Genomic DNA, 54832 nt, shown 5'->3' on the forward strand with positions numbered 1-54832 from the left:
CTCGACTGGCTGCGCGCGCTGCCCTTCGATGCGGTCTTCCGCGACGTCGCCTATCTCTGCCATGCGCGGCCGCAGGATGACGGCACCTACTGGCTCGAACAGGCGACGCCGGAGGGGCGTGTCGTGCTGCGCGACCAAGCGGAGATCGAGGCCTGGGCCCAGGGCATCGCCCAGCCGCTGATCCTCTGCGGCCATACCCATCTGCCGCGCGTCGTCCGCCTTTCCGACTGCAGGATGATCGTCAATCCCGGCAGCGTTGGCTGCCCGGCCTATGACGATGATGCGCCCGTCTATCACAAGGTCGAAGCGGGCAGCCCGTTCGCATCCTACGCGATCCTGGAGAAGACGGATGCCGGCTGGTCGGTCAGCTTCCGGCTCGTACCCTATGATCATATGTCCCAGTCGCAGCTTGCCGAACGCAATGGCCGTCCCAACTGGACGACCGGCCTTGCGACCGGCCGCCTGGGCTGATCGTCGCTCAAAGACGGCGCACACCGAGCACCCGTGCGGGATCATAGGCCTTGATCGAGACGGCATCGTCCTGGTTGCCGCCGAGCAGCAGCCACTGGTCTCCGTCATAGCCGACGAAGAAGCCGACGTGGCCCTTCCAGCTGTCCGGAGACTGCCGCCACAGGACGACAACGTCACCCCGTCGCGGCGCTCCCTGAACAGGCCTGCCCCAGGTGAGCCAGGAGCGGGCATTGGCGCGACCGGAGCCCCTCTGTCCTACCTCTGAAAAGCAGAAATTGACGAAGTAGGAACACCACGCCACTTCATCGTCGTCATGCCCGATCGCTGCGCCGTCCAGCCGCCGGTAGTAGAGCGCTATGCGCGGGTTTGTGCCGGGGCCATCCAGATTGGCCACCTGCATTTCGTATTCCCGATAGGCGATGTCGATCGCCTGTTGGCCAACAACTGGCAGGTCTCCCGCTTCACCGGTCACGGCCACGAGATAATCCAGCGAAACATAGCCATTGGGACGACCGTCACCTTCCAGATCCACCTGGATCCAGTTTCCGCTGCGCTGCAGCCCGTAAAGTCGGGTTTCTGGTGCCAGCGGGCGGATGATCGGGAAATCGAGGGAGGCGCCTCCGCGCAGATTGAGGCTGCCATGGCTCGAGACCTGAAAGAGCGCCCGACTGCCATCGGTGTCTTCCGGCTGCCGCCTGGTCACGACGGTCGATGGCAACGGCAGCGTGAACTGGCCGAAATCCGGGTTTCCCGGCCGGGTGATGTTGCTGTCGCAGTCGAGCCCGTCAATCTTGAGCGAGACCGCATCCTGGTAGAGATCCCAGGGGCCGTTTTCGAGATAGTCCTTGCTGCCGGACCAGCCAAGCGCCCTTGGTAGCCAGACGAGGTTAATATGGCCTGCCTCTTTGAGTTTGCTGCTGACCTTGCCTGAGCCGTAGACCCCCAGCCGATAGCCGGTCGAACCTGTGCCAACTTTTTCCGCGAAGATCCGGAAATATCTTTCGATCGTGCTGAGGTCGTCGGCACTGCTGAAGTCATGGTTCACAGAAACATAGATTGCGCTGCCCTTGGGCTGATCGATGGCGCGCGCACATTCGAGGGCGGCCTCGGCGTCCTTCAATGCGAAGCTCTCGCTGAAATCCGTGATCAGGCGATGGTTCTGCTGGAACACCACCGCAATCGACATGCCGGCTTCGACGATCGCCTCGGCTTCAGGCCTGGTGAGACGTTTGTCGGGAAAGGTCTGGCTGTTTTGTCGGTTGTAGTAGCGGATGATGCAGCGGATGCCGAGCGCAGCCAGCTGGTGCGCCCGTGCTTGGACGCTGTAGGGCGTGTCGATGATGGTCCTGGTCATGAAAGTATCCCCCGCGAATTCATTTCGCGGGGGAAGAGTATCCTTCAGCAAATACAAGTCTAGAGAGCGTGTTTTACGATGGCGCTTACCTGGGATTGCGTTGGATTGCAGCCATCCGGGGTGGTTCAGAACGGGCTCTCGGCAATGATCGTCTTGTCGATATCGGCGAGCTGGCGCTTGCCGCAGAGTGCCATGGTCACGTCCATCTCCTTGGCGATGATCTCCAGCGCCTTGGTCACGCCCTGTTTGCCCATGGCGCCGAGGCCATAGAGGAAGGGGCGGCCGATATAGGTGCCCTTGGCGCCGAGCGCCACGGCCTTCAGCACGTCCTGGCCGGAGCGGATGCCGCCATCCATGTGGATCTCGATCTTGTGGCCGACGGCATCGACGATTTTCGGCAGCATGGATATCGAGGAATGCGCGCCGTCGAGCTGGCGTCCGCCGTGGTTTGAGACGACGATGGCATCAGCCCCGGTTTTCGCCGCCATCCGGGCATCTTCGACGTCGAGGATGCCCTTGATGATCAGCTTGCCACCCCATTGCTTCCTGATCCACTCGACATCCTTCCAGGACAATTTCGGATCGAACTGCTCCGCCGTCCAGGAATGCAGCGAGGAAAGATCGGTGACGTTCTTGGCGTGGCCGTGGATGTTGCGGAAGGTGCGGCGGTTGGTCTGCAGCATGTTCCAGCACCAGCGCGGGCGGATCGCCATCTGGTAGAGATGTTTCGGCGTCAGCTTCGGCGGGGCGGCGAGGCTGTTGCGGATATCCTTGTGGCGCTGGCCGAGCAGCTGGAGGTCGGCGGTCAAGACGAGGGCCGAGCACTTGGCGGCCTTGGCGCGCTCGATCAGGTTCACGACGAAATCGCGGTCGCGCATGACATAGAGCTGGAACCAGAAGGGGCGGGTGGTGACCGAGGCGACATCCTCGATCGAGCAGATGCTCATGGTCGAGAGCGTGAAAGGCACGCCGAACTCTTCCGCAGCCTTGGCTGCGAGCATCTCGCCATCGGCATGCTGCATGCCGGTGAGGCCGGTCGGCGCCAGCGCCACGGGCATCTTCACCTTCTCGCCGACCATGGTCGTTTCGAGTGTGCGGCCGCTCATGTCGACGAGCACGCGCTGGCGCAGCTTGATCCTGGCAAAATCGCTCTCGTTCGCCCGGTAGGTGCTCTCGGTATAGGAGCCGCTATCGGCATAATCGAAGAAGAGTTTGGGCACGCGCTTGCGTGCCAGCGTCTTCAGATCGGAAATTTCAAGGATCGGCCCCATGTGGTCTCTCTCTCCGCCAATGTCTTTGTTTCGGCATAACATGCCATTCGGTCGACTGTGAACAGGAGACAGGAAAAGAGGTAAGATAATTTTACCTCTTGGATCCTTCAGAAGTGTTCTCCCGAGCGGAACGGGCCGACGCGCATGCCGGCGGCAATCAGATAGGCGGTGGACCAGCCGATCAGCAGGAAGCCGTTGACACCTTCGAGCGCGGCAAACATGCGCCATTCGGGATGGGGCACGACGTCGCCATAACCGACGGTCGAGAAGGTGATGGTCGAGAAGTAGAGGGCGGTCTCGAAATCATCGACCACGCCGATCACGCTATAGGCGGCGGCCCAGAGCCAGACCTCGGCCGTCAACACGGCAAAGACGCCGATGACCACCGTGTTCATGGCGAGCAGCCGGCTGCGATGGCCATGCAGGCGAATGTGGTCGGTGACAAAGCTCATAACATGGGTCACGCCCATCAGGCCGAAGGTGTGGATGACCACCGTCAGCGAGATCATCAGTGTGCCGAGGGCGAGGTTGGTGGCCAGCATGATGCATCCTCCTCCGGATGACTGTCGTTCAGCGAAGGTCCTTGCGGATCATGAATTTCAGGCCCGACCAGACATCGGTGACGGCGCAGACTTTCACGTCGACCAGGCCAGTCGGCAGGAAGACGGTGCGGAGCACGTCCTCGGTGATCGTGGTAGGCACTTTCGAGGCCTTTTTCGGCCAGGAGATCCACAGCATGCCTGACGGTTTCAGCATGGATTTCAGGCGTGACGCGTGGTCTTCGAGGCAGGCGCGTTCCGTCTCGAAGACATGGATATCGTCCTGCTCCCTGCCATCAGCCTCGGTGATGTTTCCGACGCAGCGCGCCAGGGGCAGATCGTCGACAAGATGGGTGAGATCGTCGGGCAGATTCACGAAGAGGGCGGCAAGCTCCGGCTTCAATCCGAGCTTTTTCGGAAGGGGGGTGCCGGAATAGCCACTGTCACTCATCATGGCCCAAATCTTTCCCGAGGTTTGCAGCGTCGGCACCGTTCAGTGTCGCATAGGGGGCGACGCGACGTGGAGCATCATCGGGTTCGGGCCGGCGTGTCAATGCTCGCTTTGTCATCCGCTTTTTGCAGAGCGGCCATAGGCTCATGACGCGAAAAAGAGAGGGGCGTTATGTTGAGGCTAGCACGGAATTGCGTTCTGCTCGTCGTTTTGCTCGTCTTGGGCCTTGCCGTGGCTGGAAGATCGTCAAATGCGGTCATTCTCGACAACGACCCGGTGCCGACATGCCCTCCGGGCGAAGTCTTCGACAGCGGCGCGGGGCAGTGCGCCACGGATATGACGCGATTAAATGATGCCGATCTGATGGCGAATGCCAAACGCAGGATTGACGAGGAGCGCTTCGAGGAGGCGCGGGCGCTGCTCGATGCCGTCAGGCAGAAGAACTCTGCGCGCTACTTCAACTATCGCGGCTTCGTCACCCGCAAGCTCGGCGATCCCGAGGGTTCGTTGGTTTTCTATCGGCGCGCACTGGTCCTCGATCCCTATTATGCCGAGGCGAGGGAGTATCTTGGCGAGGCCTATCTGATGCTCGGGCGGATCGCGGAGGCCGAGGAAGAACTCGCGCAGATCGCGCGCATCTGCGGTGTCCAATGCGAGCCCTATCAGGAACTGAGCGAAGCCCTGGCAGAGGCGAAGGGCCGATAAGGGCCTGTCGCCAGTGCCGGATGCGCTTCAGTTTGCAGGCTTCGAGGCCTTGCCGGCGACATAGGTCTCCACCACGGAACGATCGTCGCCCAGCGTCTGCAGCAGGAAGAGTTCTTCCGAAAGCGAGGTCACCGTTTCCATGCGCAGCCGCATGGCCGGGGTGGCGGCGGCATTCAGCACGACGATATCGGCATCGGTGCCTTCGTCCAGCGTGCCGATCCGGTCCGCAAGATCGAGCGCGACCGCATTGCCCAGTGTCATGTGGTAGAAACTTTCGAGCGGGTTCATCCGCTCGCCGAGCAGCTGCTGGATCTTGTAGGCCTCGTCCATGGTCTTGAGCATCGAATAGCTGGAGCCGCCGCCGATATCGGTGGCGACCGCGACGGTCACGGGCTTTTCGCGACGCTTGATCGCTTTCAGCGGGAAGAGGCCGGAGCCGAGGAAGAGGTTGGAGGTCGGGCAATGCACCGCGACCGCACCACTCTCCGCCATGGCATCCGCCTCTCGATCCGACAGGTGGATCGCATGGCCGAAGAGCGCCTTTTTCCTGAGCAGGCCGTAGCGGGCATAAATATCGGTATAATCAGTGGCGTCCGGATAGAGCTCGCAGGTGTAGCGGATCTCGTCGTGGTTCTCCGACAGATGCGTCTGGATATGCAGGTCGGGGAATTCTTCCGCCAGCTTCTGCGTCATCGCCATCTGCTCGGGCGTCGATGTGATGGCAAAGCGCGGGGTGATGGCGACGTGGTTGCGGCCCTTGCCATGCCATTGCTCGATGACCGCGCGGGTCTCGTCATAACCCAGTTGCGGCGTATCGAGCAGGCCTTGCGGCGCATTGCGGTCCATCATCACCTTGCCGCCGATCATCAGCGTGCCGCGCTTCAGGCTCTCGGCAAAGAAGGCATCGGCGGAGGCCTTGTGCACCGAGCAATAGGCAACCGCCGTTGTCGTGCCCTGGCGCAGGAATTCGTCGAAGAACTGCGTGGCGATGCGCTCTGCATGCGCGCTTTCGACGAAGCGGCATTCCTCGGGGAAGGTGTAGGTGTTCAGCCATTCCAAGAGATTGGCGGCATAGGAGGCGATCACCTGCATCTGCGGGAAATGTACATGGCAGTCGATCAGGCCCGGCAGGATCAGATGCGGGCGGTGGTCGATCTCGGTTGTATCAGCACCGGCCTTGGGCTTCACGTCGGCATAGGCGCCGACAGCGGCAATCTTGCCGTCGCGGACCAGCAGCGCGCCGTCTTCCTCGTAGAGATAGCTTTCGCGGTCGCCGGCATGCTCGGGTGCCCGGCGAAAGGAGAGGAGGCGGCCGCGGATCAGTGTTTCAGTCATTCTGTCTTGCCTTGAACCGTCGTCTCGTACCAGGCGACGAGCAGTTTGCGCTCTTCGGGCGAGAGATCGGTGATGTTTCCAGGCGGCATGGCATGGCTGCGGCCGGCCTGGAGATAGATTTCACGGGCATGGGCGGCGATCTCGCCGTCCGTTTCCAGCTTCACGTTCTTCGGTGCCCGCGCAATGCCTTCCCAGACGGGCTCGGCTGCGTGGCACATCGAACAGCGGCCCTGTACGACATCGCGCACCGCTTCGAAATGGCCGTTCTGGACAAAGGTCTGTTCACGGGTCGAAAGGCTCACCTGTTCCTCCTCCCCGGTCAGCACCTTCGGCACGGTCGAGAGCCACATGATGACGATGAAGAGGAGCACCGTGACCAGCCAGGTCCAGGTCGGCTTGCCCTTGCGGGCATGCGTGGTGTTGAACCAGTGGCGGATGGTAACGCCCATCAGGAAGACCAGGGCTGCGATGATCCAGTTGAACTCCGTGGCGAAGGCCAGCGGGTAGTGGTTCGACAGCATGAAGAAGATGACGGGCAGCGTCAGATAATTGTTGTGCAGCGAGCGCTGCTTGGCAATCACGCCGTATTTCGGATCGGGCGTGCGGCCCGCGATCAGGTCGGCAACGACGGTCTTCTGGTTCGGAATGATGATGAAGAAGACATTGGCCGACATGATGGTGGCGGTAAACGCGCCCAGATGCAGGAAGGCGGCGCGACCGGTGAACACTTGCGTATAGCCCCAGGCCATGGCGATCAGCACGACATAAAGGATGGCCATCAGGCCCCAGGTGTTGCGGCCGAGCGGCGACTTGCAAAGGAGGTCATACAGGATCCAGCCGACGGCGAGCGACGCCAGCGACAGGCCAATCGCCTGCCAGGGCTCGATGTCGAGCACAGTGCGATCGATCAGGAAGAGATCGGCGCCGCCGTAATAGACCACGGCCAGAAGGGCGAACCCTGAGAGCCAGGTGGCATAGCTCTCCCATTTGAACCAGGTCAGATGCTCCGGCATTGAGGCGGGCGCGACCAGATATTTCTGGATGTGATAGAAGCCACCGCCATGCACCTGCCATTCCTCGCCATAGGCGCCGACGGGCAGACCGGGGCGCTTTACCAGGCCGAGATCCAGCGCGATGAAATAGAAGGACGAGCCGATCCAGGCGATCGCCGTGATCACATGCAGCCAGCGGACGGCAAAATTCAGCCATTCCCAGGCGATTGCGTATTCATACATTCGGAGTTCCCCTTTCGTCCTCCCGGCCTGCCAGTGTGGAAAATATTGCGCTGCAAGGGAAGCCCTTCCGGCCGCGCGGAGGGCTCTGACGCGCGATTTATGCAGAGATTCTTTTCGTCGGGAGAAGCCCGTGAAATCAGGGCGCTTTTTCGGCTTCGAGCGCCGCCACAAGCCATGCTTCGAAAGCCTTGATTTTGTGCTGGTGGCGGCGGGAGTGTGGATAGACCAGCCAATAGGTATTGTTGTCGGTCAAGCTGGTTTCGAAAGGGCGGATCAGACGCCCTGACAACAGGTCATCTTGAACATAGAACGGACTGAGCATGGCGACACCATGGCCGGCAATGGCGGCTCCTGCTTCGAGATCTAGGACGCCAAGAGCATCTAGCCTTCTTGCTGATTTGGGCGGTGTCTCAAGCCCGGCCAGCAGGAACCAGTCGCGCCAACGTGTATCGTCATCGCTGATCCATGGCAGTTTCGAAAGATCTGCGGGTGCATGGATGCCGCCAATGCTATCAGCAAGTTTCGGGCTGAGCATGGGGGTATAGTCCAGTCGGATCAACTCGCGACAAACGAGGCCGGGCCAAGGACCCTGACCGACGCGAATGGCCACATCGGCAGGCTCACGATTGAAATCGGTCAATCCCGATCCTCGCAACAGCCTGACAGCGATGTTGGGATACTCCAGTTGAAAACTCCCGAGCGTCCTTGCAAGCCATTGCGAGGCGAAGGTCGGTGAGGAGTGGATTTCGAGAACCTCGTGATCCCTGCGAGTGGCGTTCAGCATGGCCTCCTGGAGCAGCCCGAAGCCTTCCGCCACCTTCGGATGCAGCCGCTCCCCGGTCTCCGTCAGACCGATCTGGCGCGGGCGGCGCCAGAACAGCGGCTCGCCTATATGCTCCTCAAGCAGCTTGATCTGATAGCTGACGGCTGTCTGGGTCATGCCGAGCTCTTCGCCGGCGCGGGTGAAACTCATGAGCCGCCCGACCGCCTCAAAGACGCGAAGGGCATTCAACGGCAGTTGGCGCGACAGTTTCATGGATCAGTTCTCTTTATCCATGCGAAGCGTAATTGAATTGGATCGCGCCGGCAACCTCAGGCATGGTCGCAGCATCGAACAAGAACGAAATCACGTAGCGTGGAGGCTCAGATGGTATCCGCGATCGGACGACTTATGCCCAGTTTCGAGGGCATTCTGCAGCGGCTTCGCAAGGCCGTACCACCGGGACAAGGTGTCCGCCGGCTTGATGTCGACGACCTTCCGGATGACCTTCGCCGGGACGTCGGGCTGGAGATGGTGGAGGATGTTTGGCATGCGAGGGAGTGGTCCGAGCGGCGGCTGCTTGACCGAAGCCTTGGCGGTCCGCTCTAGAAAAGTCCAATGATTATAGATGTTTCGTAGAGTCCACTGCGAGATCGATTCACGCTTCTCAGGCAGGAAATCAATCGGGCCACGTCCCGGCCTGCCAGTCGCGTGCCGTGTGAATGACGCGCAGGACCACAAGGGTTTCAGCGGCCTTCTGCATCCTGATCGTATATGCCATGACATAAGGAAGTCCGGCGACGGACTTCTCCCACGTACCTAACACGCGCCCTGGTCGGCCGGATGGAGTTTGAGCCAGTCGCTCCGCACAGAGACGGAGCTTCCTCGCAATTTGTCGCGCGGCTTTTGGATTGTCTTTCGAGATAAAGGCAATTTGGGATTTCAAGTCATCCAGGGCTTGGCGCGACCACTGGATGCGAAGGCTCACAGGCGGGCTGCCTCTGCAGCCTCGATCACGGCATCGAGTTCGGACATGGCGTCCTCATGATCGACAAGATCGCCCTTTTCGAGATCGACCAGTCCCTGGCGTATTGCTGCAATTGTCCTGAATTCGCGTTCCACATAGAGGGTGAGTGCCGTGTTGGCGACTTCGCCACGACTGCGTTGCGTCGCTTCGGCAAGCTCAGCAAGCTTGGCTTCTATGTCCTGGTTCAGTTCGATCGTCAGACTGGATCGTGCGGCCATGATGTCCTCATCCTTGCCGTCAGAGCATAGCAGTTTTTCTCTTCGGTGGCCACTCAGTCTGCTTTCAGCAGCACGTCCACCAGTTCCGCCGCGACGAGAGCGGCAATCACCGCCGGGCGCTTGTCCTTCACCGATCCGCCGCCGATGGGTAGAGTCAGTCGCTCCAGGGAGGCGCGACCCAGGCCTTCGCGGTCCAGGAACGAGGCGAAGGTGGCGCGCTTGGTCTTCGAGCCGATCATGCCGACATAGGCGAGGTCGGTGCGGGAGAGCGCTTCTTTTCCGATCAGGAAATCCAATGCATGATCATGGGTGAGGATGACGGCTGCCGCGCCCGGCTTCAGCTTTGCCACCTCCGCCTCGGGCATGGCGACCCGGCGGAAGGTGATGCCATCAGGCACGTCGCCGTCGATTGCGGGACGCGAGTCGATCAGCGTGACATTCAGCGGCAGAGGGCTCAGGGCCTGGGCGAGCGCCAGCCCGACATGGCCGGCGCCGAAGACCATGACTTCGGGAAAAGCCGCGCGTTCATCGGCCAAGCGCTGCAGGAGACTGGTCCTGGTCGTGTCATCGAGCCTCGTGAACTGCAACAGCGTGCGCCCGCCGCAGCACTGGCCGATCTCAGGCCCGAGCGGCACATCGAGCGTGGGCTCCAGCGTCTCCCCCGACATGAGCCTGCGCGCATGGCCGATCGCCATGAATTCCAGATGCCCGCCGCCGATCGTGCCCCAGAGGGTGGTCGCAGATACCAGCATCATCGTGCCGGTGTCCCGCGGGGTGGAGCCCCTGGTCTCTGCGACTTCGACGAGGACGGCATTCGGGTGGGCTTTGAGGAAGGCGGGGAGGGTGGTCATGCTGCAGCTTGCTCCGCCTCGTTTAGGCGTGGGTTACCCCCCTCTGCCCTGCCGGGCATCTCCCCCTCAAGGGGGGAGATCGCATTGGGGATGCATCTCTCACTCCTAAGGCTTCCCTGTGAGGAACCGCCGTAAAGTCTGGCAGGGCTTGGATGAAAGTCTCCAAAGGGCAGGGCGGTTGCCGGCAATCTCCCCCCTTGAGGGGGAGATGTCACGGAGTGACAGAGGGGGGTAAATGCGAATGCACTACTCAAAGCGTCGCACTCCAATCACTCGCAGGATGTGGGTGCAGACATCGTCGAGATGCTCAAGCACATCCTCGTTCGTAAAGCGCAGGACGGTCCATCCCAGATGGGCGAGCGTCTGATCTCGAACTTGATCGCGCTCGATCCTCTGATCGAATGTGTGGCTCGGGCCATCGATTTCGACCACCAGTTTGTGCTCGGGGCAGGCGAAATCGACGATGTAGCCGGCGATCGGCACCTGTCGTCGAAAGCCCAATCCCATCAAACGATGGGCTCTCACCGTATTCCAGAAGCGCAATTCAGCCGCCGTCAGCGCCTTGCGCATCCGCCGTGCGTTCCTGCGATGGCTTTCCGGAACGGCGTGGTGCGTCGTGGCTCCATCCATCACGCCCGCTTCAACCTCTCCACCGCCATCAGCACCCGCTCCGGTGTCGCAGGCGCATCAAGCCTTGGGCAAACACGGTAATCCGCGACCGAAGCCACCGCCATCGACAGCGCCTCCAGCACCGAGTTGGCCAGCATGAAGGGTGGTTCGCCGACGGCCTTGGAGCGGCCGATGGTGGGCTCGGTGTTTTCAGACGAGGGCACAAGCCGCGTGTTGAAGATCTTTGGCCGGTCGGAGGCGAGCGGGATCTTGTAGGTGGAGGGGGCGTGGGTGCGCAGGCGTCCCTTGCCGTCCCACCAGAGCTCTTCCGTCGTCAGCCAGCCCATGCCCTGGACGAAGCCGCCTTCGATCTGGCCGATGTCGATGGCCGGGTTCAGTGACTTGCCGACATCGTGGAGAATATCGGTGCGCTCCATCAGATATTCGCCCGTCAGCGTGTCGATCGAGACTTCCGAGCAGGCGGCCCCATAGGCGTAGTAATAGAAGGGCGTGCCGCGACCGGCGGCGCGGTCCCAGTGGATTTTGGGCGTCTTGTAGAAGCCTGCCGCCGAAAGTTGCACGCGGCCGAAATAGGCCTGTTTGACGAAATCGCCGAAGGCGAAGATCTTGTCCCCGACGCGCAGCCGGTTGGGCAGGAATTCGATTTCCGAGGCCGGGACGGCATATTTCTCCGCAGCAAAGGCGATCAGCCGTTCCTTGATCTGGCGGGCGGCATCCCATGCTGCCATGCCGTTCAGGTCCGAGCCGGAGGAGGCGGCGGTGGCCGAGGTGTTCGGCACCTTGGCGGTCGTGGTCGCCGTGATCTTCACCGTGTCGACATCGACCTGGAAACAGTCGGCGACGACCTGGGCGACCTTGGTATAGAGGCCCTGGCCCATTTCGGTGCCGCCATGGTTCAGATGGATGGAGCCGTCCTGATAGATATGAACGAGCGCCCCCGCCTGGTTGAAGGCGGTCATGGTGAAGGAGATGCCGAACTTCACCGGTGTGAGCGCGATGCCCTTCTTGATCACCGGGCTGGTCCGGTTGAACTCCAGGATCTTCTGACGGCGCGCCTGGTAGTCGCAGGAGGTTTCGAGTTCCTCGACGACCTTCAGGATGATGTTGTCTTCCACCTGCTGGTGGTAGGGGGTCACGTCGCGGCCCGAGCCCTTCTCGCCGTAGAAATTGGCCTTGCGGATCTCCAGCGGATCCTTGCCCAGCGCATAGGCGATTTCCTCGATCACCCGCTCTGCTCCGAGCATGCCCTGCGGGCCGCCGAAACCGCGATAGGCGGTGTTGGAGACGGTGTGGGTCTTCAAGGGCTGCGAGGTCAGCTTCACATGCGGATAGAAATAGCTGGAATCGGCATGGAAGAGGGCGCGGTCGGTGACCGGGCCTGACAGATCGGAGGAGTAGCCGCAGCGGGCGGCGAAATTGGCCTCGATCGCGTGGATCTTTCCGTCATTGTCGAAAGCGACGTCGAAATCCATCTTGAAGTCATGGCGCTTGCCGGTGACGCCCATGTCCTCGTCGCGGTCGGGGCGGAATTTGACGGCGCGCTTCAGCTTCTTGGCGGCCAGCGCTGCCAGTGCTGCAAACTGGTTGCCCTGCGTTTCCTTGCCGCCGAAGCCGCCGCCCATGCGCCGCGTGTTGACGGTGATGGCGTTGGAGGGAATGTCGAGCACATGGCCGACGATATGCTGGATTTCGGAGGGGTGCTGGGTGGAGGACCAGACGGTGACGTCATCGTCTTCGCCGGGAATGGCGAGCGCGATATGGCTTTCGAGATAAAAATGCTCCTGGCCGCCGATGCGCATCGCGCTTTTGATACGGTGGGCCGCCTTGTCGAGTTCGGTTTCCGGCGTACCGCGCTTAAGCGTCATGCCTGATGTGACGAGCGGTGCGCCATTCTCCAGCGCGCCGTCGATATCGGTCCAGAAGGGCAGGTCGCGATACTCGACCTTGGCGAGCCGGGCCGCCTTGCGGGCAGCGTCGCGGGTTTCGGCGATGACGGCGAAGATGGTCTGGCCGTGGAATTCGATCTTGTCGGTCGCGATCAGCGGCTCGTCATGGCGACCGCCGGAGGAGACGTCGTTGACGCCGGTGATGTCGGCGGCGGTCAGGACATCGACCACGCCGGGATAGGTCTTCACCGCCGAAAGATCGATCGACAGGATTTCGGCGTGGGCGCGATCCGCCATGCCGAGCGCGCCGTGCAAAAGGCCTGCGGGTTCGGGAATATCGTCGATATATTCGGCACTTCCGGCTACATGCTTGTGCGCTGAATCATGCCTAAGCGACTGGTGCATCGGCCCCTTGATGTATTTCGTCGTCTCGTAGGTCGCCTTATCCATCAAGGCCTCCGTCTTGTGCTGCGGCGCGCGCATTACCCCCCTCTGTCCTGCCGGACATCTCCCCCACAAGGGGGGAGAGTGGCGCGGGGATGCCGCTCGGCCATACCCTCCCCTTGAGGGGGAGGGTCGGAGCGGAGCTTCCGGGGTGGGGTGATGTGTCTTACATTTCCATCAATCGATGCGGCAGAACTCGCCGCCCCGGTCACCCCCACCCGCCGCTTCGCGGCGACCTCCCCCCTCAAGGGGGAGGTGGAGAGGGAGGCGCCAGGGCGTGCCGAGTGGATACCCCCCTCTGTCCTGCCGGACATCTCCCCCTCAAGGGGGGAGAGTGGCGCGGGGATGCGGCGCGGCCTGACCCTCCCCTTGAGGGGGAGGGTCGGAGCGGAGCTCCGGGGTGGGGTGATGTGTCTTACATTTCCATCAATCGATGCGGCAGAACTCGTGGCCCGGGTCACCCCCACCCGCCGCTTTGCGGCGACCTCCCCCCTCAAGGGGGAGGTGGGCAGACGGTCAGTGGCCACTCTCCCCCCTTGTGGGGGAGATGTCGGCGGAGCCGACAGAGGGGGGTAACCCCAAAGCAAAGCCGTCCCCATCATGCCTCCTCCACCGCAAAGCGCTGCAGTTCCTGCGGCGTGCCCGAGACCTCCAGGAAGAACCGGGTCAGCAGGTTTTTCGCCGTCAGCTGACGGTATTCCGCCGTGGCGCGCCAGTCGGTGAGCGGCTGGAAATCGTGGTCAAAGGCGTCGCGGGCGGCTTCAACGGTGCCTTGGGCGAGGGGCTTGCCGTAGAGCGCTGCCTCCACGGACCGCGCCCGTTTCGGTGTGCCCGCCATGCCGCCGAAGGCGATGCGGATATGGGTGACCACGCCGCTTGCGTCATGCTCCAGGTGGAAGGCGCCGCAGAGCGCCGAGATGTCCTCGTCACGGCGCTTGGAGATCTTGTAGACGGCGACATGGCTATCCGCCTTCGGGCGGGGCACAAACAGGCTTTCGACGAATTCGCCCGGCTGGCGGTCCTGCTTGCCGTAGTCGATGAAGAAGTCCTCAAGCGGCATGCTGCGGGTGCCCTTGGCGGAGCGCAGGGTGACGGTGGCGGACAATGCGATGAGCGCCGGGGGGCTGTCGCCGATCGGCGAGCCGTTGGCGACATTGCCGCCGATCGTGCCCATGTTGCGCACCTGCTGGCCGCCGATGCGCTCGATCAGGCGACCGAAGGCGGGGATTTCACGGCGCAGGACGTCGAGGGCGTTGGTGTAGCTGACACCGGCGCCGAGCGTGATGCCTTCTGATGTAACCGAGATCTGCTGCAGCTCTTGCAGATGGTTGATGAAGACGACAGGGTCGAGCACCCGCATCTGTTTGGTGACCCAGAGCCCGACATCGGTCGCGCCTGCTACGACAGTCGCCCTGGGGTGGGCGGCGAGTGTTTCGGCCAGGCCCTCGACGCTGCCGGGCACCACGAGGCGGCGGCCATCCGGGCCTGTGATGGCGATCGTCTCACGGGTCGCAAGCTCTTCGAGGCGGGCGATGATATTGGCGCGCTCGCGTTCCAGCGGGTCGAAGAGGGCGGACGGCCTGACATGGCCGACCTGTTCGGCGGCCTTGACGATCGGCTCATAGCCCGTGCAGCGACAGAGATTGCCCTGAAGCGCGCGCTCGATCTCGGCTCTATCAGGGTTTTCCGAGGTCAGCCACAACCCGTAAAGCGACATGACGAAGCCGGGGGTGCAGAAACCGCATTGCGAGCCATGACAGTCGACCATGGCCTGCTGCACCGGATGCAGCGTGCCGTCCTTGGCGGCCAAGTGCTCGACGGTCACGACATGGGTGGCGTGCAGCGAGCCGACGAAACGGATGCAGGCATTGACCGTTTCATAGTGCAGCCGACCGCCGACGAGCCTGCCGACCAGCACCGTGCAGGCACCGCAATCGCCTTCCGCGCAGCCTTCCTTGGAGCCCGTCAGCCGGCGCTTCAGGCGCAGGAAATCGAGCAGCGTCTCGGTCGGATCGAGGCTTGCAAGGGCGATGTCCTCGCCATTCAGGATGAAACGAATGCTGGTCATGAACTGCCTTTTTCTGCGGGGCGCGTCACTGCGCGGTCCAGCCGCCATCAATCGAAATGGAGGTGCCGGTGATCTGCCTGGCCGCGTCGCTGGCGAGGAAGATGGCGGTGGCCGCGACCTCCTCGATGGCAACGAATTCCTTCGTCGCCTGCAGGCGCAGCATCACGTCCGTCTTCACCTGTTCCTCGGAAATGCCACGGGCCTTTGCCGTATCGGGGATCTGCTTTTCAACGAGCGGTGTCAGCACATAGCCCGGGCAGATGGCGTTGATTGTGATGCCGAATTCTGCCAGTTCCAGGGCGACCGACTTGGTGAGCCCCATGATCCCGTGCTTGGCCGCGACATAGGCCGACTTGTAAGGCGAGGCCACCAGCGCATGCGCTGAGGCGACATTGATGATGCGGCCCTTCTTCCTCGCCTTCATGCCGGGCACGGCAGCGCGAATCGTGTGGAAGGAGCTCGTCAGGTTGATCGCGATGATCTGGTCCCATTTGTCGATCGGGAAATCCTCGACCGGCGAGACATGCTGGATGCCGGCATTGTTGACGAGCACGTCGACATCGCCAAAAGTCTTTTCCGCTGTGGCGATCAGGTCGGCGATTTCGGTCGGCTTGGTCATGTCCGCGCCGTGATAGATCGCCTTGCCGCCATGGGCCTCTAGCGCCTTGCGGTTGGCTTCGATCTCGTCAGCCGGCCCGAAGCCGTTGATGACGAGGTTCGCACCCTCGGCGGCAAAGGCTTTCGCGATGCCGAGCCCGATCCCGCTGGTCGATCCGGTGACGACGACGGTTCTTGCCATGCCATTCTCCCATGCTGGGGCGCTCTGTTGCGCCGCAATAGTCTGTTGGAGGTTATGCCCAAAGACCGAGCACTGGCAATCGCGATTTTGGCGCAAGACTGCTTCGCCCAAAGGCATGAATTCGCAAGCCGCATTTGCTCCGTTCGCCAGTTCGAAACAGTCCGTCACCCCGGCGCGGTTTGCGCCTGTGGTGGCAAACCTCTATCTCTGGCGCAACGATACAGCGAGAAAGACCCATGGAACTCGGACTTTACACCTTTGCCGATGTCGATCCCAATGCCGCCAACAAGGGCGCGGAAGCCAAGCGGCGCGTTGACGAGCTTCTGGCCGAGATCAAGCTCGCCGATGAGGTCGGTCTCGATGTCTTCGGCCTCGGCGAACATCACCGCCCTGACTATATGGCCTCTTCGCCCGCCACGATCCTCGCGGCTGCTGCCGTGCAGACGAAGAACATCCGGTTGACCAGCGCCGTTTCGGTTCTCTCCTCCGACGATCCGGTGCGGGTCTTCCAGCAATATGCAACGGTTGACCTCCTCTCCGGCGGGCGCACCGAACTGATGGTCGGGCGTGGCTCCTTCATCGAGAGCTTCCCGCTCTTTGGTTATGATCTCGAAGACTATGACCTGCTGTTTGCCGAAAAGCTGCAGCTGCTCATGGAAATCCGCGAAAACGAGGTGGTCACCTGGGAAGGCCAGACCCGCAAACCTATCCAGAGCAGGGGTGTCTATCCGCGTCCGCTGCAGGATCTGCTGCCGCTGTGGATCGCGATCGGCGGCACGCCGCAGTCAGCGGCGCGTGCCGGTTATCTCGGCCTGCCGCTGGGTCTCGCCATCATCGGCGGCGAGCCGCATCGTTTTGCGCCCTTCTTCGATCTCTACCGCCAGAGTGCCGCCAAGGCCGGTGTCGATCCGAAGCAATTGAAGACGAGCGTCAACGTGCATGGCTTCATCCATGACACGGTGCAGTCGGCTGCCGACATTTTCTACGAGCCGCAGGCCGTCGTGATGAACCGGATCGGCCGCGAGCGCGGCTGGGGCCCCACCAACCGGGCGCAGTTCGATGCCTCGCGCGGGCCGCGCGGCGCGCTTTTCGTTGGCGACCCGGAAACGGTCGCCGAAAAGATCGTCGCCATGCATGGCATCTTCAAGAACGACCGCTTCCTGTTGCAGATGGCGATCGGTCCCATGCCGCACAAGGAAATCATGCGTGGCATCGAACTCTTCGGAACAAAAGTCGCGCCGCTGGTTCGGAAAGCGTTGACGGAGAAGGCGTCCGCCGCCTAAGGCAGCGCCTGTCCCCGCAAATTGCCACTGAAGGACCGCCATGATCGTCGAAACCGAAGAGGACCTTACGCGTCTGAAAGACATCGGGCGCATCTGCGCGACGGCGGTGAAGACGATGGCGGCAGCGCTCGAACCCGGCATCACGACGCGGGAGCTGGATCTGATCGGGCGCAAGGTTCTTGAGGAAAACGGCGCGCAGTCGGCGCCGGAGCTCTGCTATAAGTTTCCCGGCGCGACCTGCATCTCGGTCAATGAAGAGATTGCCCATGGCATTCCGGGCGACCGGGTGATCAAGGCCGGCGATCTCGTCAATATCGATGTGTCTGCCGAAAAGCTCGGCTATTTCGGCGATACCGGCTCGTCCTTCATCGTGCCCCCGGGCACGGCCAAGCTGGAACGGCTGCTGCGTGACGGCAAGCGGGCGCTATGGGTCGGGCTGAACCAGGTCAAGACCGGCCGGCCGCTCGCCGATATCGGCAATTCCATCGGCGCCTTTGCCAAGAAGAACCGCTATACGCTGATCACCAATCTCGCCAGCCACGGCGTCGGCCGCTCGCTGCATGAGGAACCAACAGAGCTTTCCACCTGGCCGGATCCGGACGAGACGCGGATGATGGAGGAGGGGCTGGTCTTCACCGTCGAGCCGTTCCTGTCGCTCGGCGGGCAATGGGCCGAGGACGGCGACAAGGATGCCTGGACGCTCTACAGCGAGCCGCGCGCACCGACCGTGCAGTTCGAGCACACGATCGTGGTGACGAAGAACGGGCCGCTGGTGCTGACGCTGGCGGATTAGAGTCGTCCGCCAGCGCTTGTCCTTATTGGCCGGTGAAGCCTACAGCCACGCCCTTTTTCTTGAAATACGACTGCATCATCTTGCGGCCCTGGCGGTTCGGCTGGGCGAGCTTGGCGTTGTCGAAAATGGCTTCCTTCACGCCGTCGCGCGCCATCGCCGCCTTCAGCGCCGCAATATGGGTGTCGATCTCTTCGTTGTTGTTGTTGATCGATGCGTAGATGTTGTCGATGGCCTGCTGCAGGCTGAGATCGCTCATGGGACACTCCTGAAAGTCTGTTGACCCTCCTCTAGCGATTATTGGCGGGGAGGCAAGCGGAGCTTGAGGCAACGCCTTTGGCAGCAAACCTTACAAACCCGTCATTTTCGCGGGGGTAATTCTGCCACAATTTGGCGGTGCCATTGCTGCTCGGGACCTTCTGCCCTAGGTTCCCTTCGACTTTCCAGGACTTCTCCCACACGAAGGCTGACCGCGTGTTTCATTCTTTCTTTCCCCAGCCCAAACTGTTCTTCACGTCGGCTGCGCTCTGGACGCTCGTCTGTATCCTCGTCTGGTACACCGTCGGCCCGCAGATGGGCGCCGCCATCGGTCTGCCGCCGCTGGCCGAGGGGCAGCAACCGCCTGTCGGGCTTGCGTTCTTCTTCACGCCCGACAATCTCTGGTTCTACCTCTACTTCACCATCTTCGTGCTGATCTTCGGTGGTGTCTGGCAAGTGCTGGCCAAGGATCATCCCTGGACCAACTGGTCGATCTGGGGCTCTGCCTTCATCATCTTCATCGCCTATTTCAGCGTGCAGATCTCGGTTGCAGTCAACAACTGGCGCGGTCCCTTCTTCGATCTCTTCCAGAAGGCGCTGAACGGCGATGGCACGGTGACGGCCGGCCAGCTCTACGAGTTGCAGCTGCGCTTCCTGGAAATCGGTATGGTCGGCGTGACGCTGTCCGTCCTGACCGCCTTCTTCACCAACCATTACGTCTTCCGCTGGCGTAACGCGATGAACGACTTCTATCTGTCGAAGTGGGACAAGCTGCGCCATATCGAAGGTGCCTCGCAGCGTGTGCAGGAAGACACGATGCGATTCGCCAATATTCTCGAAGGTCTGGGCGTGGCGCTGATCAACTCGGTCATGACGCTGGTCGTCTTCCTGCCGATCCTCTTCCGAATGTCGGAGAATGTCACCGAACTGCCGATCATCGGGGCGGTGCCGCACGCCTTGTTCTGGCTGGCGATCTTCTGGTCGCTGTTCGGTACGGTGCTGTTGATGGTGGCCGGTATCAAGCTGCCGGGCCTGCAGTTCCGCAACCAACGCGTCGAAGCCGCGTTCCGCAAGGAACTGGTCTATGGCGAAGACAATGCCGAGCGCGCCGAGCCGGTGACCGTCAAGGAGCTGTTCTCCAATGTCCGGCGCAACTATTTCCGCATGTACTGGCACTACACCTATTTCAACGTCGCACGCTTCACCTATGGCCAGCTCGACGCGATCTTCCTGACCTTCATCCTCATCCCGACGATCGTCGCCGGCAAGATCACCATGGGTGTCTGGCAGCAGATCGCCACCGCCTTCGGTCAGGTGACGGACAGCTTCCAGTATCTCGTCAGCTACTGGTCGACGATCATCGAACTCTTGTCGATCCACAAGCGTCTTGCCGCCTTCGAGGCCGCCATCGACGGTGCGCCGCTGCCGGAGATCGACCAGCGCTATCTCGAGCGCGAGGCTGCCGAAGGTGAACTTGCGGCGGATCGGCCCTACTGAGGACGCGACGGCTTGATGAAACGATAAAGGCCGCGTCGGGACACCGACGCGGCCTTTCTCATGGTCGAAGATGTTGTCAGCCGATGTGCGCCATCGTCCCGCCCGAAAGCCCCGCATAGGCCTCCGGCTGGGTAAACAGCGAAAGACCGATCGCGACCGCGCCGATTGTCGCGGCGATGACGCAGGCAAAGGCGATGGCGAAGAGGAGGCGCTTCATGTGTTTTCCCAAACAATTTGGCCGCTTATCTCGTCTGGCGCATCAGATGTAAATGCGTCAAGCGATCACATGGCCCCGGGCGCTGCCGTCTCTCGTGTCTCAAGCATGTCGAGCGCCTCGGCATAGGTGACGCAGGCGACGTCGGGCAGGGGGCAGACTTCCGTCACCAGCCGCTCCATGGCCGTCCAGTAGGCTCCACCATTCATCTCGACGAAATGCAGGCCGATCTGCAGCGGAATGCGGTCGCCGTTATACTGCCGGTCAAAAGCGGTGCGGAAGGCCTGGTAGCTGCGCTCGGCGAATTCCTCGGCCTTGGACGGATGATCGATGCCGGCCGAATGGCGGATGAAGAGATTGTAGTCCATGGCGATGATGCGTCGGGCGCTTGGACCTTCCGCGATCAGCGGCAGGCCGAAGCGGGCAAGGCCGTCTCGTACAACGGGCAAGGCCGGGTCGTGGGTGACGATGCTGGCATCGTAGCGGAAGCCATGCTCACGCTCTGCCGCAAACAGGCTCTCGGGCGCAGAGAGATAGGGCGCGCGGAAGCCGGTGATGTCGTTCTCGACGAAATCTGCCCAGCCCTGCGGCTCGCGGTCGCCCAGCCCATTGTCCTTCCAGGCATTCTCCAGAACCCGGTCGAAGGTGTTGAATTCCTTGAGCCAATCCGCCTTCGTCCAGTCCTTGCCGTCGAAGTGGCCACAGGTATGGCTGGCGATCTCATGGCCCTCGGTTCGCGCCTTCCAGATGTTGTCGAGCCGGGCGGCGACCTCGTCGACGCTCAAGGCAAAGCCGATGTTGGAGCGGCCCGCCTTGATGCCCGGTGCCTTGTAGTCGCCGGCGCGGGCGCGCGGGATCAGCGTCGTGCAGGAGAGGAAATAGGTGAAGCGGGCATTGGCTCGCTGACCGATCTCGCGGCTGCGGACCCAGAGCCTGACGTCATGGGCACCATCGAAGGACACCAGCAGCACCTGTTTGGGGCGCTCCGGCTCCTGACCCGTTGTCGCAGGGGCTGCGCTATCCATGGCGGAGGCCGAGGTGGCAAGCGATAGGAAAAGGGCGGCGGACCAACGGAACATCAACACAAACTCGGGCTCAAATCGGGGGCACCTCCCGTCTCATTCAAATGCGGCGAAGCTTTGAACGCCCTTTAAATTCCCCGCATTGACCAGTATGCCTAGGCCCTGTTCCTCGAAAGGGCCAATCCATGACGTTTCTCATTCTCGGCATCATCCTTTTTCTCGGTGTTCACCTGCTCCGGGTCGTTGCACCCGGATTTCGTCTGTCGATGATCGACAAGTTCGGGGAGAACGGCTGGAAGGGGCTCTATTCCGTCCTCAGCCTGGTCACCCTCGTCATCCTGATCTGGGGCTATGCCACGGCGCCGGTCGTCAATCTCTGGTTCCCGCCCATGGGCATGAACCATCTGACCACGACGTTGATGCTGTTTGCGATGATCTGTCTTGTGGCCAGCCTGATCCCGGCTGGCCATATCGCGGTGAAGACCAAGCATCCCATGGTGCTTTCGGTGAAGATCTGGGCGGCCTCCCATCTTGTAGCGAATGGCGACCTTGCCTCGATGCTGCTCTTCGTCGCCTTCCTGGCCTGGGGTGTCGTCCTCAGGATCAGCTACAAGCGCCGCGAACGCGCCGGTCTTTCTCAGCCGCGCGCCTTTGTTTCGGCCCGCTACGACGCGATTGCGGTGGTCGGCGGTATCGCGCTTTGGGCGGTCTTTGTCATGTGGTTGCACAAACTGTTGATCGGTGTTGCACCGCTTGCCATGTGACGGCTTAAGCCTATCAGCGGTTTTCCCCTTACAAGCGGGCAAAAATCGGCTAGAAGGCCGCTCACGCATGAGAGAGACTGCATCGAAAGGCCGGCAGCGTCCGGGGATATCAATGGTTGACCAGAACGACAGCTTTATCCGCGAAGTGAACGAGGAGCTCCGCTCCGAGCAGGTGCGCAACGCCTGGAAGCGCTACAGCCGCCTGATCATCGGTGCTGCCGTGGTGATCGTTCTCGGCACGGCCGGCCATCGCCTGTGGACCCATTGGGATTCGACCCAGGCGTCGGATGCCGGCGACAAGTTCCTGGCGGCGCTGAACCTCGCCGACCAGGGCAAGCGCGACGAGGCGGAAGCTGCCCTGCAGGCGCTGGAGCAGGAGGGCTACGGTGCCTACGGCATTCTCGCCCGCTTCCGCGCGGCCTCGGTTCTCGCCGAGAAGGGGGATCCGGCCGGTGCCGTCACCTCGTTCAAGTCTATCGGTGACGATGCCTCGATCCCGGAAGCCGTGCGCAACACGGCCAAGGTTCGGGCTGCCTGGCTGCTCGTCGACACCGGCACCTATCAGGATGTCTCTGCGCTCGTCGAAGCCATGGCGACGCCGGCCAATGCCATGCGCCATGCCGCGCGCGAGGCACTCGGACTTGCCGCCTACAAGGCCGGCGACATGGTGCGTGCCCGCGAATGGTTCGAACAGATCAGCGAAGACGCGGAAACCCCGCGCAACGTCGCCAACCGTGCCCAGATGCTGCTCGACAACATCAAGGCCTCCGGCAAGGCGCCGTAACAACGACAAGGCCTGAAAAGGCCGGAAAGCTAGCGTTCCCATGAGTTTCACAGTCGCCATCGTCGGTCGCCCGAATGTCGGCAAGTCCACGCTTTTCAACCGTCTGGTTGGCAAGAAGCTGGCGCTTGTCGATGACACGCCGGGTGTCACCCGTGACCGTCGCCCCGGCGAGGCCAAGCTCGTGGACCTGCGTTTCACCATCATCGACACCGCCGGTCTCGAAGAGGCCGGGCCGGAGACGCTAGAAGGCCGCATGCGCGCCCAGACCGAGATGGCGATCGACGAAGCGGACCTGTCGCTCTTCGTCGTCGATGCCAAGTTCGGCCTGACGCCGGTAGACCAGTCGCTCGCCGAAATGTTGCGCCGTCGCGGCAAGCCGGTCGTGCTGGTTGCCAACAAGTCGGAAGCCCGCGGCTCCGATGCCGGCTTCTACGATGCTTATACGCTGGGCCTTGGCGAACCCGTACCGATCTCGGCCGAACACGGCCAGGGCATGATCGATCTGCGCGATGCCATCGTCGAAGCCATCGGCGAAGAGCGCGCCTTCCCGGAACCCGATGACGAGGCGGAAACCGATGTGGTTCTCTCGCAAGGCGAGGGCGAGGAAGACGAGGACTTCGAGCCGGAATACGACGAGACCAAGCCGCTGCGCGTGGCGATCGTCGGTCGCCCGAATGCCGGCAAGTCGACCCTGATCAACCGTTTCCTCGGCGAAGACCGCCTTTTGACCGGGCCTGAGGCCGGCATCACCCGCGATTCGATCTCGGTCGAATGGGACTGGCGCGACCGGACCATCAAGATGTTCGACACCGCCGGCATGCGCAAGAAGGCGCGCGTGCAGGAGAAGCTCGAAAAGCTCTCGGTTGCCGATACGCTGCGCGCCGTGCGGTTTGCGGAAACCGTGGTCATCGTCTTCGACGCGACGATCCCCTTCGAGAAGCAGGATCTGCAGATCGTCGACTTCGTCATCCGCGAAGGCCGTGCCGCCGTGCTCGCCTTCAACAAGTGGGATCTGGTCGAAGACCCGCAGGCAGTTCTCGCCGATCTGCGCGAAAAGACCGAGCGGCTTCTACCGCAGGCGCGTGGCATCCGCGCCGTGCCGATCTCCGGCCAGACCGGCTATGGTCTCGACAAGCTGATGCAGAACATCGTCGACACCGACAAGGTGTGGAACAAGCGGATCTCGACGGCCAAGCTCAATCGCTGGCTGGATGCAGTCACGACCCAGCATCCGCCACCGGCCGTGTCGGGGCGTCGCCTGAAGCTCAAATACATGACGCAGGTCAAGGCTCGTCCGCCGGCCTTCATGATCTCCTGCACGCGTCCCGATGCGCTGCCGGAAAGCTATGTGCGCTATCTGACAAATGGTCTGCGTGTCGATTTCGACATGCCGGGCGTGCCGATCCGCATCCATTTCAAGGCGGGCGAGAACCCGTTCGAGAACCGCAAGAAGAAGCGCTGACCGCTGCCGCTACTCGGTTGCCGGCGTCTGATAGCCGTCCGTGTCCTGCGGGCGGATGCCGAAGCGCTGCCTCAAGCCACGCTTGCGGCGCTGTTCTTTCGCCTCCACGACATTGTCGAAGAATTGCTGTGTCGCCGCTTCCCAGGAATAGGTTTCGGCGAGACGGCGCGCTGCCTGGGGCGAGGCCTGCAGGGCCGCTATACAGGCGATCTGCAGATCGTGGTCCAGCGCTCCCGCATGGGAGCCTGACGGGATGATGTCGACCGGACCGGTGACCGGATAGGCCGCGACGGGAATGCCGGACGCGAGCGCTTCGAGGATCGTATTGCCGAAGGTATCGGTCTTCGACGGGAAGACGAAGACATCGGCTTGCGCATAGGCTTCCGCCAGATCGTCTCCATGCTTCATCCCGGTGAAATGCACATCCGGGTAGCGTGCCTGAAGTTCTACCCGCGCCGGGCCGTCGCCGACCACGACCTTCGAACCCGGCAGGTCGAGATCAAGAAAGGCAGGCAGGTTCTTTTCCACGGCGACGCGGCCAACCGTCATGAAGATCGGGCGGGGGAGATCGAAGGGCTTTTCCGATTTTTCGCGTGGGTGAAAATGCGCCGTGTCGATGCCGCGGCTCCAGAGGCAGAGGTTGTTCAGCCCCTGCGCGGCGAGCTCCCGTCTCAGGCTTTCGGTCGCGACCATGCAGGCGCCGCCGCGATTGTGGAACCAGCGCACATAGGCGTAGAGCCAGGATAGCGGCACGGGCAGGCGCGCGGCCACATATTCCGGAAAACGGGTGTGATAGGTGGTTGAGAAGGGGCGTTTGTTCTTGATGCACCAGCGCCGCGCCATCAGGCCAAGCGGGCCTTCAGTCGCGATATGCATATAATCGGGCTGCTGTTTCTCGATCATCCGGCCGAGGCGGCGCGGCGTCACCAGCGACAGGCGGATTTCCGGATAGGTCGGCATGGGCATGCTGCGGAAGGGCTCGGGCGTGATCATCGAGACCTCGACGCCCATCTTGGCAAGCTCGCGATTGGTGGTTTCGATCGAGCGGACGACGCCGTTCACCTGCGGGTGCCAGGCATCGGTCACGATGGTCAGTCTCGGCATGGCGCGTCCGCCCTCATCCGAACGGCCGCCGGAGCGGCGATTCTGCTTCAAAAGCTCTCCTCGCCTTATGGGAGGGGAACATTACAGCTTGATGTCAGTCTTAGGACGGGCCGTTTGACATCCGCTGGCGAACCGGATTGCTTGAAGGTTGACCTGACGATTCCCGGCCGAAGGATCCGCCCATGACCAAGCCTGTCGCCCAATCCACCCGTTCGAACTCTGCCGACTGGTGGCGGGGTGCGGTGATCTACCAGGTCTATCCACGGTCCTTCCAGGATACCGACGGTGACGGGATCGGCGACATCAAGGGGATCATCGAGCGGCTGCCTTATATCGCGTCGCTCGGCGTCGACGCGATCTGGCTCTCGCCCTTCTTCACCTCGCCCCAGGCGGACATGGGCTACGACGTCTCGGACTATTGCGACGTCGATCCGATGTTCGGCACGCTCGCCGATTTCGATGCGATGATGAAGGAGGCGAAGCGGCTTGGCCTCAAGGTGATCATCGACCAGGTGATCTCGCATACGTCCGACCAGCATCCCTGGTTCAAGGAAAGCCGCGCGAGCCGCGACAATCCCAAGGCCGACTGGTTCGTCTGGGCCGCGGCCAAGCAGGATGGCACGGCACCCAACAACTGGCTCTCCGTCTTCGGCGGCCCCGCCTGGGAATGGGATGGGGTGCGCAAGCAGTATTACATGCACAACTTCCTCGCCTCGCAGCCGGATCTCAACTTCCACAATCGGGAGGTCCAGGATGCGGTTCTGGATGCGGTGAAGTTCTGGCTGGACCGCGGCGTCGACGGTTTCCGCTTGGACACCGTGAATTACTATTTCCACGACAAGGAGTTGCGCGACAACCCGCCGCATGCGCCCGACAGCGAGGAGGCGGGGCTCGATGCGCCCGACGTCAACCCATACGGCATGCAGAGCCATCTCTACGACAAGACGCAGCCCGAAAACATCGAGTTCCTGAAACGCTTCCGGGCGCTGCTCGACCAGTATCCGAATCGGACGACGGTGGGCGAAGTGGGGGACGGGGCGCGCTCGCTGAAGACGGTTGCGGCCTATACCTCCGGCGGCGACAAACTGCATATGTGCTACACCTTCGACCTGCTCGGGCCGGACTTCACCCCGAGCCATATCCGTCATTGCGTCGAGAGCTTTCACAAGCAGGTCCGGGATGGCTGGGTCTGCTGGGCCTTTTCCAATCACGACGTTACGCGGCATGTCAGCCGTTTCGCGCAGACCGCAGAGGAGCGGGCCGTCGTCGCTAGGCTTGCGATCTCGGTGCTTGCCACCCTGCGCGGCTCGATCTGCCTCTATCAGGGTGAGGAGCTTGGCCTGCCCGAGGCGGAGCTTGCGTTTGAAGATCTGCGCGACCCCTATGGCATCCGCTTCTGGCCGGCTTTCAAGGGCCGCGACGGATGCCGCACTCCGATGGTCTGGGAGAAGGGCAAGACGCAGGCGGGCTTTTCGAGCGTGAAACCCTGGCTGCCGGTGTCGGCCGAGCATCAGGCGCTCGCCGTCGATGCGCAGGAGACGGAGGAAGCCTCGGTGCTTGCGCATTACCGGGCCACACTTGCCTTCCGCAAGCAGCATGCGGCGCTTGTCGACGGCGACATGGAATTCCTCGCGACCAACGAGGATGTACTCGCCTTCACCCGTTCGAAGGGCGAGGAACGGTTGCTCTTCGTCTTCAATCTGCGGCGCGGGCCGCAGGAGATCACCCTACCGAAGGGGCATGGTTTGAAAGAGGTGCTCACCATGCCGGGACTGACCGGCACGGTGGTGGACGGGGAAATCCGCCTCGGGCCGCTGGATGGCCTATGCGCGAGAGTGTCATGACCGGTTTCGGAATTCGTCGAGCGACGGAGAAGGATCTTGAGGCCTGGGCATCGCTTCGCCATCAGCTCTGGCCGCACCTCTCGCTTGAAGGACACCGGGCCGATATCGCTGAAGCGCTGTCGGAACCGGAGCGGCTTGTGGCCTTCCTCTGTGTTGATCCCCATGGCCGGGCAATCGGCCTTGCCGAGGCGAGCGTGCGCTCCGATTATGTCAATGGCTGCGAGACCTCACCAGTTGCCTTTCTGGAAGGCATTGTCGTTGCTCCGGTCGCGCGCCGCCAGGGGGTAGCAGCGCGGCTCGTCGCAGCTGTTGCCGATTGGGCGCGTGAGCAGGGCCTGACAGAACTCGCCTCCGATGCCGAGCTTCACAACACGGTTTCGCATGCGATGCATGCCGCACTGGGCTTTGAGGAAACGGAGCGCGTCGTCTGTTTTCGCCGGCCGCTCTGACGTTCAGACCGCGCCTTCGTCGGGAATGTTCAGCACATGGCCACAGGCCTTGCAGTGCACGGCATCGGCATCGTGTCGCTGCAAGCCGCATTGCGGGCAGGGGAAGGTGACCTTGTAGGGCCTGACGATCGCCTGGGCCAGTCGCACGAAGAGCGAGATGCCGATGATCATCGTGACGATCGAGGTCAGCTTGCCGAAGGTGCCGGGAAGCGTGATGTCGCCGAAGCCTGTCGTCGTGACCGTCGCCACGGTGAAATAGAGCGCGTCGATGAAGCCGGTGCCGGCGTCTTCCGCATAGAAGAAGAAGGTGTAGACGAAGCCCGTTACCAGGAAGAGGAAGACGAAGAGATTGAGGAAGGCGGTGACGACGTCCGTCTGTTCCTTCAAGCCCAGCCGATTGAGCATCAGCTTGAAGATCGGCCGCTGCGCCACAGCCCAGATGCGTGCGACGCGCAGGAAGGCGAAGTTGAACAGCAAATGCGGGAAAAGCAGCGTACCGAGCACGAAGAGATCGACCCATGTCATGGGCCGCAGCAGAAAACCCTTGGTCGTGCGTGAGGCGCCCCACTGGGCCAGCATTTCAAGCGCAATCCAGGCGGCGATGGCATAGTCGAGGATCAGGTAACTCGGCCGGTCGCGCAGATAGGGCCCGGCAAGGAAGAAGGCGATGATCGCAAGATCGATCACCATCAGCGCGAACTGGAAGCGGATGGCGGCCGTATCGCGGCCATAATAGAGACGGGCGAGATGCTGGCGGAGTGTTTTGGATGGTTCGGCTGAAATGGTCATACCGGACGAAACTATTCCGCCGCTAACGCGGTCGATCTCGTCTGGTCCCCACGACCTGCCAATAGGCCTGCGATTGAAATGTCCTCGTCGAGTGCTTCCCAATGAATGCCAGAGGAACTGAGTTCGTATTTCAATAAATCGGCAGGGCGTGCCGACAAAAGCCTTGGAAACCAGGCGAGCGGCACGCCCAAGACACGTCCGTCCGAGAGCGAAACCCACATGGTGGCATCGTCGAACCTGACATCAGTCGCCGAAATGTTCATGCCACGCCCTTTCGATCTCGGAACGGTTCTCGTTCACAATGCGCATGATATCAGACAGTTCCCGGCTGTTGAACCCGTTGCTCTCGGCGAGCGCAATCTGCGGTTCCAGCCAGACCTTCGCATCGTCACCACCCCGGAAGACGTGGATGTGAACCGGTTCGCGCGGTGATCCCTCGTTCGAATAAAATAGAAAACGATATCCGTGTTTTCGAAAGACGACCGGCATGGCTTTCCTCCAGCTTTGTAACTGGACTTGATCTTGAGGCTTGCCTGCATGCGTTCAGTGCGACCGCATTCGATTTGGAATTCTTTTTCCCAACGAGATGAAATTCAGCGAGATAAACGAAAAAGGAGCGGCCTTGTCGGTATGTTCCTTGTGGAGAAGCTGGGCATTCGGCATTGTGACACGCCTCGCATTGAATTCTGCCCGGGTAAACACGACGCCGCAATCCTCACCCAATCAGCTTGAACTGGTCGACATCCACCATGCCTTTGTCCGAAATCTTCAGATGCGGGATGACCGGTAGCGGCAGGAAGGCGACCTGGAGGAAGGGTTCTTCGAGCGTCGTTCCAAGGGCATAGGCGGCCTTTCTCAAGCTGTGCAGCGTGTCGCGCACGCTCTCATAGGGCTCGAGGCTCATCAGGCCGGCGACGGGGAGCGGGATTTCGCCGGTCACATTGCCATCCTCGACCACGACGAAGCCGCCCTTGATTTCGCCCAGGCGATTGGCGGCGAGGGCCATGTCCTCTTCGGAGACGCCGACGACGCAGATGTTGTGGCTGTCGTGGCCGACGGTCGAGGCGATCGCGCCCTTTTTAAGCCCGAAACCCTGGACGAAGCCGTTGGCGTGGTTGCCGTTCTTGCCGTGCCGCTCGATGACGGCGACCTTGATCACGTCGTTGGCGAGATCGACGGATGTCTGGTTGCCCGAGGTCGGCAGGCGGTAGCGGCGGTGTTCGGTGATGATCTTGCCGGGCATGACGCCGATCACGGGCGTTTCGCCTTCCGCCACCGGCACACCGAAATCGGCAGCCTTCACCAGCCTTACCTTGACGCTGTCGAGGCCGACTGGGGAGACCGGCTTGCGGGTGGCAAAGAGTTCGTCCGTCACGCGGCGACCGGCTGAGAACACCATTTCGGCTTTGCAGTTTTCGAGGCTGTCGACGACCACTAGATCGGCCCGCCAGCCGGGTGCGACGAGGCCGCGATCGCGCAGACCAAAGGCGCGGGCCGCCGAAATCGAGGCGGCGCGGTAGACGGCGAGCGGCTCGACGCCGTTTCTGATCGCCTCGCGGATCAGATAGTCGAGATGGCCCTGTTCCGCGATGTCGAGCGGATTGCGGTCATCGGTGCAGAGCGCGAGGAAAGGCGAGAGCCGCTCGGTCAGGATCGGCATCAGCGCATGCAGGTCCTTCGACACCGAGCCCTCGCGGACCAGAATATGCATGCCCTTGCGGATCTTTTCCATGGCTTCGGAGGCACTGGTGCATTCGTGGTCGGTGCGGATGCGGGCGGAGAGGTAGCCGTTCAGGTCCCGGCCCGAGAGCAGCGGCGAATGGCCGTCGATATGGCCGTTCTGGAAGGCTTCGAGTTTCGCGATGCAGATCGGATCCTTGTGGATCACGCCCGGGAAATTCATGAATTCGGCAAGGCCGATGACCTTGGGATGGTTGCGGAAGGGCAACAAACGCTCGATCGGCAGGTCGGCGCCGGAGGTCTCCAGATGCGTCGCCGGCACGCAGGAGGAAAGCTGGACGCGGATGTCCATGATCGTCTCTTCGGCCGAATCGAGGAAGAACTGGATGCCCTCGGTGCCCAGCACATTGGCGATCTCATGCGGATCGCAGATGACGGTCGTCACGCCATAGGGCAGAACGCAGCGGTCGAATTCATGCGGGGTGACCAGCGAGCTTTCGATATGGAGATGCGTGTCGATGAAGCCGGGCACGACGATCTTGCCGGTGATGTCGATCACCTCGCGGCCTTCGTAACTCTCGACGGTGCCGATGATGGTATCGCCGCAGATGGCAATGTCTGATGCGACCAGTTCGCCGGTGACCAGATCGAAGAAGAGCCCACCTCTCAGGACGATGTCCGCCGGCTCGCGGCCTGTCCCCTGATCGATGCGGCGTTCGAGGTCGGTCATGGCGGGCTCTCCGATTCTGTTGTTCCAAGCGCATTCTACCGATTGGGAATGTCGAAGGGAAACGGAGGTGATAATCGCTTGCGCTATTCGTTCGCTTTGGTTCCCTTCACTGCCACCTCTGCCTCAAAGCGCTCATCCACCGGGACGCCAAGCGCCACTGCCAGGGCATTGGTCCGGCTCGCCATGGCAATCACCTGCAGCAGTTCCGCATGCATTTCCGGCGTCATACCCTTGGCCTTGGCGGAGGCGGTATGGGAGTGGACGCAATAGGTGCAGCCGTTGGTCGCGGAAACGGCGATGTAGATCAGTTCTTTTACCAGCGGGTCGAGGGCACCCGGCGCCATCACCGTCTGCAGCCGGTCCCAGACCGCCTTCAGCTCGTCCGGATCATGGGCGAGCGCCCGCCAGAAATTGTTGACGTAGTCGGTGCCGCGTTTCGTGCGGATATCGTTGAAGACGGCGAGCGCTTGTGCGCTCGCCTCCTCATCGCTCAACAGGGGGAGAACCGCCATTTGATATGCCTTCTCAGACCAGAGCCAGAACGCGGGCCGGGCCGCCGGTGCCGCGCTTGTGCTTCGGCGCGCCGACGACGATCGTCGCGCCCTTGACCGGCAGTTCCTCCAGGTTGTTCAGGCATTCGATGCCGTAGCGACCGCCCGGCAGCCAGCTGGTGTGGACGCCGAAATCGGCGGAATTGCCGGGATCGAGCGAGAGCGTGTCGACGCCGATGGCCGCCACATCCAGCGTCGCCAGCAGGTCGGTCGCCGACTTGGCAAAGCCCGGGAAGGCGAACTTGCCTTCGCCGTCATTGCGGAAGGCCGGATCGGTCACCTTCTTCGCCCAGCCGGAGCGCAATGCCACGACCGCGCCCCTGGGGATCTCGCCATTGGCGCTGATCCAGGCCTCGACATCGGCGGCCTCGACGGTCGCATTGGCGTCTTCCCTGGCCCGGTCGGTGATGTCGATGATGGCCAGTGGCGCGACCAGCTGTTCCGGCTCGATCTGATCGACGCTCTTGCCGTCGGCGCTGAAGTGGAAGGGGGCGTCGATATGGGTGCCCGTGTGTTCGAAGATGGTCAGCTTGTGCAGCTGATAGCCGTTGCCGGCAAATTCCACGGCCCATTCGTATTCGATGCCCGGCTTGCCATCGAAGGTCGGGAAGGACCCGTCATAGGCATGGGTGAGGTCCACCACCTTGCTCGGGCTCTGCTGCGCCAGCACCGGCTTGGCGATCCCGCCCGTGGCGACCGCTGCCGTGGCGACGGCCATGCCCTTGAACAGCGAACGGCGCGACAGCATGCTCTGCTTTACATTTTCCATGACGCATTGATTGCACATATTCGTCCCTCTCCAAGTGTTGTCCACCTGGTCAGACTATCGCAAGCCAAGGGCGCGGCAAGTGGCGAGCTTCGCGTGCAGGCCCGCACGCGCAGAAGGTTTTTCTATAAATTCAACCGGATTAGTGCGGTTTCTTCGCGATCGGAACCGATCCCGGATCAAGGCAGAGTTCGCGCAGCGGATCGCCGCCATCGATGAACAGGCGACCTCCGGGGACAAGTGCTCTGCGGATGCATGGAAGCGCCAGCCGGCCGGCCTCTGGATGACGCCCATCGAGAGCGCCGACCCTGATGGCGACGGCGAGATCGAACGGGGCTTCACCGTCCGCAAGCGTGAAGTGCTCTGCAGCAGACTGCCGGAAGGCGAGGGAGCCCGGATAGGCGCTCTCGGTGATCTGTGCCATTGCGGCAGCAATCGCAGCTGGCGATCGGTCGATGCCGAGCACGAAGATGTCGCCCTTAAACCGCTCTGCAATGAGGCGGGCGAGCACGCCCGGCCCGCAGCCGATTTCCAGCACGCGCATGCCGGGATGAAGCGGCAGGGCGTCGGCGATCTCGATCAGCCGGCTGGACGCCTTCACCTCCATGGCTCATTCTTCGTCGCGGATTTCGACGGTAAAGCCGAAGCGCATCTGATCCCCTGCAGCGAGCGCCACCGTGTAGGGCCGCTCGACCAGTTCCGCCGTGCCGCCGGCATGGGCTGCCATGCCGTGCCAGGGCTCCACGCAGAGGAAGGGGGCGCCTGGCTTTTGCCACAGCGCGATATTGGGCAGGTTTTCGAAGGTAAAATGCAGCGATGGCCCGCCGTCTGCGGCGAAGGAGAGGCCGGTACCCGCACCTTCGGGGAAGATCAGCGCGTCGTTTGCAAAGAGGTCGTGGTTGAGCGCCAGCCGCCCCGCCTTGAATGGCGAGCTCGGCAGCGTCTTGCCGATCAGTCCGCCTTCCAGCTGGACGACGCCGGGTTCCGCGCCGTTGTCGAGGATTACCGCATGGGCCTTGTCCATAGCCCCCGGCAGTGGCCAGAGGAAGGCCGGGTGAAAGCCGATGCCGAAGGGCAGTGGGCCGGCGCCGGTGTTTTCGACAATGGCCGTGACCGTCAATGTCCGGCCATTCAGGCTGTGCTCGAGTATCAGGCGGAAGTCGAAGGGATAGACCTCGCGGGTCTCGGAGGACGAGACGAGTTCGTGGCGGCAGGCGGTCGCCGTCTGCTCTGCGATGACGAATTCGCGGCGGCGGGCAATGCCGTGCTGCGCCATCGGATAGGTCTTGCCATTGACCGCCAGCAGATCGCCCGGGGCCTTGCCGACGATCGGAAACAGGATCGGCGAGCGGCCCGTCCACCAGGCGGCATCGCCATTCCACAGCCAGTTCCGGCCATCCGCCGTCTTCAGCGACTGCATCTCGGCGCCCAGCGAGGAGATCTCGACGGCAAGCTCTGCACTGGCAATGCGAATCGTCTCGGACATGGGCGCTCCTTTGAATGGTCTTGACCACCTTAGGGCGATCGCGCGGGGAGCGCGACGGGGAAATGGGCATTGCTGGCGAACCTCGTCCTTCGAGGGTCGCTATCGCTGCAGCCTCTCCCTCGTGCTCCGATTCCCCCCTCTGTCGGCTACGCCGACATCTCCCCCTCAAGGGGGGAGATTGCCGTTTGGCCATCTGCCTCCTCAAGGCAGCTGCAGGTTGGACGTTTTAACCACGGGGTTTAGTGGGCTACGCGATACCGCGCGCCAATCTCCCCCCCCTCGAGGGGGAGATGCCCGGCAGGACAGAGGGGGGCACCACAGGCGCTGGGCAAGTCGCAACCCACAGCTCGCCACTCAGCCCTTCACCTTCGCCAACACTGTTTCCACCGGCAGACCCTGATCCCGCCAGGCGGTGAAACCGCCTTCGAGATGGCAGACGTTGTCGAGGCCCATCTCAAGCGCGGTTTTCGTGGCCAGTGCCGAGCGCCAGCCGCTGGCACAGTAGAAGAGGAACAGCTTGTCCTCGGCGAAGACAGGTTTGTGATAGGGGCTTTCCGGATCGATCCAGAATTCCAGCATGCCGCGCGGGCACGAGAAAGCGTCAGGGATCGTGCCTTCCCGTTCGCGCTCGCGCGGGTCGCGCAGATCGACGAAGACGACGTTGTCGCGGCCATGCAGACGGGCTGCCTCGGCCACATCGACGGCCTCGACCAAAGCCTCGGCTTCCGCCAGCAAGTCCTTGTAACCCTTCTTCATCACATCCTCCCCGCCGCGTGACCCCTCTTGCGCCATGCGATCATCCTAGCGCTGTCGCGCCCGCATGTCTGCACAGGACCTCCTGCCGCATGGACGCCGTCGGCGAGTTGGCCTAGCTTGCGGGTCATGGATACTGCAACCGACGCCATTGGTCCGATCATCCTCTTCGATGCCGAATGCATCCTCTGCTCGGCCAATGCGCAGTTTGTCCTGAGCCATGACCGCAAGAAGCGCTTCCGCCTTGCCTCGATGCAAGGGCAGGTGGGTGCTGCCCTTTATCGCCGCTTCGGTATCGATCCCACCAATCCCGACAGCATCATCGTCGTTGATGGTGAGCATATGCTGCGCGACAGCGATGCTGTGCTTGCCATCTATGCCGGGCTTGGCTGGCCTTGGAAGGCGCTTTCCATCTTCAAGGCGGTTCCACGCTTCATCCGCGACCCGCTCTACCTGCTGATCGCCCGAAACCGATACCGGCTCTTCGGCAAGCGCGACAGCTGCTGGCTGCCGTCACAGGAGTTTCGCGATCGGATTTTGTGAGGGTATCTCAGCGGCCGTATCGTCGGTGCATGCCTAACCCCCCTCTGTCGGCTACGCCGACATCTCCCCCTCAAGGGGGGAGATTGCCAGCCGATTGTGTGCCTCCTGACCCGTGCTCGCTATTGCGTCTTGCAGTCGGAGGCTTCGGGCAGAGGCTTGAGGGCAGTTCCTCTCCGCATTCCGATCTCCCCCCTTGAGGGGGAGATGTCCGGTAGGACAGAGGGGGGTACCACACGGCAAAAAAGTTGGCCGCAACCCGCCCTCCGCTCAAGGGGGAGGTCGCGCGGTACGCGCGGGTGGGGTGGATTAGAGCACCCGCCGCCCGGTCACCCCACCCCGGAGCTGCGCTCCGACCCTCCCCCTCAAGGGGAGGGTGGATTTCCGTACTCTGCCGCAACGAAAAAAGGCGACCCTTCCGGGCCGCCTTTCCTTTGCCTGCTATGGCGCAGCCTTACTCAGCCGAAACCGTCTTGCCGGCTTCCCACTTGTAGACGGCGAAGCTCTGGGAGGTGAGGTCGCCGGTTTCGCCATAGGTCAGCTTGCCGATGGCGGTCGGAATTTCCGAGCCGTCCTTGAGGGCTGCAGCTACGGCTTCGGCGTCATCGATGCTGCCTGCCTTGGTGATGCCGGCGGCAATGACTTCGACGGCCGCATAGGCGTTCAGCGTGAAGGCTTCCGCCGGAATGGACTTTGCGGCCAGTGCGGCAACGGCGGCCTTGCTGTCTTCGTTCTTCAGGGCGTCGGCGGCGTTGGTGAAGATCGTGCCTTCGGCAGCCGCGCCGCCAATCGTGACATATTCGTTGTTCGAGAGGCCGTCACCGGCGATCAGTTGCGCCTTCAGGCCGGCATCCTGCATCTGGCGCACCAGAAGACCGGCTTCCGGGTGGTAGCCGCCGAAGTAGATGACTTCGACGCCTTCGGCCTTAAGACGCGTGACGAGCGCGCCGAAATCCTTTTCGCCTGCGGTCAGCGAGTCCTTGAAGACCTCGGTGACGCCACCGGCGTTGAGGGCTGCCTTGAAGGCGTCTGCCAGACCCTTGCCGTACTGGCCCTTGTCGTCGAGGATGGCGATCTTCTTGTCCTTAAGGCTGCCCAGCACGAACTTGGCTGCCACGTCGGCCTGCTGGTCGTCACGGCCGCAGGTGCGGAAGACGGTGGTGAGGCCGCGGGCGGTCAGATCCGGGGCGGTTGCGGTCGGGGTGACCATCAGCACGCCGTTTTCGGCGAGAACGCTGGAGGCGGGCACGGCGACGCCCGAGGTGACCGGGCCAACGACGAAACGCACGCCTTCACCGACCAGTTGATTGGCGGCGGAAACGCCCTGCTTCGGCTCGCCGGCATCGTCGGCAATCTTCAGGCTCACCTGTTCGCCGTTGATGCCGCCCTTCTTGTTGATTTCCTCGACGGCGGTTTCCGCACCATTCTTGATCTGCGCGCCGACGGCGGCCAGCGGGCCGGTGAGCGGCGCCATCAGGCCGAGCACGATTTCGGCACGGGCAGCGGGTGCGGTAGCGATCAGCGCGGCAAGCGCTGCGCTGGCGAGAAGTTGAAATTTCATGTCCTGCTCCTAGGGTCGGCGCGACCGATCTCTGCCGGTTTTCACGCAATTCGGGTTCTTTTGTTGCTCCCCACGATCGCTTTAGACAAAAACGAAGGGCAGCAAAAGACCCGAAGCTGTGGCATGCGATCACGCCACAGCTTTGTCAGGGGCAGGGGATTGGGTTGATGAGGCGTGTCGTCAGACGGTGAGCACACGTCCGCCGACGCCGTCTTCCGCCTCGAAGCCGGCCTTGGCGGCTGCGGCATCCTGCTCCTTGCGCAAGGCGAGTTCGGCCATGGCGATCTGCTGCAGTTCGAAGAGATCATTGCTGATCTGGGCGCGGCGGGCGGCTAGGCGCGCCTCGTCGGCGCGGGCGGCAGAGAGCGCTTCCGGCTCCGGGATTGCCTTTGCGGGTCCGCCTGCAGGCGACGCGTCTTTACCGAACATACGCTTGAAAAGGTCGACCACGGAAATCCTCCCGGGACCTGGGCCCGTACAGATCGCCTCGGACCTGATGTCGGAAGCGGAAATGGCCGGGTGTGCTAAAGTCGTCGGTCGCGCCCACGCGGTCATCTGCGCCGGGATCGAACGTGCGATTCCCTAGAGAATACGGGAGGAGGGTGAAGGCGACAAGCGCGGCATCTGCGACGTAGTCAGCCTCGCGCAAGCCACGGGCGTTTCGCTGAGCGGTAAAAATGGCGAAATGGACGGACAGTGGGGACGGTTTATGGTTCACCGAGATGAGGCGCAAATAATCGCTGACTACGCAACCGCACTTGGTGAGAAGTGGGCACTGGTGATTTTTCGGATGGTGGGCGAATGGGTCTCTGTCCAGATGCTCTGGCGTCAGTATGAAAATCTGTTTGGCCACGGTCCAGAGAGGGTCGAGTTGCTGAACGACTGCGGCGGCGCGTTTTTCAATTCAGTGCAGAAGGTTTATTTTGAAAGTGTCCTATTGGGAATTTGCCGGCTCACTGATCCTCCCGCAATGCGTGGGCGAGAAAACTTGACGGTCGTTCGAATTTCAGAGCTTGCGGATACGCCTGCTAGAAAATCCAAGCTGATGCCATTGCTAACCGACCTGCAGGAAAAGGCGCGCTTTGCAAGAGATTGGCGCAATCGTCACATTGGTCATAGTGACTTGGCACTTAGAATTGGGGCTGCTAGGCCACTGGAACCCGCGACGAGGCTAAAGGTATCTCAAGCAATTGCGGCGATACATGAAGTCTTGAACTTCGTTTATACGGATTTCCTATCCAGTACGCTTGCCGATGATGTGCTTGATGACTTTAACAATGAGCTCGTCTTAATGCAGCGATTGTATATGGGGCGAGAGCACTGGAAGAGTGAATTGAAAGCGCTTCGTGAAGAGAAAATATTGCCCTCCAAACTCCCTTCTTGGCTTGAATAGAAGTAGCCTCAGTTGGCCATCCAAAAACATGATGGCCAACTGAGGTTTGCCTCAGATGTTGTTCATCAGCACCTTGCGCAGCTTGTCGAAGAGCTCGTCGATCTGGGCGTGCGTGATGATCAGCGGCGGCGAGAGCGCGATGATGTCGCCGGTGGTGCGGATCAGGAGGCCGTCGTTATAGGCGTTGAGGAAGGCGTTGAAGGCGCGCTTCGTCGGTTCGCCATCGATCGGCTTCAGTTCGATCGCGCCGATCAGGCCGAGATTGCGGATGTCGATGACATTCGGGCAGTCCCGCAGTGAATGCAGCTTCTCTTCCCAGTAGGGCGCGATTTCGGCCGCGCGGGTCAGGAGGTTCTCGTCGCGATAGGTGTCGAGCGTGCCGAGAGCCGCCGCAGAGGCGATCGGGTTGCCGGAATAGGTGTAGCCATGGAAGAACTCGATCATATGCTCGGGTCCCTGCATGAAGGCGTCATGGATCTCGGCGGTGACGAAGACCGCGCCCATCGGGATCACGCCATTGGTCAGGCCCTTGGCGGTGACCATGATATCCGGCTTCACGTCGAAATACTGGGCGGCGAAGGGGGCGCCGAGGCGGCCGAAGCCGGTGATGACTTCGTCGAAGATCAGCAGGATGCCGTGCTTGGTGCAGATCTCGCGCAGGCGCTGCAGGTAGCCCTTCGGCGGGATCAGCACGCCGGTCGAACCGGAGACCGGCTCGACGATGACAGCCGCGATGGTCGAGGCGTCATGCAGGGTGACGATGCGCTCCAGCTCGTCGGCGAGATCGCCGCCATGCTCCGGCATGCCCTTGGTGAAGGCGTTCTTGGCCGGCTGGTGGGTGTGCGGCAGGTGGTCGACGCCGGTCAGAAGCGTGCCGAACATCTTGCGGTTGGAGACGATGCCGCCGACCGAGATGCCACCGAAATTGACGCCGTGATAGCCGCGCTCGCGACCGATCAGGCGGGTGCGCGAGCCCTGACCCTTCACGCGCTGATAGGCAAGCGCCACCTTCAGCGCCGTCTCGACCGATTCCGAGCCGGAATTGGTGTAGAGCACATGGGCCATATTGTCCGGGGCGAGGTCGATCAGGCGGTTCGCCAGTTCGAAGGCCTTGGGATGGCCGAGCTGGAAGGCGGGCGCATAGTCGAGTTCGCCGGCCTGCTCGCGGATTGCTTCGGTGATCAGCGGGCGGCAATGGCCGGCGTTCACACACCAGAGGCCGGCGGTGCCGTCGAGCACCTGGCGGCCGTCATGGGTGGTGTAGTGCATGTCCTTGGCGCCGACGAAGAGGCGCGGCTCCTTCTTGTACTGGCGGTTCGCGGTGAACGGCATCCAGAAGGCGCGCAGGTCGTTCGGCGTGGAATTGAGGCGGTTAGACATCGTGTTCTCCATGGCCCTTTGGTCGCGGGCGGCCATTCTCCCTGATCTCGGCTGCAGAGGCCGAAATCCGTTGATTGCGCCGTCACGTTAGCAGGGCGCAAAGAACGGTCAAGCCACCCGCTGGGTGGCATCAACAAAGGTCATGGATTGCTGAATTCGGGTGATGGAAGCGGGCTTTGTTGGCCATCCATGACGCCCTGACGGGCCTGCTTCGTGCAGCCAAAGAAAAAAGCCCCGGCCAGACATCTGCCGACCGGGGCTCTCACAATCACAAGGCCAGAGGCATCACCCCCAAGGGCGGGTGACCATGCGATCAATTCCCACGCTTGATCGGCAGGCTGCTGGCAGCGCTGTCATCAGGCGGCGGATTTACTCGCTGCTGGAGCGCAATAGATGCTCTCGAGCGTCGAGAGGATCTTGATCACAGACTCGGATGTCGAGGAGTAGTAGATCGTCTGCGCGTCGCGGCGGGTTTTCACCAGCTTCTGTGCGCGAAGCTTGGAGAGGTGCTGCGACAGAGCCGACTGGCTCAGGCCAACCTGGGTCGCCAGAACACCGACCGGAACCTCACCCTCAACGAGGCTGCAGAGGATCATCAGTCGCTTCGGGTTTGCCATGGCGGACAGCAAACCGGCTGCGACAGTCGATTGTTCGGACAAAGCTTTCGTTTTCATCTCAGTTCAACTTTCCTTGGTCGAGTGCCCTTGGGGGGAGTGGCAGTCGTTGAAAAATCCATCACTTAACTTGTCCCTAAACTTTACCAGCATCATCAAAATTGTATATGCCTAAATTTAAGGTACTGCGTATACTGATTTAGATAACTCTAATAGCAGATGCTGGAAATTTGTGACGGGCGTCACAAATTCATGCCTGATCAGTAAGTCTTTGAAAACAATGTCTAAACCCTGCGCATCCAGAGATGAAATGCGCCAGTCGCCCTCTGTCGCGGCATGGAGGGTGACCGCGAGACGAGTGGCGAGATCGGGATGCTTTACCCCCAATTCTCGCAGTACTGCTTCTTCATCGCCGTACAAATCATCGCTGATTTTCGGGATGAGAAAATCCGTGTTGCTCAAATGATAGGCACGGCCAAATCCACCGTTCAGGCTCGCCCGTTCCGGTCTCAACCGGAAAAAGCGGAAGTCGGGAAAGTCGATATAAAGATGCGATTTCGGATGGCGGGCGAGGAAACGGCTTCTGAGGCGCCGATGGGTGTCGCTGTCGCGCTCGACCGTTTCCGCCGTGCATTGCAAGGTAAGCCGCGGATGGGCAAGCGGGTCGCCCTTGCCGGGTTCCCCTGTTAACAGGGAGGCGCGCGGATCGGCCAGCAGAGCCGTCGTGTGCGCTGAGAGGTTCGAAACCAGGACCACTGCCGCGCCGTCGCTGTCCATGCCCAGAAGGACGCGGCTGACGAAGGGAAAGCCGGTCTCCGGATCGATCACGCCGATGGCCGCGAAGCGGGCACCGCGCAGCAAAATGCGCGCCTGACGGCGCGCATCTTCGTCGGTCTCCCGAATCACCTGAGGCTTGTCGTTCATGGCCGGCTCCCGCATCGATCATTTGGCGATGCGGGGCAGGGCGTTTCACGCCTTGCGGCGGTGCTTGGTCAAGCCGCTCACCACATCCTGGGCGCCGATGGTGCCGATGATGGCGCCATTGTCAACGACCCCGATCGTGCCGGGCTGACGCGAGAGGGCATCGAGGATATCGACAAGCGGCGTTCCGGGCGCTGCTGTGCCCGTTACCTGGCCCTGCTCGCCGGTGACCCCGGCGCGCATCACGTCGGACGCCACCAGCATGTTGATCGGGTTCATGTTCTGCACGAAATCCGCGACATACTGGTTTGTCGGGTTCTGGACGATTTCCTGCGGCGTGCCGCACTGGATGATCCGCCCGCCTTCCATGATGGCGATGCGGTTGCCGATGCGGAAGGCTTCGTCCAGGTCGTGGCTGACGAATAGGATGGTCTTCTTCAGCCGCGCCTGGAACTCCAGCAACTCGTCCTGCAGGCGGGTGCGGATCAGCGGGTCGAGCGCCGAGAAGGGTTCGTCCATCAGAAGGATCGGCGCACCCGTGGCAAAGGCACGGGCAAGGCCGACACGCTGCTGCATGCCGCCGGAGAAGCTCGTTGACCTTGCGATCCGCCCATTTCGACAGGTTGACCAGTTCGAGCTGGGCCGCGACCGTCTGCTTGCGCTCGGCTTCCGGGACGCCGGCCAGTTCAAGACCGAAGCCGACATTTTCCGCGACCGTGCGCCAGGGCAGGAGGCCGAACTGCTGGAAGACCATGGAGACGGTGTGCATGCGCAGATCGCGCAGCACCTGGGCGGAGGCCTTGTAGGGATCGACATAGCCGGTTTCGGTGCGGACGCTGACATTGCCGCGCACCACGGGGGCGAGCGCATTGACGGCGCGCAGAAGCGTCGACTTGCCCGATCCGGAGAGCCCCATCAGCACCAGGATCTCGCCTTCCTTGACCGCCAGCGAGGCGCCGGCCACGCCGAGCACCAGGCCTGTTGCGGCGCCGATCTCGTCGCGGGTCTTGCCCTGGTCGACGAGGTCGAGGGCGCGTTGCGGATCATCGCCGAAGACGATGTCGACATTGTCGAAGATGACGGCGTCGGTCATGAGTCTTCTCCGGGAATGCGGAAGATGCGGTCGAGGATGATCGCCAGGATAACGATGCAGAGGCCTGCCTCGAAACCGCGGGCGATGTTGACGGTGTTGAGCGCACGCACCACGGGGACGCCAAGACCACTTGCGCCAACGAGGGCGGCGATGACCACCATCGACAGCGAGAGCATGATGGTCTGGGTGAGGCCCGCCATGATCTGCGGCGTAGCAAAGGGCAGCTCGACCTTGCGGAGCACCTGCATCGGCGTTGCGCCGAAGGCGACGGCTGCCTCCACCAGCGATGGCGGGGTCGAAATGATGCCGAGGCGGGTGAGGCGGATCGGAGCGGCGATGGCGAAGATCACGGTGGCGATCAGGCCGGGCACCATGCCGAGGCCGAAGAGGATCAGTGCCGGGATCAGGTAAACGAAGGTCGGGATCGTCTGCATCAGGTCGAGCACGGGGCGCACGGCAGCGTAGAGCCAGGGGCGCCGCGCACAGGCGATGCCGATGGGAACGCCGATGACCATGCAAACGCCGGTCGAGGCAAGCACGAGCGCCAGCGTCTCCATCGTCTCCTTCCAGTAGCCCTGGTTGTAGATGAGCAGAAGCCCAAACAGAGTGAAGGCGGCGACGCCGAGCGACCGGCGCATCAGCCAGGCCAGCAGGGAAAACAGCGCGATCATCAAGAGCGGATAGAAGTCCTCAAGCGCGGTCCCCTTCAGGAAGGGTCCCTGCAACACGAAGAGCATGGCATTGATGGATGCACTGAGAATGGTCGCAATGAAATCGAATAGAAAATCGACATTATCGGTCAGCCAGTCGACGAAACTCTTCGACAAGGGCCCGATCGGCAGTTTGTAATCGGTCAGAAAATCCATGTTCGTCCCCTGATAGCCGCAGGTTCAACACCCAGGAGGCCGCGCGATCGGATCCCCCTTCCGATCGCGCGCTTCCAGCATCATTGGACAGGTCTTAGAGGCCGAGCGCCGTCTTGACTGCCGCAAGGGCGTCGCCGCCGTCCTTCGTGGTCACACCTGCGAGCCAGGGCTCGACAGCGGTCGGATTGGCCTTCAGCCACTCGGAAGCCGCCACTTCGGCATCCTGACCATCGTTCAGGATCTTGCCCATGATCTCGTTCTCCATCTGGAGCGAGAACTTGAGGTTGGTGACGAACTTGCCGACATTCGGGCACTCGGTCGTGTAGCCGGCGCGGGTGTTGGTGTAGATCGTTGCGCCGCCAAAATTCGGGCCGAAGACGTCATCGCCGCCCGACAGATAGGTCAGCTTGAAGTTGGCGTTCATCGGATGCGGTTCCCAGCCGAGGAAGACGACCGGCGTGCCATCCTTTTCGGCGCGGGCGACCTGGGCCAGCATGCCCTGCTCGGAGGATTCGACGACTTCGAACTCGCCGAGTTCGAACTTGTTGGCGTCGATCATGTCGAGGATCAGGCGGTTGCCGTCATTGCCCGGCTCGATCCCGTAGATCTTGCCTTCCAGCGCATCCTTGTGCTTGGCGATGTCGGCGAAGTCCTTGATGCCGAGTTCGGCACCCTTGGCATTGGTGGCAAGCGTATATTTCGCGCCTTCGAGGTTCGGGCCGAAGATCTCCACCGACTTCTCTTCGCGGTAGGGCGCGATGTCGGCTTCCATGGTCGGCATCCAGTTGCCGAGGAAGACGTCGATGTCCTTGTTCTTCAGCGAGGAGTAGGTGACCGGGACGGAGAGAACCGTGGTGGTCGGCTCGTAACCGAGAGCCTTCAAAATGACGGAGGCCGTGGCGGTGGTGGCGGTGATGTCGGTCCAGCCGACGTCCGAGAAGCGAACGGTCGAGCAGCTTTCGGCCTCCTGGGCCAAGGCCGGCATCGCGCTCAGCGCGATCAGAGAAACGGCGGCCACGAATGTGCGGCGAGCGGAGTTCGAATACGTCATTGGCAGGCTCCCGGTTTTTTTTGATGTTCCCAAGTCAACATTCAATACGAAAGAATTGCAAGGATGCCCGCGCGTTTGCGCCGCAGCACCGCCCCTGTTTGCGACTTGAACGCCTTTGGCGACAGGCGTGCGGCTAAGACACAAAAAAATCACCGGATTTTGATGGGCGTCAATGTAAACGATTGCGGTGCGTGCGAAATGGTGCTGCCATGCGCGTGCGACGCGTCGGCGCCGTTCTATGGATCAGGGAGTTTCCATGAAACTGACTTCGCTGCTTTTCACTGTTGCGGTCGTTGCCGCTCCGCTTTCCGCCTCTGCTGCTGGCGATCCGGTCGCCGGTGGCAAGGCTTTCAAGGTCTGTGCTGCCTGTCATATCGCCACCGAGGCCAAGAACAAGGTCGGCCCCACCTTGCAGGGTGTCGTCGGTCGTCCGGTGGCCTCCGTGGCCGACTTTAAGTATTCCAAGGCCATGACCGATTTCGGTCAGGGCAAGACCTGGGACGAAGCTCTGCTTTCTGAATACCTCAAGGCGCCGAAAGCCCTCGTCAAGGGGACCAAGATGGCCTTTGCCGGCGTGAAGAAGGATGAGGACCTGGCGAATATCATCGCCTATCTCAAGGATCCGGCTGCCGGTGGGCAGTGATCCCCGGCGACAATGCTTCGATGCGGCAGCCGTTTCGCGGCTGTCGCATTTCTCTGATAGCCCCTCTTGTGTGACCGTTGCGACCCTCCATATCGGAAGGGCCTGATTATGTGCGGCGCGATACTTCTCCGCGCGGGGAAACGCGCTAAGGTGGCGCGAGGCGAAGCCGGCCAGCCGCCGGCATGAGGGACAGGGAGACACTATGGCGACGTTGCAATCCTTCGACAGCGAAATCGAGAAGACGCGCAAGATCGTTTCGGAGATGCGTGGCAAGATCGAACAATCCGGCGCGGTCCTCGATACGCTTGCCAAGAGCGACAGCGCGCTGACGGGTCAGAATTTCGACATCGAAAATGCGCGGATCGAAGATGTCCTCAACCAGCAGAAGGTGATGGAAGCCAACATCGCCGACCTGATCATCGGGCTTGAGGACGCCACGAATGTGTTTGGCGCCGAGTTCGAGAGCATGAAGAGCTTTTCGGGCATGGAAAAGTTCATCGGCATTTTTTCCAAGCAGAAGGCGCAGCGCATGCGAACCGAGCGTGTGCGCAACATGTCGCTTGCCGGCAATCTTCAAGAGTTGCTGGCCAAGTCCGACAGCATCGTCGGCATCCTCAAGGAACAGAAGACGGTTCTTGAGCAGCGCTACAAGAGCTCCGAAACCAGTCTGGTGCAGGTCATAGAGCGGCGCAAGCAGGCGATTGCCAATCTTGAGGAAACCCAGAAGACAATCGAAACGCTCAATCCGGCGCTGCTCGATATCGAGAACAAGATCGCCGCATCTACAGATGGATCCGAGCGGGCGGAACTGGAAGCCGCGCGCTCGAAGCTTGCGACAGACTACAATCAGGCCCAGGCCCGAGAGCAGGAGCTGCTGGCCGAAAGCCAGACGCTGGAACGCTATACCTCGATGTTCCAGACCTTCGTCGACAGTTTGAACAACCAGATCGCGGCGCAGAACACGCTGATCAACAAACTGACCATCGATACCGAGCAGCGCATCGTGCTCTACAAGGCGCTCGAGGATTCACTGAAGACGGCTGCCCAACAGGAAGTCGCGCACCGGATCAATACGCTTGGTTCCCAGGTCGATACGGCCGCGGAAGAAACCATGGCCGGCATCGGGGCGGCCGCTCAGCGGCATATCGGCGATCTCCTGGAGCTGCACGAGAAGAACATGCTGTCGACGCAGGACATTCAGCGCCGCAAGAAGCTGGCAGACGAGGCCTTTGCGCGTCGCTTCCAGGCGGTTCTCGACAAGCACAATGCCGCCAATTACGTGAAGCCCTGAGCGTGCCGGATATGGGAACGCAGCCTTCGGGCTGCGTTTCACGCTTACGGTGCGCTGACGCTTTGATGGGGGAGGGGCATGAACGTCGTCGATCGCAACAGTGCCGTGTCGCACTACTTTACCACCATGGCGGCAGCCCTTGCCGGTCTCGAACGCTTCTTCGGCCAGTCCGACCGCCGTTTCGGCGACAAAGGGCCGCCGACACTGCACGTGCTACCCTATCTTGATCGCCTCCGAAACTCCTTCACCTCCTGGCAGAACCGCATTGGTTTTACAGGGCAATTCAAGATCGCCCAGGCCGAGAGCGGCTTTCCCATCTTCCAGAATGTGCTGGAACTGGAAAATGATCGGGCGGGTGCCGCGTCGAGGCTCTCCACCATTCCTGCCGTCGCCAAGCTGCGCGAAGAAATGGTCGATTTCATCCTGCGGCAGAAGGAATTTCCGGGAGCCCTGCAGCAGCAGATCGCCGAGCGGCTTTATCTGGAGCAGGTGGGGGCGGGCGAGGTTTTCTCGCCCTTCGTGCTCCCGACCACCGTTGCCGTCAGCGTCAATCCGCAGTCGAAACGGCCGTCCTATCTGGTGAGCTGGGCTGCCTTTGACGGCGTCAGCACACTGCCGATGATCTATCTCGCGACGATCGAAGACTCTTCCGAGAACGTCACCAAGATCCTGGTGACCGAGGACGGCAAGCTGAACGGTGAGGTCGAGATCCCGCTGCCGGTCGGCGGGCTGCTCAATCCGGAGCTCGCGCGCAGCTTCGACGATTTCTGCGCCAAGAATTCCGCCTTTTCGCTCACCCCGGCGACGATCGCGACCAATATGGACCGTGATTTTCCGACGCTGCATCCGAAGTCGCTTCGGCGGATCGTGCTCGGTCCGATCTATGCGACGGGACTTACCCAGAATTCCGGCCGGGTGACCGAGATCCTCGATCGGGTGCGCAAGCCTGAAAACGCCTGGGTGATGACCTGGACCGTGCAGGAGGTGTTTTCCAAGCGCGAGCAGCCGGCGGTGAAGGGCTTTTTCTCCTCGTCTCCGGCGATCCAGGAATTCCATATCGAGACCCATGATCTGGAAGCTGCGCGCATGGGTGTCTCGACCTATGAGAAGCACGCGCTGGTGCCGCATGATGCCTATCAGGCGCTTTATGCTGAGAACGCGGTCAAGGCGATCTTCGGCAATTTCAAGGTGCATGTGATTTCCGGCAACCAGATCGTCAGCGAGGTCTGAATATGAGTGAACTGACGGCAGGTCTGACCACGCTCCGGGAAGAAGACATCGCCAAGCATCTCGCCGTGGCCCAAGGGCTGGTGACTCGGATTGTCGTACTCGACCAGGGCGAGGGCGCCTCGGGCGCGCCGATCGCCGGCACCGGGCGGCGGTTCGTCTCGACCGTCTCGACGGGCTCTGTGCGTCGGACCCTTGAGATCGAACTCACGAAAACCATCCAGGCGACCGGTTCTGCCGATCCGTTGCTGACACCGGCCCAGCATATCGTGCTTTACCGCGTCCGGCGCGGCGCGCAGGTGGCGCTTGCCATATCAGATGTTTTTGCCCGGCAGAGTGAGCTTGAACCCCTCCAGGCCCGCAATCTCAGCGCGCCCTTGCAGGGCGAGGAGGCCACCCGCTTCAAGGCCTTGCTCGCCTCCCAGGCTTATGTCGCGGCCTTTGCTTTTGCGGCCTACCTCAAGTCCACCGTGGCGGGAGAGGGCGAGCAACTTGACGGTATCCGGGAGCCGAACTTCCTGTTCGATACGGCCCAGGATGCCTTGAAGAGCATGGTCGCGGGTATCGACACGGCCGTGCAGGGGGCGGGTGACGATGCGACGCTGATCGGTCGGGTCCGTGCTTTGGCCGATCTCGCGCTTGCCGGGCTTCTGACCCGCAAGGCACGGTTTGAGCATCTTGGCGTTTTCGAAAACGCCCATATCCGCGTCGACCAGGATGATTTCACGCTCGACGGTTTCGACGCGGTGCCGGGCGTCAAGTCGAAGCCGCTCACGATGAGCTTCAAGAAGCCGGAAGAGATCATCGGCAACCATATCGCCAAGTACCAGGCGCTGAAGCTCGCCAAGATGCTGATGGCCTATGACTTCGACCGCCAGATGAACCCTTTCGTTGAGCTCGGCGGTTTCCTCTTCACCTTCATCGGCGACGGCATGCCGGGCACGGGCAAGACGATCCTGATCCAGATGCTGGCGGGTCTCTTGAACGACTACTGCAAGATGGCGGGCTATGCCTTCCATTACGAGAATTTCGGCGTCGACCAGATTTCGTCCTATCAGGGCAAGTCGGGCCAGAACTGCAAGGCCTTCGTCAACAATGTGCTCAATCCGCGCGTCATTGGCTTCGGCACGATCGATGATGTCGATCAGGTGACCGCCAAGCGCTCGGACGACAGGGCCTCGGCGGGTCAGCACGAGGTGACGGCGGTGCTGATGGAGAGCTTTGCCGGTGCCTCGACGGTGGTCCGGGGCAATGCCACCTTCGGCATGTTCTCCAATTACCCTGAGAATGTCGACGATGCGCTGCGCCAGCGCGCCGGAGCCCGCTGGCTGGTCGACGGGCCGCAGACACGCGAGGACTATATCGACATCTTCTCGCTGCTCGTCGGCAAGAACCACTCCATTCCGCTTGGCGAACACCAGCTCTTTGCCGGCCAGGAAATCCAGAAGGCCGTCAGCCGCTCCTATGGCGATCATGACCGGCCGAAGGAAGATGGGCTCGTGGCGGTCTGGGAACGCTACGAGAAGGCAGAGGGCAAGATCGAGACGCTCGCCGATGTCGGCGCCTATCTGCATGCCATCAAGCTCGCCGAACCGCGCTTCACCGGCCGCGCCATCAAGAACATCACCGATGCGATCAAGATGCGGGCGATGGATGTCGAGCTGCCCGACGCCTGGTTCGAGAAGCCCGAGGCTTTCGTCCACAAGAGCTACGACGAGAAGAAGGCGATGATCGCGGAGTTGCGCGGCCCCGTGACCATGGAGATGATCCTACAGGAGATCAACCGCTACGCCGACAGCGAATTCCGCTATGCCGACAAGTCTGATGATGCAGCCGTGACGGAGATCATCCGCCGCGAGCGCCAGCGGGAACGGGCGATCGGCGAGATCGAGAAGATGAAGGGGGAGGGGACGTGGTGAATTCGCTATCAGCGAATTTGGTTGTCGAGATCGGGGTTGAGGATTAGGATGTGCGGGGCGTTGTTTACAGCAGGGATGCCATTCGGACGTTGAACCGAATGCCCGCGAATGAGGCGCGGCGTATTCGGGCTAAGGTCCAGCAGTATGCCGATAACCCGGCTTCGCTGGCGAACAACGTCAAGAAGCTGCGTGACAGCCGCTATCACCGCCTTCGGATCGGTGACTGGCGGGTGATCTTTCGCGAAGACGGGACCGTCGTTGATGTTGTGCGTGTCGCCGCACGCGGTGAAGCCTATGAGGGAGAACTTTGATGACGATCGCATCATCATTCACGGCGCCGGATGGCGAAGAGATGATCGTTCTGAGCCGCAAGGACTATGAGGCGCTGATCCAGCGCATCGAGGATCTGGAAGACAGTCTCACGATTGCGGATTTCGAACGCAAGCTTGCTGCCGGCGAGGAAGAACTGATCCCTGCCGAGTATGTCAACCGCATGAGTGAAGGCGAAAGCCCGATCCGCGTGTGGCGTGATTTTCGGGGCATGGCGGCTAAGGATCTTGCCGCCGCTGCCGGAATCAGCACCGCTTATCTGTCGGAGATCGAAACCGGCAAGAAGGATGGCAGTGTCGCTACGTTGAAGGCTATCGCCGATGTCTTGAAGCTCGACCTCGATGACCTTTACTGGCGGCACGAGGACAGGAAGGTCGCAGATACCGCATGAACCGCCTCCTCGAAGCCGAGCTCATCTACGGCCGACTGCTCTCCATCCGCGAGCCGCATCTGATTGCCCGCTACAACAAGGCGCTGGCCGCCTTCGGCCTGCCCGAAACGAAACTCGCCGAATTCGACATCGATATCACCGGATTTTCGCCGCAGGTGGCGCAAGAGCTTGGCGATCCCGACTATCTCGATCCGCTGAAGGTCAACCGGCGTTTCATCATTCTCACCCCCGAGCAGGACAGCCTGCCGGTGGTGCATACGAGCTTTTCCAACACCGCCGGCCTGATGCACGAGTTCTATTCGGCCAATGCGCGGGCGATCCACGCGATCACGCTGAAGGACACGCTCTATGGCGAGATCGAGGACACAGTCTCAGAGGTGAAGACGCTTGATGATCTCTTGTCGATCAACGAGGTGAAGTTCAAGGTTCTCTCGGCGGAGGATCTGCTCGGCAAGGCGGGGCAGCTGCGGCAGCTTTGCGACGCGCTGGTGACGAGCCCGGATGCCTGGCGCGACGACGCGATGCTGGAGCGGATGGTGGCGCTGGCCAAGGAGACCGGGGACATCCGCCAGAACACGCTGGTGCCGGATAAACTCGTGTTTCGCCACGATGCCTTCTGGGCCGATCATTTCGGCGGTGTCTTCGTCTTCGTCGATGAGAAAATCACCACCGTGATCTGTGACCCCGAGGCCCCCGGTTTCCGCCGGTCAAGACCGTGGCAGGTGAGCTATATCTCGATCCACGACACCGCACAGGTCGCCGACTTCCTCGCCCGCACCGGCCGGCTTGAGCTGCCCCGGGCCAGCTGGGTCGAAAGCTCGGGGCTGTTTGCCCATCGGCTGGAAATGGCGCTGCTCTCCGTTGCCGCCACGCTCGATCCCGTGCCGGATCTCACCCGCATCGACGCCGTCTGGATGCAGACCTTCCTGCATCGGAATGCCAAGGCCATCGCCGAACGCGGCGTCTATCCGCTGCTGCAGGAGGCGCTGCGGACGCTCTCGCGCACTGGCAATCTGAGGATGGCCGATATCGACCCCAAGCTGCGCCTCTGGCTGGTGCGGGCCGAGCCTGATCATCCCGACCAGTGGCTGACCAACCGGCTGATCGCCCATCTGACGCCCGAGGATTTCGTCTCGCGCTTCGTCTTCGACAAGCAGGGCTTCTACCGCGCCTATGAGCGCTATCCGGACGCCTACCGAGACTATGTTGTATCCCGCCTGTCCGACACTTATCTGAAGGACAAGGCCGCCTTCCGCAAACGCCTCTATGGACTAGGAGATGACCATGCTTGACCCGATCATCGCGTTCTTCCAACGCGTCTTTGCCGCCATTGGCCGCGGCATCGGCATGGTGGTCGCCTGGCTCCTCTGGCCGTTTCTCGCGGCGCATGGCTGGTATCGCGACCGCAGCTGGATCATCAAGGGACCGATCCTTGCCGTGCTCGTGCTGCTCATCTTGTTCTACGGCCAGTTCCTTTATCGCACGCAGGTCTGGTACGCATTCGACCCGGCCTTTGCCCAGGCCTACAAATTCGAGGAACGCACGGTTCCTGCCGGCTCTCCATTGCCGGGCGAGGCCAATCGCTGCCAGGATTCGGCTGTGGTGATGATGAGTGCGGCGCTGACCGACCAGAACGTCAACCAGAATGCCTGGGTCTCGTCGACGCTCCTCTACAAGCTCGGTCTCTTCGGGCTCGACTGGGACAACACCCCGTATATGGACAACAAGGCTTCGTTCCAGCGCGGGGTCAATCAGGTCGTGCGCCGGACCGCCATCCAGCTCGCCGACAATCTCGGCCGCGTGCGCGGCACCTCTGGTATCAACAACGATCTGCAGGATGCGCGCGGCAACATCCAGTTCGACGAGGGCACCTGGTATTTCGGCACCGATCCCTTTGGCTTCAAGACGCCGACGCCAAGCTACTATCGTGCGGCCGTGGAAAGCTGGAACCGTTTCAATACCTCGCTTGCCAATTGCGAAGCCGTCTTTGACACGCGTTCCGACAACCTGCTGCAATTGCTCGACGGCATGGCGAGCGATCTCGGCAACACCTCCGACATCCTTCGCCGCCGTTCGGAAGAGTTCAATGCCGGCTGGTTTGATACCCGCGCCGATGACCGCTTCTGGTTCGCCTATGGCCAGCTCTATGCGCAGTACGCCATCCTGCAGGCGACCCGCGCCGATTTCGGCGACGTCATTCGCGAGCGCAACCTGACGGCCATCTGGACCGAGCTCGAGCGTCAGCTGCAGGCCTCGTTGCGCATCCAGCCGGCGATTATCTCCAATGGCAGCGAGGACGGCTGGATCATGCCGACGCATCTTGCGACCATGGGCTTCTACATCCTGCGCGTCCGCTCCAACATGGTCGAAATCCGCGCGATCCTTGATCGCTGATTTTCAAAGCATGTGAACGCCCGCCGCCGTCGAGGTGTCGGGCGTTCAATTCGGTCTCGCCCGCAGGCTTGTGCTCCCTGGCGATTGGTGATCTTGCCAGCTGCTACGCGAACCGCTAAAACTGCCAGATGAGGTACGTACCTCATTCGACTGTGTCCCGGAGTGTCCGGTGCGCAGCCGCGGTTCGCGCAGGGAGGCGACGTGCCATGTCAACATTTGAAATCCAGCCCGAGTATCTCGTCACCGACGAGGCGGCGCTGCGCAGCCTCTATGCTCCAGCCCATGATCTCGCCGTGAAGAAAGAGCGCCAGACCCTCGGGCCGAATGCGCGGGCCTTCATCCAGCGGTCGCCTTTTCTCTGCATCGGCACCCAGGGCAGGGGTGGCCGGGCCGATGTCAGCCCGCGCGGCGATGCGCCGGGCTTCGTGCACATCCTGGATGAGGGCCGCGTTGCAATTCCAGACAGGCCAGGCAACAATCGGCTCGATACGCTCGACAACATTGTCGCCAACCCCGCCGTCGGGCTGCTCTTCCTGATCCCCGGCTATGACGAGACGCTCAGGCTCAACGGGCGTGCGTCGGTCACAACACAGCCGGATCTCCTTGCCAGCATGGCCGTCGACGGTAAGGTGCCGAGGCTGGCGATCGTCGTCGATATCGATGAAGTCTTCCTGCATTGCGCGAAGGCCTTCCGGAGGTCCCATCTCTGGGACCCCGACCACAGGCAGCAGCGCAGCGCGATGCCGTCACTCGTCCAGATGATCCTGGAGGATACCAGCGGCGCGCCCAGCGATCCGGAGGTCATGGCGCAGATGGACGAGAACCTCGAAGCTGCCTACCGGCAGACCATGTACTGACGGCTACTGCCTCAGCTGATGATCTTCATCCGGATCGCCTTGGCGACCAGCTGGGTGCGGTTGACGCAATCCAGCTTGCGGATGGCATTGGTCATATAGGCATTCACCGTATGGTCGGAGAGCGAGAGGATCTGGCCGATCTCCAGGGAGGTCTTGCCCTGGGCTGTCCAGCGCACGACTTCCAATTCGCGCGCGGAGAGCACGTTGGTGTTGCTGGCGGTGCGGCGCAGCCGATCGAAAACGTCGAAGGCCTGGATGCTCAGCATCGAGAGTTCGTTGATTTCAGGCATCGCCAGCGGCCCGCGGTCGCCGTCGTAACGCACGACATAACGGCTGCCATCAACGGAATTCACCGAGAACAGGACTCCGGATATCAGATGGTATCTGCGCATCAAGGCGGCAAATTCCGGTGGGCAGTCGAAGCTCGGGGCCATGCCGTCCAATCCGACTGTCCAGGAATGGTGCATGATAGACTGGCGGATATGCGGGATCGTCGGGCAGTAACGGAGGAATTCCAGCCGGTCAAATTCGCGGGCGTATTCGGATGGCAGGGTCGTTTCCCGGACGATCGGTCCCAGGAGTTTGTCTTGCGGGGTAGGGGCTGTCGCCAGCGTCACATAGTCGAGGCCGTATTCACGGGCGGCTCGTGACCAACTGTCCATCAATTCCGTTCGGTTTTGACAACTCCCGATGTCTTGGCTCAAGAGTATCTGTCGTTCTGGCGGCATTTTATCAATTTCGAAAGTTGACAACTATTCGGAAGTTTATGACCAATATATCAGTCCCGCTGAAAAGCTAGCAGTTTTTCCGGGTGCATCACCATTAATATGACTAATTTCTGACTCGTGCCAATCAAAATAGCATCTGCCTGTTATCTTGATCTTTAGACGGGCAGGGCGGAGCCGGCTTTGACCTCTTCCATCACGGCATAGGTGTGGGTTTCACGCACGCCGGGCAGGGGCAGAATCACCTCTGAGAGGAACTGTCGATACGCCTCCATGCCGGCCACGCGGGCCTTGACCAGATAATCGAAACCGCCCGCTACCATATGGCATTCCATCACGTCATCCGAGCGCTTCACGGCGGCCGCAAAGGTGTCGAAGACATCCGCCGTCGTGCGGTCCAGCTTTACCTCGATGAACACCAGCAGGTTGCGGCCAAGCTTCTGCGGTGAGAGCATGGCCATATAGCCGGTGATGTAGCCTTCGCGCGTCAGGCGACGCACGCGTTCGGCCGTCGCGGTTGGCGAAAGGTTCACCCGTTCGGCGAGTTCGATATTGGTCAACCGCCCCTCTGCCTGCAAGGCGCGGAGGATCTTGCGGTCGAGGCGGTCCAGTTCCTTGCTCATTCTCTATGAAACTCCATTCTGGTAGTGAATATGCCAGAAAAGTGACTGAAGAATAGTGGGAAATCCCGCAAATCCGAAGATATGTTGCCGATAACACGGAGGTGACAATGATCAAGGCAGCCATGACAGATTTTCCGCGCTTCGACGCCCCCTATGCCGGCGATGACGACCAGTTGATCCGCCATTTCGCCTCGCGCCTGTCGCTGTCGGAAAGCCAGAACGGCGCTATCGACCGCCGCGCCACCACCTATATCGAGGCCATCAGAGATAACTCGGGTTCGATCGGCGGCGTCGAAGATTTCCTGCGCGAATATGGGCTTTCGACCCGCGAAGGTCTGGCCCTGATGGTGCTGGCCGAAGCTCTCTTGCGCGTGCCCGATGCGCTGACCCAGGATCGGCTGATCGAGGACAAGCTGAAAGAGGGCGGCTGGAGCGAGCATGAGGCGCATGGCGACAGCTGGTTCGTCTCGGCTTCCGCCTGGGCGCTTGGTCTGTCTGCCCGCGTCATCCGTCCGGGCGAGACGCCTGAGGGCGTCATGCGCGGTCTCGTCAAGCGGCTGGGCCTGCCGACGGTGCGCTCAGCGACCAAGCAGGCGATGCGCTTCCTCGGCCATCACTTCGTGCTCGGCGAAACGATCAAGGACGCCCTGTCGCGCGCTGCCAAGAGCGAAGAGCGCGGCTATCGTCACTCGTTCGACATGCTGGGCGAAGGCGCCCGCACCGCCGAAGACGCCAAGCGCTAT

The 54832-nt window shown here is 61.7% G+C and carries 59 protein-coding genes and 1 pseudogene (2 of these 60 running past the window's edge); 23 read left to right on the forward strand and 37 right to left on the reverse strand.

Annotation, left to right across the window (positions count from 1 at the left end; all coding sequences use genetic code 11):
• On the forward strand, positions 1–471 hold the 3' portion of the coding sequence (locus AC1PUL_RS03490) for a metallophosphoesterase family protein (protein ID WP_480466645.1). 276 nt of this gene lie to the left of the window's left edge; only the last 471 of its 747 coding nucleotides appear in the window; its start codon lies off the left edge, out of view; its stop codon occupies positions 469–471.
• A gap of 7 nt (positions 472–478) precedes the next feature.
• On the opposite strand, the gene AC1PUL_RS03495 is transcribed toward AC1PUL_RS03490, so the two are convergent.
• The 4 genes from AC1PUL_RS03495 to AC1PUL_RS03510 all read right to left on the reverse strand — a co-directional run bounded on the left by AC1PUL_RS03495 (position 479) and on the right by AC1PUL_RS03510 (position 4086).
• On the reverse strand, positions 479–1825 hold the full coding sequence (locus AC1PUL_RS03495) for a TIGR02594 family protein (RefSeq protein ID WP_480466646.1): 1347 nt from the start codon (positions 1823–1825) through the stop codon (positions 479–481).
• Positions 1826–1950: 125 nt separating this feature from the next.
• Positions 1951–3096 carry an alpha-hydroxy acid oxidase gene (locus tag AC1PUL_RS03500; protein ID WP_298467146.1) on the reverse strand — a complete coding sequence of 382 codons (1146 nt, stop codon included), beginning with the start codon at positions 3094–3096 and terminating at the stop codon, positions 1951–1953.
• A 107-nt stretch (positions 3097–3203) separates the two neighbouring features.
• Complete coding sequence (locus AC1PUL_RS03505) at positions 3204–3638, reverse strand: potassium channel family protein (protein WP_480466647.1); 435 nt, start codon at positions 3636–3638, stop codon at positions 3204–3206.
• 28 nt (positions 3639–3666) lie between these two features.
• Positions 3667–4086: a hypothetical protein gene (locus tag AC1PUL_RS03510; protein ID WP_480468475.1), complete on the reverse strand. Its 420-nt coding sequence runs from the start codon at positions 4084–4086 to the stop codon at positions 3667–3669.
• A gap of 171 nt (positions 4087–4257) precedes the next feature.
• Here AC1PUL_RS03510 and AC1PUL_RS03515 point away from each other — a divergent pair, with 171 nt between their 5' ends.
• A complete protein-coding gene (locus AC1PUL_RS03515) occupies positions 4258–4791 on the forward strand; it encodes a tetratricopeptide repeat protein (RefSeq protein ID WP_480466648.1) in 534 nt (177 codons plus the stop codon).
• Between the two features lie 27 nt (positions 4792–4818).
• Here AC1PUL_RS03515 and guaD read toward each other — a convergent pair whose 3' ends face one another.
• The 3 genes from guaD to AC1PUL_RS03530 form a co-directional block, all read right to left on the reverse strand.
• Positions 4819–6126: a guanine deaminase gene (gene guaD, locus AC1PUL_RS03520; RefSeq protein WP_480466649.1), complete on the reverse strand. Its 1308-nt coding sequence runs from the start codon at positions 6124–6126 to the stop codon at positions 4819–4821.
• On the reverse strand, positions 6123–7361 hold the full coding sequence (gene puuD, locus AC1PUL_RS03525) for a urate hydroxylase PuuD (RefSeq protein ID WP_480466650.1): 1239 nt from the start codon (positions 7359–7361) through the stop codon (positions 6123–6125). Before puuD ends, guaD begins: the two co-directional genes overlap by 4 nt.
• Before the next feature lie 136 nt (positions 7362–7497).
• A complete protein-coding gene (locus tag AC1PUL_RS03530; protein WP_480466651.1) occupies positions 7498–8397 on the reverse strand; it encodes a LysR substrate-binding domain-containing protein in 900 nt (299 codons plus the stop codon).
• Between the two features lie 111 nt (positions 8398–8508).
• Between AC1PUL_RS03530 and AC1PUL_RS03535 the strand changes: the two genes are divergently transcribed.
• Positions 8509–8730 carry a hypothetical protein gene (locus tag AC1PUL_RS03535; protein ID WP_480466652.1) on the forward strand — a complete coding sequence of 74 codons (222 nt, stop codon included), beginning with the start codon at positions 8509–8511 and terminating at the stop codon, positions 8728–8730.
• Positions 8731–8800: 70 nt separating this feature from the next.
• Here AC1PUL_RS03535 and AC1PUL_RS03540 read toward each other — a convergent pair whose 3' ends face one another.
• From AC1PUL_RS03540 to AC1PUL_RS03570, 7 genes are all read right to left on the reverse strand, one after another.
• Positions 8801–9109, reverse strand: a complete 309-nt coding sequence (locus tag AC1PUL_RS03540) for a type II toxin-antitoxin system RelE/ParE family toxin (protein ID WP_480466653.1) — start codon at positions 9107–9109, stop codon at positions 8801–8803.
• Positions 9106–9366, reverse strand: coding sequence for a CopG family ribbon-helix-helix protein (locus AC1PUL_RS03545; protein WP_480466654.1), 261 nt, complete (start codon positions 9364–9366; stop codon positions 9106–9108). The genes AC1PUL_RS03540 and AC1PUL_RS03545 overlap by 4 nt, the downstream gene beginning before the upstream one ends.
• 53 nt (positions 9367–9419) lie before the next feature.
• On the reverse strand, positions 9420–10217 hold the full coding sequence (gene xdhC / locus AC1PUL_RS03550) for a xanthine dehydrogenase accessory protein XdhC (RefSeq protein ID WP_480466655.1): 798 nt from the start codon (positions 10215–10217) through the stop codon (positions 9420–9422).
• Between the two features lie 246 nt (positions 10218–10463).
• A complete protein-coding gene (locus tag AC1PUL_RS03555; RefSeq protein WP_480466656.1) occupies positions 10464–10847 on the reverse strand; it encodes an endonuclease domain-containing protein in 384 nt (127 codons plus the stop codon).
• A complete protein-coding gene (gene xdhB / locus AC1PUL_RS03560) occupies positions 10847–13183 on the reverse strand; it encodes a xanthine dehydrogenase molybdopterin binding subunit (protein ID WP_480466657.1) in 2337 nt (778 codons plus the stop codon). The genes AC1PUL_RS03555 and xdhB overlap by 1 nt, the downstream gene beginning before the upstream one ends.
• A gap of 592 nt (positions 13184–13775) precedes the next feature.
• Positions 13776–15245: a xanthine dehydrogenase small subunit gene (gene xdhA / locus AC1PUL_RS03565; RefSeq protein ID WP_480466658.1), complete on the reverse strand. Its 1470-nt coding sequence runs from the start codon at positions 15243–15245 to the stop codon at positions 13776–13778.
• A 25-nt stretch (positions 15246–15270) separates the two neighbouring features.
• Positions 15271–16044, reverse strand: a complete 774-nt coding sequence (locus AC1PUL_RS03570) for a 3-hydroxybutyrate dehydrogenase (protein ID WP_480466659.1) — start codon at positions 16042–16044, stop codon at positions 15271–15273.
• 236 nt (positions 16045–16280) lie between these two features.
• On the opposite strand from AC1PUL_RS03570, the gene AC1PUL_RS03575 reads away from it, so the two are divergent.
• Positions 16281–17327 carry an LLM class flavin-dependent oxidoreductase gene (locus tag AC1PUL_RS03575; protein ID WP_480466660.1) on the forward strand — a complete coding sequence of 349 codons (1047 nt, stop codon included), beginning with the start codon at positions 16281–16283 and terminating at the stop codon, positions 17325–17327.
• A 40-nt stretch (positions 17328–17367) separates the two neighbouring features.
• Positions 17368–18120 carry a type I methionyl aminopeptidase gene (map, locus tag AC1PUL_RS03580; protein WP_480466661.1) on the forward strand — a complete coding sequence of 251 codons (753 nt, stop codon included), beginning with the start codon at positions 17368–17370 and terminating at the stop codon, positions 18118–18120.
• A gap of 22 nt (positions 18121–18142) precedes the next feature.
• Here the strand turns inward: map and AC1PUL_RS03585 are convergent, their stop codons facing one another.
• Positions 18143–18376, reverse strand: a complete 234-nt coding sequence (locus AC1PUL_RS03585; protein ID WP_480466662.1) for a hypothetical protein — start codon at positions 18374–18376, stop codon at positions 18143–18145.
• 215 nt (positions 18377–18591) lie between these two features.
• Between AC1PUL_RS03585 and sbmA the strand changes: the two genes are divergently transcribed.
• Complete coding sequence (sbmA, locus tag AC1PUL_RS03590) at positions 18592–19872, forward strand: peptide antibiotic transporter SbmA (RefSeq protein WP_480466663.1); 1281 nt, start codon at positions 18592–18594, stop codon at positions 19870–19872.
• Between the two features lie 76 nt (positions 19873–19948).
• Here sbmA and AC1PUL_RS03595 read toward each other — a convergent pair whose 3' ends face one another.
• Positions 19949–20089: a hypothetical protein gene (locus AC1PUL_RS03595; RefSeq protein WP_480466664.1), complete on the reverse strand. Its 141-nt coding sequence runs from the start codon at positions 20087–20089 to the stop codon at positions 19949–19951.
• A 65-nt stretch (positions 20090–20154) separates the two neighbouring features.
• Entirely contained in the window at positions 20155–21165 is a 1011-nt protein-coding gene (locus tag AC1PUL_RS03600; protein WP_480466665.1) for a polysaccharide deacetylase family protein, read from the reverse strand.
• Between the two features lie 128 nt (positions 21166–21293).
• Between AC1PUL_RS03600 and AC1PUL_RS03605 the strand changes: the two genes are divergently transcribed.
• From AC1PUL_RS03605 to der, 3 genes are all read left to right on the forward strand, one after another.
• Complete coding sequence (locus tag AC1PUL_RS03605; protein ID WP_480466666.1) at positions 21294–21872, forward strand: NnrU family protein; 579 nt, start codon at positions 21294–21296, stop codon at positions 21870–21872.
• A gap of 112 nt (positions 21873–21984) precedes the next feature.
• Positions 21985–22656, forward strand: coding sequence for a tetratricopeptide repeat protein (locus AC1PUL_RS03610; RefSeq protein ID WP_298467088.1), 672 nt, complete (start codon positions 21985–21987; stop codon positions 22654–22656).
• 40 nt (positions 22657–22696) lie between these two features.
• Complete coding sequence (der, locus tag AC1PUL_RS03615; protein ID WP_480466667.1) at positions 22697–24118, forward strand: ribosome biogenesis GTPase Der; 1422 nt, start codon at positions 22697–22699, stop codon at positions 24116–24118.
• Between the two features lie 9 nt (positions 24119–24127).
• Here der and AC1PUL_RS03620 read toward each other — a convergent pair whose 3' ends face one another.
• Complete coding sequence (locus AC1PUL_RS03620; protein ID WP_480468477.1) at positions 24128–25222, reverse strand: glycosyltransferase family 4 protein; 1095 nt, start codon at positions 25220–25222, stop codon at positions 24128–24130.
• A gap of 182 nt (positions 25223–25404) precedes the next feature.
• Here AC1PUL_RS03620 and bglA point away from each other — a divergent pair, with 182 nt between their 5' ends.
• The gene (gene bglA / locus AC1PUL_RS03625; protein WP_480466668.1) at positions 25405–27066 is read left to right on the forward strand and encodes a beta-galactosidase BglA; all 1662 of its coding nucleotides are present in this window, start codon (positions 25405–25407) and stop codon (positions 27064–27066) included.
• The gene (gene aac(6') / locus AC1PUL_RS03630; RefSeq protein WP_480466669.1) at positions 27063–27515 is read left to right on the forward strand and encodes an aminoglycoside 6'-N-acetyltransferase; all 453 of its coding nucleotides are present in this window, start codon (positions 27063–27065) and stop codon (positions 27513–27515) included. Before bglA ends, aac(6') begins: the two co-directional genes overlap by 4 nt.
• A 3-nt stretch (positions 27516–27518) precedes the next feature.
• Here the strand turns inward: aac(6') and AC1PUL_RS03635 are convergent, their stop codons facing one another.
• The 9 genes from AC1PUL_RS03635 to AC1PUL_RS03675 form a co-directional block, all read right to left on the reverse strand.
• Complete coding sequence (locus AC1PUL_RS03635; protein ID WP_480466670.1) at positions 27519–28304, reverse strand: ion channel; 786 nt, start codon at positions 28302–28304, stop codon at positions 27519–27521.
• Positions 28305–28315: 11 nt separating this feature from the next.
• Positions 28316–28567: a DUF2442 domain-containing protein gene (locus AC1PUL_RS03640; RefSeq protein WP_480466671.1), complete on the reverse strand. Its 252-nt coding sequence runs from the start codon at positions 28565–28567 to the stop codon at positions 28316–28318.
• Positions 28548–28793: a DUF4160 domain-containing protein gene (locus AC1PUL_RS03645; protein ID WP_480466672.1), complete on the reverse strand. Its 246-nt coding sequence runs from the start codon at positions 28791–28793 to the stop codon at positions 28548–28550. Before AC1PUL_RS03645 ends, AC1PUL_RS03640 begins: the two co-directional genes overlap by 20 nt.
• 226 nt (positions 28794–29019) lie before the next feature.
• Complete coding sequence (ade, locus tag AC1PUL_RS03650; protein WP_480466673.1) at positions 29020–30714, reverse strand: adenine deaminase; 1695 nt, start codon at positions 30712–30714, stop codon at positions 29020–29022.
• 83 nt (positions 30715–30797) lie between these two features.
• Positions 30798–31226, reverse strand: coding sequence for a carboxymuconolactone decarboxylase family protein (locus AC1PUL_RS03655; RefSeq protein WP_480466674.1), 429 nt, complete (start codon positions 31224–31226; stop codon positions 30798–30800).
• 13 nt (positions 31227–31239) lie between these two features.
• Positions 31240–32052: a cyclase family protein gene (locus AC1PUL_RS03660; RefSeq protein ID WP_480466675.1), complete on the reverse strand. Its 813-nt coding sequence runs from the start codon at positions 32050–32052 to the stop codon at positions 31240–31242.
• A gap of 121 nt (positions 32053–32173) precedes the next feature.
• Complete coding sequence (locus AC1PUL_RS03665; RefSeq protein ID WP_480466676.1) at positions 32174–32638, reverse strand: SAM-dependent methyltransferase; 465 nt, start codon at positions 32636–32638, stop codon at positions 32174–32176.
• A gap of 3 nt (positions 32639–32641) precedes the next feature.
• Positions 32642–33517: an aldose 1-epimerase family protein gene (locus tag AC1PUL_RS03670; protein WP_480466677.1), complete on the reverse strand. Its 876-nt coding sequence runs from the start codon at positions 33515–33517 to the stop codon at positions 32642–32644.
• Between the two features lie 354 nt (positions 33518–33871).
• On the reverse strand, positions 33872–34273 hold the full coding sequence (locus AC1PUL_RS03675; protein ID WP_480466678.1) for a rhodanese-like domain-containing protein: 402 nt from the start codon (positions 34271–34273) through the stop codon (positions 33872–33874).
• Between the two features lie 126 nt (positions 34274–34399).
• On the opposite strand from AC1PUL_RS03675, the gene AC1PUL_RS03680 reads away from it, so the two are divergent.
• Positions 34400–34813, forward strand: a complete 414-nt coding sequence (locus tag AC1PUL_RS03680; RefSeq protein WP_480466679.1) for a thiol-disulfide oxidoreductase DCC family protein — start codon at positions 34400–34402, stop codon at positions 34811–34813.
• Between the two features lie 451 nt (positions 34814–35264).
• Here AC1PUL_RS03680 and AC1PUL_RS03685 read toward each other — a convergent pair whose 3' ends face one another.
• Positions 35265–36371 carry a branched-chain amino acid ABC transporter substrate-binding protein gene (locus AC1PUL_RS03685; RefSeq protein WP_480466680.1) on the reverse strand — a complete coding sequence of 369 codons (1107 nt, stop codon included), beginning with the start codon at positions 36369–36371 and terminating at the stop codon, positions 35265–35267.
• A gap of 180 nt (positions 36372–36551) precedes the next feature.
• On the reverse strand, positions 36552–36821 hold the full coding sequence (locus tag AC1PUL_RS03690) for a hypothetical protein (protein WP_480466681.1): 270 nt from the start codon (positions 36819–36821) through the stop codon (positions 36552–36554).
• A 235-nt stretch (positions 36822–37056) separates the two neighbouring features.
• On the opposite strand from AC1PUL_RS03690, the gene AC1PUL_RS03695 reads away from it, so the two are divergent.
• Complete coding sequence (locus AC1PUL_RS03695; protein WP_480466682.1) at positions 37057–37764, forward strand: AbiU2 domain-containing protein; 708 nt, start codon at positions 37057–37059, stop codon at positions 37762–37764.
• A 51-nt stretch (positions 37765–37815) separates the two neighbouring features.
• Here the strand turns inward: AC1PUL_RS03695 and aptA are convergent, their stop codons facing one another.
• The 6 genes and pseudogenes from aptA to AC1PUL_RS03725 form a co-directional block, all read right to left on the reverse strand.
• Positions 37816–39144, reverse strand: a complete 1329-nt coding sequence (gene aptA, locus AC1PUL_RS03700; RefSeq protein WP_298467047.1) for an omega-aminotransferase AptA — start codon at positions 39142–39144, stop codon at positions 37816–37818.
• Between the two features lie 356 nt (positions 39145–39500).
• A complete protein-coding gene (locus AC1PUL_RS03705) occupies positions 39501–39818 on the reverse strand; it encodes an ArsR/SmtB family transcription factor (protein ID WP_112240131.1) in 318 nt (105 codons plus the stop codon).
• A 117-nt stretch (positions 39819–39935) separates the two neighbouring features.
• Positions 39936–40682, reverse strand: coding sequence for a HugZ family pyridoxamine 5'-phosphate oxidase (locus tag AC1PUL_RS03710; protein ID WP_480466683.1), 747 nt, complete (start codon positions 40680–40682; stop codon positions 39936–39938).
• Positions 40683–40727: 45 nt separating this feature from the next.
• Positions 40728–41772: pseudogene (gene choV, locus AC1PUL_RS03715) on the reverse strand (choline ABC transporter ATP-binding protein).
• Positions 41769–42638 (reverse strand): choline ABC transporter permease subunit, encoded by an 870-nt coding sequence (gene choW, locus AC1PUL_RS03720; protein WP_480466684.1) that lies wholly within the window; start codon positions 42636–42638, stop codon positions 41769–41771. Before choW ends, choV begins: the two are co-directional and overlap by 4 nt.
• 94 nt (positions 42639–42732) lie before the next feature.
• Positions 42733–43623 carry a choline ABC transporter substrate-binding protein gene (locus AC1PUL_RS03725; RefSeq protein ID WP_480468479.1) on the reverse strand — a complete coding sequence of 297 codons (891 nt, stop codon included), beginning with the start codon at positions 43621–43623 and terminating at the stop codon, positions 42733–42735.
• A gap of 322 nt (positions 43624–43945) precedes the next feature.
• On the opposite strand from AC1PUL_RS03725, the gene AC1PUL_RS03730 reads away from it, so the two are divergent.
• From AC1PUL_RS03730 to AC1PUL_RS03770, 9 genes are all read left to right on the forward strand, one after another.
• Entirely contained in the window at positions 43946–44332 is a 387-nt protein-coding gene (locus AC1PUL_RS03730; protein ID WP_480466685.1) for a c-type cytochrome, read from the forward strand.
• Positions 44333–44534: 202 nt separating this feature from the next.
• Positions 44535–45623, forward strand: a complete 1089-nt coding sequence (locus AC1PUL_RS03735) for a hypothetical protein (RefSeq protein WP_480466686.1) — start codon at positions 44535–44537, stop codon at positions 45621–45623.
• Between the two features lie 78 nt (positions 45624–45701).
• A complete protein-coding gene (locus AC1PUL_RS03740) occupies positions 45702–46853 on the forward strand; it encodes a hypothetical protein (protein WP_480466687.1) in 1152 nt (383 codons plus the stop codon).
• Positions 46854–46855: 2 nt separating this feature from the next.
• The gene (locus AC1PUL_RS03745; RefSeq protein WP_480466688.1) at positions 46856–48769 is read left to right on the forward strand and encodes an AAA family ATPase; all 1914 of its coding nucleotides are present in this window, start codon (positions 46856–46858) and stop codon (positions 48767–48769) included.
• Between the two features lie 50 nt (positions 48770–48819).
• Positions 48820–49080 carry a type II toxin-antitoxin system RelE family toxin gene (locus AC1PUL_RS03750; protein ID WP_480466689.1) on the forward strand — a complete coding sequence of 87 codons (261 nt, stop codon included), beginning with the start codon at positions 48820–48822 and terminating at the stop codon, positions 49078–49080.
• Positions 49080–49490 carry a helix-turn-helix domain-containing protein gene (locus AC1PUL_RS03755; protein WP_298467022.1) on the forward strand — a complete coding sequence of 137 codons (411 nt, stop codon included), beginning with the start codon at positions 49080–49082 and terminating at the stop codon, positions 49488–49490. Before AC1PUL_RS03750 ends, AC1PUL_RS03755 begins: the two co-directional genes overlap by 1 nt.
• Complete coding sequence (locus tag AC1PUL_RS03760; RefSeq protein ID WP_480466690.1) at positions 49487–50782, forward strand: DUF6638 family protein; 1296 nt, start codon at positions 49487–49489, stop codon at positions 50780–50782. The genes AC1PUL_RS03755 and AC1PUL_RS03760 overlap by 4 nt, the downstream gene beginning before the upstream one ends.
• On the forward strand, positions 50775–51884 hold the full coding sequence (locus AC1PUL_RS03765; RefSeq protein ID WP_480466691.1) for a DUF2333 family protein: 1110 nt from the start codon (positions 50775–50777) through the stop codon (positions 51882–51884). Before AC1PUL_RS03760 ends, AC1PUL_RS03765 begins: the two co-directional genes overlap by 8 nt.
• A gap of 206 nt (positions 51885–52090) precedes the next feature.
• Positions 52091–52741 carry a pyridoxamine 5'-phosphate oxidase family protein gene (locus AC1PUL_RS03770; protein WP_480466692.1) on the forward strand — a complete coding sequence of 217 codons (651 nt, stop codon included), beginning with the start codon at positions 52091–52093 and terminating at the stop codon, positions 52739–52741.
• Positions 52742–52752: 11 nt separating this feature from the next.
• Here the strand turns inward: AC1PUL_RS03770 and AC1PUL_RS03775 are convergent, their stop codons facing one another.
• Both AC1PUL_RS03775 and AC1PUL_RS03780 read right to left on the reverse strand, forming a co-directional pair.
• Positions 52753–53403: a helix-turn-helix transcriptional regulator gene (locus tag AC1PUL_RS03775; RefSeq protein WP_480466693.1), complete on the reverse strand. Its 651-nt coding sequence runs from the start codon at positions 53401–53403 to the stop codon at positions 52753–52755.
• Positions 53404–53624: 221 nt separating this feature from the next.
• Positions 53625–54089 (reverse strand): Lrp/AsnC ligand binding domain-containing protein, encoded by a 465-nt coding sequence (locus tag AC1PUL_RS03780; RefSeq protein WP_113458635.1) that lies wholly within the window; start codon positions 54087–54089, stop codon positions 53625–53627.
• A 107-nt stretch (positions 54090–54196) separates the two neighbouring features.
• Here AC1PUL_RS03780 and putA point away from each other — a divergent pair, with 107 nt between their 5' ends.
• On the forward strand, positions 54197–54832 hold the 5' end (the start) of the coding sequence (putA, locus tag AC1PUL_RS03785; protein WP_480466694.1) for a bifunctional proline dehydrogenase/L-glutamate gamma-semialdehyde dehydrogenase PutA. The gene runs 2484 nt beyond the window's last position; the window shows 636 of its 3120 coding nt (coding positions 1–636); it begins with the start codon at positions 54197–54199; its stop codon lies off the right edge, out of view.

It is taken from the genome of Rhizobium sp. P43 (assembly GCF_056730705.1).

Excerpts from the sequence above, each read along its gene's own strand:
- AC1PUL_RS03660 (WP_480466675.1), bottom strand. The coding sequence starts at position 32,052 with ATGTGCAATCAATGCGTCATGGAAAATGTAAAGCAGAGCATGCTGTCG.
- xdhA (WP_480466658.1), bottom strand. The coding sequence starts at position 15,245 with ATGACCAGCATTCGTTTCATCCTGAATGGCGAGGACATCGCCCTTGCA.
- AC1PUL_RS03655 (WP_480466674.1), bottom strand. The coding sequence starts at position 31,226 with ATGGCGGTTCTCCCCCTGTTGAGCGATGAGGAGGCGAGCGCACAAGCG.
- AC1PUL_RS03500 (WP_298467146.1), bottom strand. The coding sequence starts at position 3,096 with ATGGGGCCGATCCTTGAAATTTCCGATCTGAAGACGCTGGCACGCAAG.
- AC1PUL_RS03705 (WP_112240131.1), bottom strand. The coding sequence starts at position 39,818 with ATGAAAACGAAAGCTTTGTCCGAACAATCGACTGTCGCAGCCGGTTTG.
- AC1PUL_RS03510 (WP_480468475.1), bottom strand. The coding sequence starts at position 4,086 with ATGAGTGACAGTGGCTATTCCGGCACCCCCCTTCCGAAAAAGCTCGGA.
- AC1PUL_RS03505 (WP_480466647.1), bottom strand. The coding sequence starts at position 3,638 with ATGCTGGCCACCAACCTCGCCCTCGGCACACTGATGATCTCGCTGACG.
- AC1PUL_RS03770 (WP_480466692.1), top strand. The coding sequence starts at position 52,091 with ATGTCAACATTTGAAATCCAGCCCGAGTATCTCGTCACCGACGAGGCG.
- AC1PUL_RS03610 (WP_298467088.1), top strand. The coding sequence starts at position 21,985 with ATGGTTGACCAGAACGACAGCTTTATCCGCGAAGTGAACGAGGAGCTC.
- map (WP_480466661.1), top strand. The coding sequence starts at position 17,368 with ATGATCGTCGAAACCGAAGAGGACCTTACGCGTCTGAAAGACATCGGG.
- AC1PUL_RS03670 (WP_480466677.1), bottom strand. The coding sequence starts at position 33,517 with ATGTCCGAGACGATTCGCATTGCCAGTGCAGAGCTTGCCGTCGAGATC.
- AC1PUL_RS03735 (WP_480466686.1), top strand. The coding sequence starts at position 44,535 with ATGGCGACGTTGCAATCCTTCGACAGCGAAATCGAGAAGACGCGCAAG.
- AC1PUL_RS03645 (WP_480466672.1), bottom strand. The coding sequence starts at position 28,793 with ATGCCGGTCGTCTTTCGAAAACACGGATATCGTTTTCTATTTTATTCG.
- AC1PUL_RS03555 (WP_480466656.1), bottom strand. The coding sequence starts at position 10,847 with ATGGATGGAGCCACGACGCACCACGCCGTTCCGGAAAGCCATCGCAGG.
- AC1PUL_RS03740 (WP_480466687.1), top strand. The coding sequence starts at position 45,702 with ATGAACGTCGTCGATCGCAACAGTGCCGTGTCGCACTACTTTACCACC.
- puuD (WP_480466650.1), bottom strand. The coding sequence starts at position 7,361 with ATGTATGAATACGCAATCGCCTGGGAATGGCTGAATTTTGCCGTCCGC.
- AC1PUL_RS03665 (WP_480466676.1), bottom strand. The coding sequence starts at position 32,638 with ATGGAGGTGAAGGCGTCCAGCCGGCTGATCGAGATCGCCGACGCCCTG.
- aptA (WP_298467047.1), bottom strand. The coding sequence starts at position 39,144 with ATGTCTAACCGCCTCAATTCCACGCCGAACGACCTGCGCGCCTTCTGG.
- AC1PUL_RS03780 (WP_113458635.1), bottom strand. The coding sequence starts at position 54,089 with ATGAGCAAGGAACTGGACCGCCTCGACCGCAAGATCCTCCGCGCCTTG.
- der (WP_480466667.1), top strand. The coding sequence starts at position 22,697 with ATGAGTTTCACAGTCGCCATCGTCGGTCGCCCGAATGTCGGCAAGTCC.
- xdhC (WP_480466655.1), bottom strand. The coding sequence starts at position 10,217 with ATGACCACCCTCCCCGCCTTCCTCAAAGCCCACCCGAATGCCGTCCTC.
- AC1PUL_RS03570 (WP_480466659.1), bottom strand. The coding sequence starts at position 16,044 with ATGGCAAGAACCGTCGTCGTCACCGGATCGACCAGCGGGATCGGGCTC.
- AC1PUL_RS03530 (WP_480466651.1), bottom strand. The coding sequence starts at position 8,397 with ATGAAACTGTCGCGCCAACTGCCGTTGAATGCCCTTCGCGTCTTTGAG.
- ade (WP_480466673.1), bottom strand. The coding sequence starts at position 30,714 with ATGACCGACCTCGAACGCCGCATCGATCAGGGGACAGGCCGCGAGCCG.
- AC1PUL_RS03515 (WP_480466648.1), top strand. The coding sequence starts at position 4,258 with ATGTTGAGGCTAGCACGGAATTGCGTTCTGCTCGTCGTTTTGCTCGTC.
- AC1PUL_RS03745 (WP_480466688.1), top strand. The coding sequence starts at position 46,856 with ATGAGTGAACTGACGGCAGGTCTGACCACGCTCCGGGAAGAAGACATC.
- AC1PUL_RS03680 (WP_480466679.1), top strand. The coding sequence starts at position 34,400 with ATGGATACTGCAACCGACGCCATTGGTCCGATCATCCTCTTCGATGCC.
- AC1PUL_RS03685 (WP_480466680.1), bottom strand. The coding sequence starts at position 36,371 with ATGAAATTTCAACTTCTCGCCAGCGCAGCGCTTGCCGCGCTGATCGCT.
- AC1PUL_RS03695 (WP_480466682.1), top strand. The coding sequence starts at position 37,057 with ATGGACGGACAGTGGGGACGGTTTATGGTTCACCGAGATGAGGCGCAA.
- bglA (WP_480466668.1), top strand. The coding sequence starts at position 25,405 with ATGACCAAGCCTGTCGCCCAATCCACCCGTTCGAACTCTGCCGACTGG.
- AC1PUL_RS03775 (WP_480466693.1), bottom strand. The coding sequence starts at position 53,403 with ATGGACAGTTGGTCACGAGCCGCCCGTGAATACGGCCTCGACTATGTG.
- AC1PUL_RS03640 (WP_480466671.1), bottom strand. The coding sequence starts at position 28,567 with ATGAACATTTCGGCGACTGATGTCAGGTTCGACGATGCCACCATGTGG.
- AC1PUL_RS03535 (WP_480466652.1), top strand. The coding sequence starts at position 8,509 with ATGGTATCCGCGATCGGACGACTTATGCCCAGTTTCGAGGGCATTCTG.
- choW (WP_480466684.1), bottom strand. The coding sequence starts at position 42,638 with ATGGATTTTCTGACCGATTACAAACTGCCGATCGGGCCCTTGTCGAAG.
- AC1PUL_RS03575 (WP_480466660.1), top strand. The coding sequence starts at position 16,281 with ATGGAACTCGGACTTTACACCTTTGCCGATGTCGATCCCAATGCCGCC.
- AC1PUL_RS03585 (WP_480466662.1), bottom strand. The coding sequence starts at position 18,376 with ATGAGCGATCTCAGCCTGCAGCAGGCCATCGACAACATCTACGCATCG.
- AC1PUL_RS03765 (WP_480466691.1), top strand. The coding sequence starts at position 50,775 with ATGCTTGACCCGATCATCGCGTTCTTCCAACGCGTCTTTGCCGCCATT.
- AC1PUL_RS03620 (WP_480468477.1), bottom strand. The coding sequence starts at position 25,222 with ATGCCGAGACTGACCATCGTGACCGATGCCTGGCACCCGCAGGTGAAC.
- AC1PUL_RS03605 (WP_480466666.1), top strand. The coding sequence starts at position 21,294 with ATGACGTTTCTCATTCTCGGCATCATCCTTTTTCTCGGTGTTCACCTG.
- AC1PUL_RS03600 (WP_480466665.1), bottom strand. The coding sequence starts at position 21,165 with ATGTTCCGTTGGTCCGCCGCCCTTTTCCTATCGCTTGCCACCTCGGCC.
- AC1PUL_RS03725 (WP_480468479.1), bottom strand. The coding sequence starts at position 43,623 with ATGCCGGCCTTGGCCCAGGAGGCCGAAAGCTGCTCGACCGTTCGCTTC.
- AC1PUL_RS03730 (WP_480466685.1), top strand. The coding sequence starts at position 43,946 with ATGAAACTGACTTCGCTGCTTTTCACTGTTGCGGTCGTTGCCGCTCCG.
- AC1PUL_RS03545 (WP_480466654.1), bottom strand. The coding sequence starts at position 9,366 with ATGGCCGCACGATCCAGTCTGACGATCGAACTGAACCAGGACATAGAA.
- AC1PUL_RS03635 (WP_480466670.1), bottom strand. The coding sequence starts at position 28,304 with ATGACCATTTCAGCCGAACCATCCAAAACACTCCGCCAGCATCTCGCC.
- AC1PUL_RS03710 (WP_480466683.1), bottom strand. The coding sequence starts at position 40,682 with ATGAACGACAAGCCTCAGGTGATTCGGGAGACCGACGAAGATGCGCGC.
- AC1PUL_RS03495 (WP_480466646.1), bottom strand. The coding sequence starts at position 1,825 with ATGACCAGGACCATCATCGACACGCCCTACAGCGTCCAAGCACGGGCG.
- AC1PUL_RS03595 (WP_480466664.1), bottom strand. The coding sequence starts at position 20,089 with ATGAAGCGCCTCCTCTTCGCCATCGCCTTTGCCTGCGTCATCGCCGCG.
- AC1PUL_RS03760 (WP_480466690.1), top strand. The coding sequence starts at position 49,487 with ATGAACCGCCTCCTCGAAGCCGAGCTCATCTACGGCCGACTGCTCTCC.
- guaD (WP_480466649.1), bottom strand. The coding sequence starts at position 6,126 with ATGACTGAAACACTGATCCGCGGCCGCCTCCTCTCCTTTCGCCGGGCA.
- AC1PUL_RS03675 (WP_480466678.1), bottom strand. The coding sequence starts at position 34,273 with ATGAAGAAGGGTTACAAGGACTTGCTGGCGGAAGCCGAGGCTTTGGTC.
- xdhB (WP_480466657.1), bottom strand. The coding sequence starts at position 13,183 with ATGGATAAGGCGACCTACGAGACGACGAAATACATCAAGGGGCCGATG.
- AC1PUL_RS03755 (WP_298467022.1), top strand. The coding sequence starts at position 49,080 with ATGACGATCGCATCATCATTCACGGCGCCGGATGGCGAAGAGATGATC.